56 protein-coding genes are annotated in these 55494 nt (G+C 69.4%); 25 read left to right on the top strand and 31 right to left on the bottom strand.

The window, feature by feature from the left end; translation table 11 throughout:
• Positions 1–22 precede the first annotated feature (22 nt).
• Positions 23–1291 (bottom strand): hypothetical protein, encoded by a 1269-nt coding sequence (locus ACFP3H_RS06895; protein ID WP_378601152.1) that lies wholly within the window; start codon positions 1289–1291, stop codon positions 23–25.
• Positions 1222–1851 (bottom strand): hypothetical protein, encoded by a 630-nt coding sequence (locus ACFP3H_RS06890; RefSeq protein WP_378601150.1) that lies wholly within the window; start codon positions 1849–1851, stop codon positions 1222–1224. The genes ACFP3H_RS06895 and ACFP3H_RS06890 overlap by 70 nt, the downstream gene beginning before the upstream one ends.
• 7 nt (positions 1852–1858) lie before the next feature.
• Here ACFP3H_RS06890 and ACFP3H_RS06885 point away from each other — a divergent pair, with 7 nt between their 5' ends.
• Complete coding sequence (locus tag ACFP3H_RS06885; RefSeq protein ID WP_378601148.1) at positions 1859–2320, top strand: hypothetical protein; 462 nt, start codon at positions 1859–1861, stop codon at positions 2318–2320.
• Between the two features lie 118 nt (positions 2321–2438).
• Positions 2439–3569, top strand: coding sequence for a metallophosphoesterase (locus tag ACFP3H_RS06880; protein ID WP_378601146.1), 1131 nt, complete (start codon positions 2439–2441; stop codon positions 3567–3569).
• 4 nt (positions 3570–3573) lie between these two features.
• On the opposite strand, the gene ACFP3H_RS06875 is transcribed toward ACFP3H_RS06880, so the two are convergent.
• Together ACFP3H_RS06875 and ACFP3H_RS06870 are read right to left on the bottom strand one after the other, a co-directional pair.
• A complete protein-coding gene (locus ACFP3H_RS06875; RefSeq protein ID WP_378601144.1) occupies positions 3574–4635 on the bottom strand; it encodes a PQQ-dependent sugar dehydrogenase in 1062 nt (353 codons plus the stop codon).
• A gap of 20 nt (positions 4636–4655) precedes the next feature.
• Positions 4656–5087 (bottom strand): PaaI family thioesterase, encoded by a 432-nt coding sequence (locus tag ACFP3H_RS06870; RefSeq protein ID WP_378601142.1) that lies wholly within the window; start codon positions 5085–5087, stop codon positions 4656–4658.
• 55 nt (positions 5088–5142) lie between these two features.
• Here ACFP3H_RS06870 and ACFP3H_RS06865 point away from each other — a divergent pair, with 55 nt between their 5' ends.
• Both ACFP3H_RS06865 and ACFP3H_RS06860 read left to right on the top strand, forming a co-directional pair.
• Positions 5143–5757, top strand: a complete 615-nt coding sequence (locus ACFP3H_RS06865) for a TetR/AcrR family transcriptional regulator (protein WP_378601140.1) — start codon at positions 5143–5145, stop codon at positions 5755–5757.
• On the top strand, positions 5747–6454 hold the full coding sequence (locus ACFP3H_RS06860) for an HD domain-containing protein (protein WP_378601138.1): 708 nt from the start codon (positions 5747–5749) through the stop codon (positions 6452–6454). The genes ACFP3H_RS06865 and ACFP3H_RS06860 overlap by 11 nt, the downstream gene beginning before the upstream one ends.
• Positions 6455–6473: 19 nt before the next feature.
• On the opposite strand, the gene rph is transcribed toward ACFP3H_RS06860, so the two are convergent.
• On the bottom strand, positions 6474–9053 hold the full coding sequence (gene rph / locus ACFP3H_RS06855; RefSeq protein WP_378601136.1) for a rifamycin-inactivating phosphotransferase: 2580 nt from the start codon (positions 9051–9053) through the stop codon (positions 6474–6476).
• Between the two features lie 116 nt (positions 9054–9169).
• Entirely contained in the window at positions 9170–9763 is a 594-nt protein-coding gene (locus ACFP3H_RS06850) for a TetR/AcrR family transcriptional regulator (protein ID WP_378601134.1), read from the bottom strand.
• A 145-nt stretch (positions 9764–9908) separates the two neighbouring features.
• Between ACFP3H_RS06850 and ACFP3H_RS06845 the strand changes: the two genes are divergently transcribed.
• Genes ACFP3H_RS06845 through ACFP3H_RS06835 form a run of 3 tightly spaced genes read left to right on the top strand, consistent with a single transcriptional unit; the run spans position 9909 to position 12373 of the window.
• Positions 9909–11129: an acetyl-CoA C-acetyltransferase gene (locus ACFP3H_RS06845; RefSeq protein ID WP_378601132.1), complete on the top strand. Its 1221-nt coding sequence runs from the start codon at positions 9909–9911 to the stop codon at positions 11127–11129.
• Between the two features lie 42 nt (positions 11130–11171).
• Positions 11172–11924, top strand: coding sequence for a 3-oxoacyl-ACP reductase FabG (fabG, locus tag ACFP3H_RS06840; RefSeq protein WP_378601130.1), 753 nt, complete (start codon positions 11172–11174; stop codon positions 11922–11924).
• Positions 11921–12373, top strand: coding sequence for a MaoC family dehydratase (locus ACFP3H_RS06835; RefSeq protein ID WP_378601128.1), 453 nt, complete (start codon positions 11921–11923; stop codon positions 12371–12373). The genes fabG and ACFP3H_RS06835 overlap by 4 nt, the downstream gene beginning before the upstream one ends.
• On the opposite strand, the gene ald is transcribed toward ACFP3H_RS06835, so the two are convergent.
• Positions 12374–13468 (bottom strand): alanine dehydrogenase, encoded by a 1095-nt coding sequence (gene ald, locus ACFP3H_RS06830; RefSeq protein ID WP_378601126.1) that lies wholly within the window; start codon positions 13466–13468, stop codon positions 12374–12376.
• Positions 13469–13535: 67 nt separating this feature from the next.
• Here ald and ACFP3H_RS06825 point away from each other — a divergent pair, with 67 nt between their 5' ends.
• Together ACFP3H_RS06825 and ACFP3H_RS06820 are read left to right on the top strand one after the other, a co-directional pair.
• Positions 13536–14801: an MFS transporter gene (locus tag ACFP3H_RS06825; RefSeq protein ID WP_378601123.1), complete on the top strand. Its 1266-nt coding sequence runs from the start codon at positions 13536–13538 to the stop codon at positions 14799–14801.
• A gap of 52 nt (positions 14802–14853) precedes the next feature.
• A complete protein-coding gene (locus ACFP3H_RS06820; protein WP_378601120.1) occupies positions 14854–15669 on the top strand; it encodes a cyclase family protein in 816 nt (271 codons plus the stop codon).
• A 3-nt stretch (positions 15670–15672) separates the two neighbouring features.
• On the opposite strand, the gene ACFP3H_RS06815 is transcribed toward ACFP3H_RS06820, so the two are convergent.
• The 12 genes from ACFP3H_RS06815 to ACFP3H_RS06760 form a co-directional block, all read right to left on the bottom strand.
• Positions 15673–17229: an FAD-binding oxidoreductase gene (locus ACFP3H_RS06815; RefSeq protein ID WP_378601117.1), complete on the bottom strand. Its 1557-nt coding sequence runs from the start codon at positions 17227–17229 to the stop codon at positions 15673–15675.
• Positions 17230–17329: 100 nt separating this feature from the next.
• Positions 17330–18694, bottom strand: coding sequence for an NtaA/DmoA family FMN-dependent monooxygenase (locus tag ACFP3H_RS06810; RefSeq protein ID WP_378601114.1), 1365 nt, complete (start codon positions 18692–18694; stop codon positions 17330–17332).
• Positions 18695–18703: 9 nt separating this feature from the next.
• Positions 18704–19906 carry an LLM class flavin-dependent oxidoreductase gene (locus ACFP3H_RS06805; RefSeq protein ID WP_378601112.1) on the bottom strand — a complete coding sequence of 401 codons (1203 nt, stop codon included), beginning with the start codon at positions 19904–19906 and terminating at the stop codon, positions 18704–18706.
• Between the two features lie 172 nt (positions 19907–20078).
• Complete coding sequence (locus ACFP3H_RS06800) at positions 20079–20870, bottom strand: GTP pyrophosphokinase (protein WP_378601109.1); 792 nt, start codon at positions 20868–20870, stop codon at positions 20079–20081.
• Between the two features lie 50 nt (positions 20871–20920).
• The gene (locus tag ACFP3H_RS06795; RefSeq protein WP_378601106.1) at positions 20921–21985 is read right to left on the bottom strand and encodes an alpha/beta hydrolase; all 1065 of its coding nucleotides are present in this window, start codon (positions 21983–21985) and stop codon (positions 20921–20923) included.
• 107 nt (positions 21986–22092) lie between these two features.
• Positions 22093–22860, bottom strand: a complete 768-nt coding sequence (locus ACFP3H_RS06790) for an alpha/beta hydrolase (RefSeq protein ID WP_378601103.1) — start codon at positions 22858–22860, stop codon at positions 22093–22095.
• Positions 22860–23627 (bottom strand): SDR family NAD(P)-dependent oxidoreductase, encoded by a 768-nt coding sequence (locus ACFP3H_RS06785; RefSeq protein ID WP_378601100.1) that lies wholly within the window; start codon positions 23625–23627, stop codon positions 22860–22862. Before ACFP3H_RS06785 ends, ACFP3H_RS06790 begins: the two co-directional genes overlap by 1 nt.
• Positions 23628–23657: 30 nt before the next feature.
• Positions 23658–24188: a GNAT family N-acetyltransferase gene (locus tag ACFP3H_RS06780; RefSeq protein WP_378601096.1), complete on the bottom strand. Its 531-nt coding sequence runs from the start codon at positions 24186–24188 to the stop codon at positions 23658–23660.
• Complete coding sequence (locus ACFP3H_RS06775; protein ID WP_378601094.1) at positions 24185–25267, bottom strand: alpha/beta fold hydrolase; 1083 nt, start codon at positions 25265–25267, stop codon at positions 24185–24187. Before ACFP3H_RS06775 ends, ACFP3H_RS06780 begins: the two co-directional genes overlap by 4 nt.
• Positions 25251–25562, bottom strand: coding sequence for a hypothetical protein (locus tag ACFP3H_RS06770; protein ID WP_378601092.1), 312 nt, complete (start codon positions 25560–25562; stop codon positions 25251–25253). Before ACFP3H_RS06770 ends, ACFP3H_RS06775 begins: the two co-directional genes overlap by 17 nt.
• On the bottom strand, positions 25559–26188 hold the full coding sequence (locus tag ACFP3H_RS06765) for a QsdR family transcriptional regulator (protein ID WP_378601090.1): 630 nt from the start codon (positions 26186–26188) through the stop codon (positions 25559–25561). Before ACFP3H_RS06765 ends, ACFP3H_RS06770 begins: the two co-directional genes overlap by 4 nt.
• 153 nt (positions 26189–26341) lie before the next feature.
• Positions 26342–27139, bottom strand: coding sequence for an SAM-dependent methyltransferase (locus ACFP3H_RS06760; protein ID WP_378601088.1), 798 nt, complete (start codon positions 27137–27139; stop codon positions 26342–26344).
• 240 nt (positions 27140–27379) lie between these two features.
• Between ACFP3H_RS06760 and ACFP3H_RS06755 the strand changes: the two genes are divergently transcribed.
• On the top strand, positions 27380–28609 hold the full coding sequence (locus tag ACFP3H_RS06755) for a cytochrome P450 family protein (RefSeq protein ID WP_378601086.1): 1230 nt from the start codon (positions 27380–27382) through the stop codon (positions 28607–28609).
• Between the two features lie 36 nt (positions 28610–28645).
• On the opposite strand, the gene ACFP3H_RS06750 is transcribed toward ACFP3H_RS06755, so the two are convergent.
• Positions 28646–29872 (bottom strand): cytochrome P450 family protein, encoded by a 1227-nt coding sequence (locus ACFP3H_RS06750; protein ID WP_378601084.1) that lies wholly within the window; start codon positions 29870–29872, stop codon positions 28646–28648.
• A 325-nt stretch (positions 29873–30197) separates the two neighbouring features.
• On the opposite strand from ACFP3H_RS06750, the gene ACFP3H_RS06745 reads away from it, so the two are divergent.
• The 9 genes from ACFP3H_RS06745 (at position 30198) to ACFP3H_RS06705 (ending at position 39448) form a co-directional block, all read left to right on the top strand.
• Positions 30198–30356, top strand: coding sequence for a hypothetical protein (locus ACFP3H_RS06745; protein WP_378601082.1), 159 nt, complete (start codon positions 30198–30200; stop codon positions 30354–30356).
• 238 nt (positions 30357–30594) lie between these two features.
• Positions 30595–31431, top strand: coding sequence for an MHYT domain-containing protein (locus tag ACFP3H_RS06740; protein WP_378601080.1), 837 nt, complete (start codon positions 30595–30597; stop codon positions 31429–31431).
• 161 nt (positions 31432–31592) lie between these two features.
• Positions 31593–32783, top strand: coding sequence for a lipid-transfer protein (locus ACFP3H_RS06735; RefSeq protein ID WP_378601078.1), 1191 nt, complete (start codon positions 31593–31595; stop codon positions 32781–32783).
• A 35-nt stretch (positions 32784–32818) separates the two neighbouring features.
• The gene (locus tag ACFP3H_RS06730; protein WP_378601076.1) at positions 32819–33259 is read left to right on the top strand and encodes a type II toxin-antitoxin system Rv0910 family toxin; all 441 of its coding nucleotides are present in this window, start codon (positions 32819–32821) and stop codon (positions 33257–33259) included.
• Positions 33256–34128, top strand: a complete 873-nt coding sequence (locus tag ACFP3H_RS06725; protein ID WP_378601074.1) for a MaoC/PaaZ C-terminal domain-containing protein — start codon at positions 33256–33258, stop codon at positions 34126–34128. The genes ACFP3H_RS06730 and ACFP3H_RS06725 overlap by 4 nt, the downstream gene beginning before the upstream one ends.
• 12 nt (positions 34129–34140) lie before the next feature.
• Positions 34141–35019, top strand: a complete 879-nt coding sequence (locus ACFP3H_RS06720; protein ID WP_378601072.1) for an SDR family oxidoreductase — start codon at positions 34141–34143, stop codon at positions 35017–35019.
• 1 nt (position 35020) lies between these two features.
• Positions 35021–37246 (top strand): acyl-CoA dehydrogenase, encoded by a 2226-nt coding sequence (locus ACFP3H_RS06715; RefSeq protein WP_378601070.1) that lies wholly within the window; start codon positions 35021–35023, stop codon positions 37244–37246.
• Positions 37247–37343: 97 nt separating this feature from the next.
• Positions 37344–38036, top strand: a complete 693-nt coding sequence (locus ACFP3H_RS06710; protein WP_378601068.1) for a TetR/AcrR family transcriptional regulator — start codon at positions 37344–37346, stop codon at positions 38034–38036.
• Between the two features lie 56 nt (positions 38037–38092).
• The gene (locus tag ACFP3H_RS06705) at positions 38093–39448 is read left to right on the top strand and encodes a lipase family protein (protein WP_378601066.1); all 1356 of its coding nucleotides are present in this window, start codon (positions 38093–38095) and stop codon (positions 39446–39448) included.
• Positions 39449–39483: 35 nt separating this feature from the next.
• Here ACFP3H_RS06705 and ACFP3H_RS06700 read toward each other — a convergent pair whose 3' ends face one another.
• The 4 genes from ACFP3H_RS06700 to ACFP3H_RS06685 form a co-directional block, all read right to left on the bottom strand.
• The gene (locus tag ACFP3H_RS06700) at positions 39484–40275 is read right to left on the bottom strand and encodes an enoyl-CoA hydratase-related protein (protein WP_378601064.1); all 792 of its coding nucleotides are present in this window, start codon (positions 40273–40275) and stop codon (positions 39484–39486) included.
• A gap of 73 nt (positions 40276–40348) precedes the next feature.
• Positions 40349–41053, bottom strand: a complete 705-nt coding sequence (locus ACFP3H_RS06695; RefSeq protein ID WP_378601062.1) for a class I SAM-dependent methyltransferase — start codon at positions 41051–41053, stop codon at positions 40349–40351.
• A gap of 152 nt (positions 41054–41205) precedes the next feature.
• A complete protein-coding gene (locus ACFP3H_RS06690) occupies positions 41206–42369 on the bottom strand; it encodes an AI-2E family transporter (protein ID WP_378601060.1) in 1164 nt (387 codons plus the stop codon).
• A gap of 50 nt (positions 42370–42419) precedes the next feature.
• Positions 42420–43751, bottom strand: a complete 1332-nt coding sequence (locus ACFP3H_RS06685; RefSeq protein ID WP_378601058.1) for a WS/DGAT/MGAT family O-acyltransferase — start codon at positions 43749–43751, stop codon at positions 42420–42422.
• 329 nt (positions 43752–44080) lie between these two features.
• Between ACFP3H_RS06685 and ACFP3H_RS06680 the strand changes: the two genes are divergently transcribed.
• Both ACFP3H_RS06680 and ACFP3H_RS06675 read left to right on the top strand, forming a co-directional pair.
• A complete protein-coding gene (locus ACFP3H_RS06680; RefSeq protein WP_378601056.1) occupies positions 44081–45250 on the top strand; it encodes a hypothetical protein in 1170 nt (389 codons plus the stop codon).
• Entirely contained in the window at positions 45247–45519 is a 273-nt protein-coding gene (locus ACFP3H_RS06675; protein ID WP_378601054.1) for a hypothetical protein, read from the top strand. The genes ACFP3H_RS06680 and ACFP3H_RS06675 overlap by 4 nt, the downstream gene beginning before the upstream one ends.
• 90 nt (positions 45520–45609) lie before the next feature.
• Here the strand turns inward: ACFP3H_RS06675 and ACFP3H_RS06670 are convergent, their stop codons facing one another.
• Both ACFP3H_RS06670 and ACFP3H_RS06665 read right to left on the bottom strand, forming a co-directional pair.
• Complete coding sequence (locus ACFP3H_RS06670) at positions 45610–46749, bottom strand: hypothetical protein (RefSeq protein ID WP_378601052.1); 1140 nt, start codon at positions 46747–46749, stop codon at positions 45610–45612.
• Between the two features lie 11 nt (positions 46750–46760).
• The gene (locus ACFP3H_RS06665) at positions 46761–47687 is read right to left on the bottom strand and encodes a metal-dependent hydrolase (RefSeq protein WP_378601050.1); all 927 of its coding nucleotides are present in this window, start codon (positions 47685–47687) and stop codon (positions 46761–46763) included.
• 120 nt (positions 47688–47807) lie between these two features.
• On the opposite strand from ACFP3H_RS06665, the gene ACFP3H_RS06660 reads away from it, so the two are divergent.
• Positions 47808–48416: a TetR/AcrR family transcriptional regulator gene (locus ACFP3H_RS06660; RefSeq protein ID WP_378601048.1), complete on the top strand. Its 609-nt coding sequence runs from the start codon at positions 47808–47810 to the stop codon at positions 48414–48416.
• Here ACFP3H_RS06660 and ACFP3H_RS06655 read toward each other — a convergent pair.
• The 3 genes from ACFP3H_RS06655 to ACFP3H_RS06645 all read right to left on the bottom strand — a co-directional run bounded on the left by ACFP3H_RS06655 (position 48394) and on the right by ACFP3H_RS06645 (position 50898).
• A complete protein-coding gene (locus ACFP3H_RS06655) occupies positions 48394–49425 on the bottom strand; it encodes a medium chain dehydrogenase/reductase family protein (protein ID WP_378601045.1) in 1032 nt (343 codons plus the stop codon). The two genes, ACFP3H_RS06660 and ACFP3H_RS06655, sit on opposite strands and share 23 nt — an antisense overlap.
• Before the next feature lie 81 nt (positions 49426–49506).
• Positions 49507–50070, bottom strand: a complete 564-nt coding sequence (locus ACFP3H_RS06650; protein WP_378601043.1) for a TetR/AcrR family transcriptional regulator — start codon at positions 50068–50070, stop codon at positions 49507–49509.
• Positions 50071–50130: 60 nt separating this feature from the next.
• Positions 50131–50898: a crotonase/enoyl-CoA hydratase family protein gene (locus ACFP3H_RS06645; RefSeq protein WP_378601040.1), complete on the bottom strand. Its 768-nt coding sequence runs from the start codon at positions 50896–50898 to the stop codon at positions 50131–50133.
• Between the two features lie 238 nt (positions 50899–51136).
• Here ACFP3H_RS06645 and ACFP3H_RS06640 point away from each other — a divergent pair, with 238 nt between their 5' ends.
• From ACFP3H_RS06640 to ACFP3H_RS06630, 3 genes are all read left to right on the top strand, one after another.
• Entirely contained in the window at positions 51137–51556 is a 420-nt protein-coding gene (locus ACFP3H_RS06640) for a YciI family protein (RefSeq protein WP_378601037.1), read from the top strand.
• A gap of 6 nt (positions 51557–51562) precedes the next feature.
• Positions 51563–52849 carry an RNA polymerase sigma factor gene (locus ACFP3H_RS06635; protein ID WP_378601034.1) on the top strand — a complete coding sequence of 429 codons (1287 nt, stop codon included), beginning with the start codon at positions 51563–51565 and terminating at the stop codon, positions 52847–52849.
• 85 nt (positions 52850–52934) lie between these two features.
• The gene (locus ACFP3H_RS06630) at positions 52935–54290 is read left to right on the top strand and encodes an MFS transporter (RefSeq protein WP_378601031.1); all 1356 of its coding nucleotides are present in this window, start codon (positions 52935–52937) and stop codon (positions 54288–54290) included.
• 8 nt (positions 54291–54298) lie between these two features.
• Here ACFP3H_RS06630 and ACFP3H_RS06625 read toward each other — a convergent pair whose 3' ends face one another.
• Together ACFP3H_RS06625 and ACFP3H_RS06620 are read right to left on the bottom strand one after the other, a co-directional pair.
• Complete coding sequence (locus ACFP3H_RS06625; protein WP_378601028.1) at positions 54299–54775, bottom strand: nucleoside deaminase; 477 nt, start codon at positions 54773–54775, stop codon at positions 54299–54301.
• A partial coding sequence (locus ACFP3H_RS06620; RefSeq protein WP_378601025.1) for an ornithine cyclodeaminase family protein occupies positions 54772–55494 on the bottom strand: 723 nt, incomplete at its 5' end. The genes ACFP3H_RS06620 and ACFP3H_RS06625, both read right to left, overlap by 4 nt.

Here is a 55494-nt window from a genome sequence, read left to right as displayed (position 1 = left end):
TGATGGCGTCGACCGACTGTAGTCAGTCGGCTGCTGGGCGAATGCGCTTGAGGCGGAACGTCATTCGCTGGGCGCCTGCCAGGATCGTGTAGTCGGCGGCTTCGCGGTCGAGGTGGACGAGGGCGGCGAGGAAGGCTATCGGCATGGGTCCGGTGTGGGTGTCGTCGAGCAGGGCCTCGGCGGTCGAGCCGTCGCGGAAGCGCAGGCGGACGTGGTGTGGGCCGATCTCGGTCATCGCGATCGAACAGCCGGGGTGTCGGCGCAGTGTGCGACTGAGGGATTCGTCGGGATCGTGGGCGATGTGCGAGACCACGAGGACGTCGGCGGTGCCGGTGAGGTCTCGACGCGGATGGTCGTCGTACACCACCAGGGCGGCATCGGTGGTGCGGTGGCCGCGTCGGCTGCGGGCGGTGACGTCGGCGGGCCAGCGGTGGACCCGCGCGGTTCGGTGACTGAGCGCGTCGGGAATCGGCTCGCACGAAATCCAGCAGGCGCGAATCGGATCGCGATGGGCGACGAGATCCGCTGGCGGATAAGGAAATTCCGGTGCACGGTTGTCGGGCTCGGGCAGACGCAGGAGGCGGTAGAACGTCGAACGCAGAGTATCGAGACAGGCGCCGGGGTGCGAGGTGGCTTCGGTGCGCACGACGCGCATCGCGACAGGGTCGAAATCGGTGATCGCGCGGGCGATCTGGGGCGGCAGTGGGCGCGACGGGCGCAGCGTCGGGGCCAGTTCACCGAGCCGATCGATCACCGATCCCTCGGCGACATCCTCGCGCGGAAACGCGGCGAGCACGGTGGGAATGGCGTGGGCGGCAGCGTAACCGGTGACCGCGCCGTGATCACCGATCACGATATCGGAGGCGAGAACGGTCTGTTGCCAGCCGCTGATCGGGGGAATCAGGCGCAGTCCGGCCCGCAGGGCATTGGCGAACCAGGTGCGGAGTTGGAGCGGGCCGTGGGCGAACCAGACGTTCGGGTGCACGATCGCGGCGACGACGTACTCGTCCACAGGGAGCTCGCCGAGCAGGTCGTCGATCAGGTTCGGATGCTGTCCGAGAACCGAACCGGCGCCCCAGGTCGAGGACACGGTGACGACGGTGGTGTCGGGGGCGGCGCCGAGGGCGGCGCGGTAGGCGGGAATCAGGTGCCTGCTGGCCAGCATGCGGTCGAAACAGGGATCGCCGGCGACTACGGTGCGGGGGAGGGCTTCGGGGACGGTCAGCGCCAGGCGGTGGCGATCGTTCTCGTGGGAGAGAATGACGGCTTCGGGAATCGATCCCTCCCGCACCAACCACCGCCGCCCCAAACCGTAAACGTTCTCGATTCTCGATTCTCGATTCTCGATTCTCGATTCTCGATTCTCGATTCTCGAGCTAATTTAGTATAGCCGATTCCGTGGGAAAGTACGGCTAAAGGGGCGGATATTCGGTGGAGTTCACCACTGTGATGAACCGAAATGGCGAGATCGAATTCATCGGTGAGCGCACGCGCCCACAGAATTCGCACCGCGCCGGATTCGTCGAGTTGTCGTTCCACATCGCCGGTGACGGCGGAAACGTCGGGGAAGGTGAAAACGAGTTGGACGCGGCGGTCGGAATCGAAGACGGGCAGGATGTCGGCCAGTCGATTCCAGGCGGTCATCGTGTGGACGACGATCAGGACGGTGCGCGTGGTGCGCACGGTGATCCAGTGCGGATGGTCCGAGCCGGACGATTGCGCTTGCTCCGGCGTCCGGTACACCTGACTCCCCACTGGCCGATCGTTGGTCCACAGTATCGCGCCGCGGCGCGGACCGACGAACAGGGCCGAGGCGATCGACGCTGCGGCGGCGGCGCGTTCGTGGTTCATTGTCGAGATGACTTTGCAATTGTGGTTGACCGCCGCGGTGGCGATCGTCGGCAATATCGCGGTGATAGCCAATGGTCTGCTCAGCGCCCGCAACGCCACCCGATTGGCGACCCGGATGCGTGACATCGATCGTCGCGACAACCATCGCAAGGAATACGTGGACGCGTGCCGCGGTTTCCTGGCTGCCGCGCGATTGCTGCGGGCCGCCGGTGATCGGGCTCGGGCCAAGGACGCCGAGACCGCGCTCGCGGAATTGCGCAGGGCGGTGGCCGGAATCGAACTGTATCGACCCGATCTCGCCGACGGTGTCCTCGCGACCGCGCTGACGGCCTGCGAGGAACTGGCCGAGCTGCGCACGCGCGGGGCGCCGAGTGGGTCGATCAGCGCGGCCGAAGCGCGGTGCGGGCAGGCGGTGAGCGACGCGCGCGCCGCCATCGCCATCGACCTGCCCGATGTCTCGGCGGCGTGAGGGGGTGTGGGTGGTGACCGCGTGGCGAGTGGGTGGATCGCGGTGTTGTCGGTAGGAGCTGAAATGATCTTCGGTGGTGCTGCCCAGCCGGAGGCGGCCATGAGTGGAACGGGTCCGCGTGCGATACGTCGTGCTGATTCTGGTGATCGTGGTCGTTGTCGCGGTGATGTTCGCGGTGCCGTGGTGGATGTTGGTCGCCGCGCCGACCCAGCGCGCCGGGCGGTGGTTCCGGGTGGGGACGGTGATCAGCGCGCTCGGGTTCGTCGGTGTGCCGATCGCGATGGTGCTCGGGCACGGGCCGCCGCAGTTCGATCCCGCGGCGATCGCCGGGGACGTGGCGGTCGGGGTGTTGTGGATCGTGTTCGTGTGGTCGCTGATCGGCATTTTCCTGCGGGCCGTGCTGCGGGTGGTCGGGCTCACGAGCGTGCGCGTCACCCAGGCGATCGCGGTGGCGGTGGTGGCGGTCTCGGCGGGGCTCACCGGGTACGGCGCGTATTCGGCGCTGCGGGTGCCGGACGTGCGCACCGTGGATGTGGCGATTCCCGGCCTGGCCGAGGGGCTCAACGGGTTGCGCGTGGTGGTGCTCACCGACACGCATTTCGCGGCGATCGACCGGGAGGGTTGGTCGCGGCGGGTGGTCGAGGAGGTCAACGCGCAGCGTCCCGATATCGTCGCGCTCACCGGTGATCTCGTCGACGGGTCGGTCGACCAGCGCCGCGAGCAGGTCGCCCCGCTGGCCGATATCCGAGCGCCGCTGGGCAAGTACTACATCACCGGCAACCACGAATACCTCGACGACGCGCAGTCCTGGATCGACTACATGGCCTCGATCGGCTGGCAGCCGCTGCACAACGCGCACCGCACCATCGACCGCAATGCCGACCGACTCGTGGTGGCGGGCATCGACGACCCCACCGGCACCCGGCTGGAGGGACACGGTCCCGACCTGAACGCGGCGCTGGCCGGCGTCGACCCCGCCCTGCCGGTCGTGCTGCTGGCCCACCAACCCAAGCAGGTCACCGGCAGTGTCGAGGCGGGCGTCGAACTCCAGATCTCCGGGCACACCCACGGCGGCCAGATCTGGCCCTTCCACTATCTGGTCCTGCTCGACCAGCCGGTGATCCAGGGCCTGAGCCGACACGGCGACACCCAGCTCTACACCAGCCGCGGCACCGGCTACTGGGGCCCGCCGCTGCGCGTGTTCGCCCCGAGCGAGATCACCGTCCTGGTCCTGCACCCACAGCGGTGAGCGCTCAGTTCGCGTGGTCGAGGCGGACGATGCGGTCGTCGCCGGTGGTCGGGTTGCCGCGGCCGTCGGTGTTGTTGGTCAGCACCCACAGGGTGCCGTCGGGGGCGCGGACCACGTCGCGCAGGCGGCCGTATTCGCGGACGAGATGTTCGGTGGAGCCGGTGAGGTCGTCGAGCGGAATCTCGCGCAGGCGTTGGCCGCGCAGGTTCGCGAGGTAGATCGCGGTGTCGGTGATCGTCATGCCGCTGGGGCTGGCCTGCGCGGGTGACCACTGCTGGACGGGGTCGAGGAAGCCGGGGCGATCGGCGATGCCCTCGACCTCGGGCCAGCCGTAGTTGCCGCCGGGTTCGATGAGATTGAGTTCGTCCCAGGTGTTCTGGCCGAATTCGCTGGCGAACATGCGGCCGTCGGGGGACCAGGCCAGGCCCTGCGGGTTGCGGTGGCCGTAGCTGTAGACGAGGGAGTCGGGGAAGGGATTGTCGGCGGGAGGTTGCCCGTCGGGGGTCATGCGCAGGATCTTGCCCGCGAGGTTCGCGCGGTCCTGGGCGCCGGGGCGGTCGCCCGCGTCGCCGACGGTGGCGTAGAGCATCGCGTCGGGTCCGAAGGCGATGCGGCCGCCGTTGTGATTGGTCGCGGCGGGTAGGCCGGTGAGAATCGGTGTGCCGCCGCTGATTCCGAGACTGCCCGGTTCGCCGGTGAGGTCGAAGCGTTCGATGCGGTTGTCCTCGGCGGTGGTGTAGTAGGCGAACAGGTGGCGCTCGCGGATCGCGAGGCCGAGCAGCCCGCCCTCGCCCGACGGCGCGACACCGGCGATCACGCCGACCTCGCGATGTGTTCCCCCCGCGCCGATTTCGAGGACGCGGGCGCTGTCGCGTTCGCTCACCAGGGCGGTCGAGCCGTGGAAGGCGATCGACCACGGGGCATCGAGATCGTCGGTGACGGTGCTGTTGTGCGCGGACGCGCCGGTGGGCAGCGCGGAGCCGTCGTCGGGAATCGGCGCGCACGCGCACAGCAGACACACCGTCGCCATCGGCACGAGGAGCAACACTCTCAGAGGCGACCGCATGCCATCGAGGGTAGGCCTGATCAGCCCATCTTGTAGGTGCCGCCACCCGCGGCGACCAGTCGTTCGTCCCCGGTGGTGACGATGTCGACGCGGCAGGTGGTCAGTTGGCGCCCGGCGCGCAACCGGGTGCCGATGATGTCGACGCTCTCGCCGTTGGCCGACTGGACGAAGTCGATCGACATCGAGACCGTGACCCCGCGCAGCTGCTCGGGCAGTCGCTCGCCTGCCCATGCCGCGGCCACGATGCCGATATCGATGCAGGCCGCCAGCGCGCCGCCGTGCACCATCGCGCCGACCGTGACGAGTTCCTCCCGGAAGGGCATCCGCAGCCGCGCCCGACCCTCCTCGATCTCGACCAGCTCGATGCCGAGGTGCTGGACGAACGGCGACTGGGGCAGGAACAGGGTCATGGCTTCGCTGCCGGTGCGCGGCGCGAGGTGAGAGGCGGTCATCGGGACTCCTATCGGAAGTTGACTACGATATCGGAAGAAGATTACGATAAACCGCGTGACGTTGGAACCCCCCACCGACCGACGCAAACGTCGGACCCACACCGCGGTGCTCGACGCCGCCCAGGAGCTGTTCCGGCGCGAGGGCTATCGGGGCACCACCATCGACATGCTCGCCAGTGCGGCGGATGTCGCGGTGAGCTCGATCTACGCCAATTTCGCCGCGGGCAAGGCCGATGTGTACGCGGCGCTGGCCTGGCGCACGGCGACCCGGCACGCGGAGGTCATGTCCGCGGTGATCGACGCGTCCACCCCGCGCGGGGAGGTGGCCGCCGTGTTCGACCGGTACGTGGCCTTCCATCGCGAGAATCCGTTGGCGCTGCGCATTCTCGCGCTGACCGATGTCGAGGTGGGGGAGTCGGAGTTGGCGCGCGAGGCCAAGATTCGGATCGACGGCGTGCTGAGCGGGTTGATCGGATCCTTCGCCGGCGCGGTGGAAGTCGCGGGCGCCGACGTGAATCCCCGTGCGCTGGTGTCGGTCTCGTGGGCGGCGGTCAACGGGGCCTATTCGCTGTTCCAGCGTCGGATGGTCGACGAGGCCACGCTGGATGCCATGCTCGGGATCGCCCGAGCTGATCTGCTCTCGCATGTGGGGGTCGACGATGCGTCGTGACGGTGAACTGAGTCCGCTGCGTCGGATGCGCACGGTGGCTTCGGCTTTGGGTGTGCAGACGGTCGCGCTGCCGCAGCTGGTGCGGGGGCGACGGGCGGCGGCCGCGGACTGGGCGCCGGTCGCGCCGGATTCGGTGCTGTGCCGGTCCGCGCTCGAGGAGGCACGGCAGACGCTCACGCCCGCGGTGCTGGCCCACAGCCTGCGCTGCTGGGAATTCGCCACCGCCCTGGCCGAACTCGACGAGCTGAGGCCCGATCCCGAGGCGCTCTATCTCGCCTGCGTCCTGCACGACATCGGCCTCGGCGCACCCGACGACCCGCGCACCGGCTGCTTCGCCCTGCTCGGCGCGCACCGGGCCCGCGCCTTCGTGGTCGACAACGGGGCCACCGAGGCGGTGGGCGACTGCGTGCACACCGCCATCGCCCGCCACTTCGACCCGGTCACCCCGCGCGAGCACGGCGCCGAAGCGGTGCTGCTGCACGACGCCGCGCACCTCGACGTCGTCGGCGTGCGCGCGGGCGACCTCGAGCCGGGCGTGCTCGGCGCCGTGCACGCGCGCCACCCGCGCGCGGGTTTCCGGGGCGAGTTCGCCGACGCCATGCGGCACGAGACGCGGGTCCGCCCGCACTCCACGGCGGCGACGCTGTGGCGCACTGGCATGCCCCTCGCGCTCGCGGTGAATCCCCTGGATCGGTGAAAACCGCTGGGGGACAGCCTCAGAGCAGTTCCACGTAACCGTCGGTGCCGTGGACGCGGATGCGTTGACCGTCGCGGATGAGGTCGGTGGCGTGTTCGACGCCGACCACGGCGGGGAGGCCGTATTCGCGGGCGATCACCGCGCCGTGGGTCATCAGGCCGCCGACCTCGGTCACCAGGCCGGTGATGGCGACGAACAGCGGCGTCCAGCTCGGGTCGGTGTAGGCGGTGACCAGGATGTCGCCCGGTGCGAGGTCGGCCTGGGCGATATCGGTGATCACGCGGGCGCGGCCCTCGATCGTGCCCGCCGAGACCGCCATGCCGGGCAGCGCGCCCGGTGGGAGGTCGTCGCGGCGGTAGGCGCCGGTGAGGGTCTCGCCGTCGGAGGTGAGGACCCGGGGTGCGGTGAGGGCGCGGTAGGTCTCGAAGGCGGCTTTGCGGTCGGCCAGGAGGGTGTCGTCGGCGCGGTGGGTGCGGGTCAGGTCGCGGAGTTCGTCGAAGGTCAGGAAGAAGATGTCGGCGGGGTCGCCGAGGACCCCCGCCGCGACCAGGCGGTCGGCCTCGCGCAGCAGCGCCTGTTTGTAGACCCAGTAGCGGCTGATCATGCTGTATTTGGGGTACTCGCGGTAGCCGGAGTAGGTGCGCAGGCGCTCGATCATGTGCGCGGTCTCGGTGGCCTTCTGCTCGCCGTCGGGGAGCTCGCGAAGGCGTTGCAGGAGTTGAGTTCTCGACTGTTCGGCATCGCGTAGTCCCGCCTCGAACAGGTGGGTGCTCGCGCCGGGGGCGAAGGTGGCGATATTGCCGAGGATGGTCGGCAGCAGGGTGCTCGGGGCTTCGCTCCAGCGGGGGCGGGTGATGTCGATCTCGCCCGCGCAGCGCATGCCGTAGGTGGCGAGGAAGTTCTCGATCGCGGCGCGGGCCTCGGTGCCGCCGGGGTAGTCGGCCAGCTCGTCGAGGAAGTCGTCACTGTCGACGCGGTGCAGGTAGGCGATCAGTTCCGGGTGGGGGCGGAGCACGTCGGCCACGTCGAGCAGTGCCAGGCCCATCTCCGAGGTCACATTGTGGGGCACCGAGCGGGTGAGCGCGTCGGCGGCGTTCTTCTCGCCGAGCCATTCGGACAGGTGGTCGTTGAGCCAGAAGGTGGCGTCCTGGGCGGCGGTGATCATCTGCAAGTTGAGGGGGGTGAACAGGATTCGGCGCAGGTCGGCCAGATCGGCTTCGATGGCGTCGAGCAGCGCGGGTCCGGTCAGCGGGGCGATCTCGCGGGCCGTGGCGGCCACGGCGGCCGCGTTGTCGGCGATCGCGGTGGTGACGAGCTCGGGATCGTTCGCGATGGTCGCGGTGGTGGTCAGCGACGCGGGCGCCGCCGAATTCCGCTGCGGCCCTTGCTCGATGAAGTCGCGGTCGAGCACGGTGCGCAGGGCGTCGCCCATCAGCGGATCGGACTTGCCCAGTGCCCCGGCCAGCGCGGCGGCGGTCGTCGGCGACGACAGCATCGCGGTGACATCGACGAACAACCTGCCCCCGGCATCGCGCATGGGGGCGTGGCTGGTCATCTTCCACAGCGAGATCCCCAGCGGTTTCATCGCGTCGGTCATCATCTGCTGGTGGCCGACCGAGACGTAGACGCGATTGGCGGTGTCGGCGGCGGCCGGGATCGGGAACAGGGTGGTGATCGGCCTGCTCTGCACGATGGCGGGCTCGTCGCCTGCCAGGCACCATTCGATGTCCTGGGGGCTGCCGAAGTGGGCTTCGATGCGGCGGCCGAGGTTCGCCAGGCGCAGCACCTCGGAGTCGGTGAGCACCGGGTCGTCGCGGTGGTCGGGGGCGATCTCGCGCACGTGGGTGCCGCCGGTGGGAAGGGGCTCGATGGCGAGTTTCTTGGTGGCGATGCGCGCCTCGGTGATGCGCTCGTCGCGAACCCGGTAGGAGTCGGCGTTCACGAGACCGGACACCAGGGCTTCGCCGAGCCCGAAACCGGCGTCGACGGAGACGGTCGTACGGTCGGAGGTCACCGGGTCGGCCGTGAACAGGATGCCGGAGGCGCGGGGGAAGACCATCCGCTGCACGACCACGGCCATGCGGATCTGGTTGTGGCCCATGGCGTTTCGTAGGCGGTAGGTGACGGCGCGGTCGGTGAACACCGAGGCCCAGCATCGCCGGATGTGGTCGAGCAGTGCCGGGCCGCCCGCGATATTGAGGTAGCTGTCCTGCTGGCCGGCGAAGGATGCGGTCGGGAGGTCCTCGGCTGTGGCGCTGGAGCGCACGGCGTAGGCACCCTCGACGCCGAGGCGGGCGTGGGCGGCGAGAATCTCGGTGGCCACGTCCGCGGGGACGGTGAGATTCTCGATCGTGTGGCGGATCCGCGCGCTGAGCTCGGCGATCCCCGCCCGGTCCTGGGGTGCCAGGCGCGACAGGTCGTCGAGGAGGTCGTCGATCGAATCCGCCACCGTGCGCGCGTAGGCGTCGGTGGTCACACAGAAGCCGTCGGGGACGCGCACACCCTCGATCCGGGCGAGCTCACCGAGGTTCGCGCCCTTGCCGCCGACCGTCGAGATCCGGGTCCGGTCGATCTCCGCGAAGTCGAGCACATAGGCCATTCCGCCACTCCTCACCTGGGGTTTCAGCATTGCGGGAGCGAGTATGGACCAAAAATCGGCGCCGCATGAGGGCCCGGAATCGTGTATACAGTAGAAGGGGGAACGAACCGGGGAGCTCAGCGCGCGCCGACGATGCGCAACGCCATCTCCGCATAGGACTCGCCGATATCCTCGGGCGACCAGTCACCGTCCTCGCGATACCAGCGGGCGATATCGATACCCAGCGACAGCAGCGCCACGCTCGCGATCCGCGGATCGGGGGTGTCGAACACCCCGGCCGCCACCCCGCGATCGACCAGATCGCGGATCGTGGCGTCGATGCGGTGGCGGATGGCGCGGATCTCCGCGTAGTGCTCCGGGGTCAGCGCGGCCAGTTCGTAGTTCACGATCCGAGCACTGGTGTGTCGGCGGGCATGGTGAGCGGCGAAGGCGTGCACGACGTTTCGCAACGCCAGCGTCGGCTCGCTCGACGAGCGCGCACCCTCGGTGACCAGCGCGAGCGTGGCCTCGTGTCCGGCCCGCGAGATCAGGTAGAGCAGCTCTTCCTTCGACTTGTGATGCACGTACACCGCCGCCGGGCTCAGGCCGGCGGCCGCGGCGATATCGCGGGTGGTGGTGGCGTTGAAACCCTTCTCGGCGAAGGCGGCGATGGCCGCGTCGAGCAGCCGCGCGCGGGTCGCGTCGGAGCGGGCTTCGGTCGTTTCGGTCATGACCGGGCCATTATCGCGCCCCGCGCCCCGCCCGCCCGGCGCAGGTGGTGTGACGTGGATAACACCCGGTGGCGTATTGACGGTCTCGGGCGTCCTGCTGCACCATGCTGAACTAAGCAAGCGCTTACTTATCTGAGGAGTCTCGATGCCCGAAGCCGTGATCGTCGCCACCGCCCGTTCCCCGATCGGCCGGGCGGGCAAGGGCTCGCTCAAGGACATGCGCCCCGACGACCTGACCGTGCAGATGGTGCGGGCGGCCTTGGCACAGGTCCCGGCGCTGGACCCGGCCGAGGTCGAGGACCTGGTGCTGGGCTGCGGGCAGCCCGCGGGGGAGTCGGGGTTCAATATCGCCCGGGTGGTCGCGGTGCTGGCCGGACTCGACACGGTGCCCGGCACCACGGTCAACCGGTATTGCTCGTCGAGCCTGCAGTCCACCCGGATGGCACTGCACGCGATCAAGGCCGGGGAGGGTGATGTGTTCATCTCCGCCGGGGTCGAGACCGTGAGCCGCTACCTCCACGGCAACGCCGACGGCATGCCCGGCACCCAGAACCCGCGCTTCGAGGAGGCGGTGGCGCGCACCGGGGCACGGGCCACCGGCGGGGCCGCGACGTGGAGCGATCCGCGCGTCGGCGGGCTGGTGCCCGATGTGTACATCGCGATGGGGCAGACCGCCGAGAACGTCGCCCAGTTCACCGGCATCACCCGCGCCGAGCAGGACGCGTTCGGGGTGCGGTCGCAGAACCTGGCGGAGAAGGCGATCGCCAACGGGTTCTGGGCCACCGACATCACGCCGGTCACGTTGGCGGACGGCACGATCGTCAGCAGCGACGACGGGCCGCGCGCCGGGGTCACCCTGGAAGCGGTGTCGGGGCTCAAGCCGGTGTTCCGGCCGGACGGGACGATCACCGCGGGCAACTGCTGCCCGCTCAACGACGGCGCGGCCGCGCTGGTGATCATGTCCGACACCAAGGCCGAGGAACTCGGTCTCACGCCGTTGGCGCGGGTCGTCAGCACCGGGGTGTCGGCGCTGTCGCCGGAGATCATGGGACTGGGCCCGATCGAAGCGTCCAAGAGCGCGTTGCGGCGGGCCGGGCTCACCATCGACGACATCGACCTGGTGGAGATCAACGAGGCGTTCGCGGTGCAGGTACTCGGCTCCGCGCGCGAACTCGGCATCCCCGAGGACAAGCTCAATGTCAACGGTGGCGCGATCGCCATCGGCCACCCGTTCGGCATGACCGGCGCGCGGATCACCAGCACCCTGATCAACTCGCTGCGCTACCACGACAAGCAGTTCGGGCTCGAGACCATGTGTGTCGGCGGCGGACAGGGCATGGCGATGGTGCTGGAACGGCTTTCGTAAACAATCACCCGCAAGACCACTCGAACCCCAAGGAGTAATTCGATGACAACCCACACCGCCATCGTCACCGGCGCCGCTCGCGGGATCGGCGCCGCCGTGGCGCGCCGGCTGGCCGCCGACGGCATGGCCGTCGCCGTGATCGACCTCGACGAGGACGCGGGCAAGCCGGTGGTCGCCGAGATCGAGGCCGCCGGTGGGCGCGCCATCGCGATCGGCGCCGACGTGTCCGACGAAGCCGCCGTGCAGGCCGCGGTCGAGCGGGTCGCCGCCGAGCTCGGCAACCCGACCGTGCTGGTCAACAATGCCGGGGTGCTGCGCGACAACCTGCTGTTCAAGATGTCGGTGCAGGACTGGGACACCGTGATGAACGTGCACCTGCGCGGGTCGTTCCTGATGAGCCGGGCCGCCCAGAAGTACATGACCGAGGCCGGTTTCGGGCGCATCGTCAACCTGTCGAGCACCTCGGCGCTGGGCAACCGAGGGCAGGCCAACTACGCCGCCGCCAAGGCCGGACTGCAGGGCTTCACCAAGACCCTCGCCTTCGAACTCGGCAAGTTCGGCATCACCGCCAACGCGGTGGCCCCCGGCTTCATCGAGACCGAGATGACCGCGGCGACGGCGGCGCGCGTGGGCGTTCCGTTCGAGGACTTCAAGGCCGCGGCCGCCGCCGCGATCCCGGTGGCGCGGACCGGTGTGCCCGAGGACATCGCGCACGCGGTGTCGTTCTTCGCCAGCGAGGGCGCCGGTTTCGTGTCCGGGCAGGTGCTCTACGTGGCGGGTGGGCCGCGGGCATGAGGACCTTCCACGGGGTCGCCGAACTCGAGGCCGCGGTCGGGACGCAGCTGGGCTTCTCGCCGTGGCACACCGTCACCCAGGGTCAGATCGACCTGTTCGCGAACGCGACCGGCGACCACCAGTGGATCCATGTCGACCCGGTGCGGGCGGCGCAGGGGCCCTACGGCGCCACCATCGCGCACGGGTATCTGACCCTGTCGATGGTGCCGCACCTGGTCGGTCAGATCTATCGGGTCGAGGGCATCACGATGGGAGTCAACTACGGCTCCAACAAGGTTCGCTTTCCCGCGCCGGTGCCGGTGAACTCGAAGATCCGCGCCGGGGTCGAGCTGGTCTCGGTGGCGCCGGGTGCGGGCGGCAAGCTGGTCACGGCGAAGGTCACCGTCGAACGTGAGGGCGGCGACAAGCCGGTCTGCGTGGTGGAGACCGTCTCGCTCGTGGTGGAGTAACTATCCGGCGAGGCCGTGGGCGGTGGCGACGGCGAGGTTGGTGATCGCGCCCGCGTGGGTGTTGAGACCTTGTGCGAGAGAAGGGTCTTCCGCGCAGGCGCGTTTCCAGCCCTTGTCCGCCACCGCGACCACATAGGGCAGCGTGGCGTTGGTGAGGGCGTAGGTGGAGGTGTGCGGGACCGCGCCCGGCATGTTCGCCACGCAGTAGAAGGTCGACTGATGGACCCGGTAGGTGGGGTCGGCATGGGTCGTGGGGTGGGTGTCGGCGAAGCAGCCGCCCTGGTCGACGGCGATGTCGACCAGGACCGAACCGGGTTTCATCTGGGCGACGAGCTCGTTGCTCACCAGCTTGGGGGCGGCGGCGCCGGGGATGAGGACCGCGCCGATCACCAGGTCGGCGGTGCGGACCTGCTCGGCGATCGCCAGTTTCGACGAGGCCAGCCCGTGGACGCGATTGTTGTAGCGCCAGAACGACATTCGCAGCTTGTCCAGATCGGTGTCGAGCAGGGTCACGTCCGCGCCCATGCCGAGGGCGATATTGGCCGCGTTCTGGCCCGCGACCCCGGCGCCGATGATGACCACCCTGCCCTGGCCGACGCCGCCGACCCCACCGAGCAGTACCCCGCGCCCGCCGTAGGGTTTCATCAGCGCGTGCGCGCCCACCTGCGGCGCCAGACAGCCCGCGACCTCCGACATCGGATACAGCAGCGGCAGCGCGCCGGACGGCAGCTGGACCGTCTCGTAGGCCAGGGCGGTGACCCGGCGGCGGACGAGTTCGTCGGTCAGGGGCCGGTCGGCGGCCAGGTGCAGGTAGGTGAACAGGGTCAGGTCCGCGCGTAGGCGGTGGTATTCCGGCGCGATCGGTTCCTTGACCTTGAGCACGAGATCCGCGCTCGCCCACACCTCGTCGGCGTCGGGCTCGATCGCGGCGCCCGCGGCGAGGTATTCGGCGTCGGGGATCGACGATCCCAGCCCCGCGCCCGCCTCCACCGTCACCCGGTGGCCGCTGGTCACCAGTTCGTGCACGCCGATCGGGGTGATCGCCACGCGGAACTCGTTGTTCTTGACTTCCTTCGGGACACCGATACGCGTCATCGTCTCTCCTCGCGGACGTCATCCGGTCGACACTGTGCCAGCACCGACGGTCTGCGACGATGTGGCCATGAGCACCACCACCCGGCCGGGTGTGATCACCGTGAGCACGCTGGTCCTGTTGTCGTCACTGTATTTCGCGCAGGGGCTGCCGTTCGGCTTCTTCACCCAGGCGCTGCCGGTGGTGTTGCGCGAATCGGGATTCTCGCTGGTCGCGATCAGCGCCTCGAGCGTGCTGTTCCTGCCGTGGGCGCTGAAATTCCTGTGGGCGCCGTATGTGGACCGCTACGGCACGCGCCGGACCTGGTTGCTGGTGCTGCAACTGCTGTCGGCGGCGGTCGCGCTGGTGCTGGCGTGTTTGGATCTGTCCTCGTCGCTGCGGTGGATGTTCGTGGGCGTCGTGGTGGTGAATCTGCTCTCGGCGACTCAGGACGTGGCCACCGACGGGTTGGCGGTGCGGTTGCTCGGTCCGCGCGAACGCGGGCTCGGCAACGGGATCCAGGTGGGGGCCTATCGGCTCGGGATGATCGTGGGCGGTGGGGCGCTGCTGTGGTTGTACGCGCTGGCGGGGTGGCGGGCGCTGTTCCTGGCGATGGCGGTGTTGATCGTGGTCACCACGGTGCCGGTGTGGATGTTGCGGGAGCCGGTCACCGACCGGGTGCCGCGGCCGCATCCGGCGCGACTGGTCGGCGCGTGGTGGACCCGGCTGCTGCGGCCCGGTGTGCTCGCCTTCATCGGGTTGATCGCCGCGTTCAAGTTCGGTGACTCGATGGCCGCGGCCCTCACCGGCCCGTTCCTCTCCGACGCGGGGCTGAGTCTGGGGCAGATCGCGCTGATCAAGGGTGTGCTGTCCTCGGCGGGCGCGCTGGCCGGTGCGGCGCTGGGCGGGTGGTTGGCGTTCCGCTACGGGCGTCGCACGGCGTTGCTGATCGGTGGCGTCACGCAGACGGCCAGTCTCGCGCTGTACCTGTTCGCCTCGCTCGGGGTGGGCGGCTTCGAGTTGTTGGTGACCGCGAGCCTGGCCGAACATCTCTTCGGCGGTGCGGCGACCGTGGCCGTGTTCGCGCTGATGATGGACGCGTCCGAGCCCGACCACGCGGGCAGCGACTACACGCTGTTCGCCTGCGTGATCGTCATCGTGCAGGGGGTGGCGGGGATGAGCGCGGGCATCGTCGGTGATCTGTTCGGGTATCCGGCGATCTTCGGCACGGGTCTGGTGCTGTCCGGACTCGGTTGTGCCGCCATGGTTGTCGGGCTGTCGCGCGGCGTGGGTCCGGCCGCACTGCGCGCCACCGTCGCCGCCGGGCCCGCGACAGTGCGTACGGCGGATGTCTAAGCGAGCGCACCGATTCCGCCTCGGACCGCGGCGGCTCGGCTATCTTGGGCCGATGTGCTCGCCGGAGATCGTTCGACTCGCCCGCGACGGTGCGCCGCGACCCAGTCGACGGGCCGTGTTCGGCCTCGCGGGACTCACCGCGCTCGCCGCGATGACGCCCGCGCCCGCCGTCGCCGCGCCCCGCTCCGGAGTCGTCGACCTGACCCACACGCTGACCCCGCAGCTCCCGGTGTGGCCGGGCAATCCGCCGATGGGGATGGTGCCGGTGGCCGTGCACGCCTCGGGCGGATTCGGGCAGTTCGCGCTCGGGTACTGGGAACACACCGGTACCCACCTCGACGCGCCCGCCCACCGGGTCGCCGGGGCCGCCACGACCGAGGCGCTCGCCGTGGACGACCTGGTCGCCCCGCTCGTGGTGATCGACATCAGTGCCAAGGCCGCGACCGACGCGGACGCGGTGGTGACCCTCGCCGATATCAACGACTGGCGGTCGCGACACGGCGAGATTCCCGACCGTGCCTTCGTCGCCATGTACTCCGGGTGGGAACAGCGCCTGGCCGCGCCGTCGACCTTCCTCAATCTCGACGGGAACGGCAAGCCGCACGCGCCGGGGTTCTCCGGTGCGGCCGCGGAATACCTTGTGGCACAGTGCGGCATCGTCGGGGCGGGCGTCGACACGCTGAGTCTGGACTGCGGTATCGACCCCGACTACGGCGCGCACACCGCCTTCCTCGGCGCCGGCCGCTACGGCGTGGAGATGCTGGCCAACCTCGCCGCGGTGCCGCCCAAGGGCGCGACCGTGGTGGTCGGCGCGCCGAAGCACGCGGGCGGCACCGGCGGGCCGTGTCGGGTGCTGGCCCTCACCTGAGCGTCACCAGTCGGGGCGGCCGATCGCGAGCTTGTGCCCGAACACATTTCGCGGATCGACGGCCTGTTTGACGCGGAGTAGTCGCGGATAGTTGGCGCCGTAGTAGAAGGCGTGCCAGGGCACACCGGAGGTGTTCCAGGTCGGGTCGGTCAGATCGGGGTCGGGGTAGTTGATGTAGCTGCCGCCGTAGACCTCGTTCGGCACCGGGACGCCGCCCGTCGAGGCGTGCACATCGCGGTACATCTCGCGGGTCCAGCGCACGTGGCGGTCGTCGTCGGACGGTAGGCGCCAGGAGGCGTGGATGAGCATCTTCATGAAGGAGTCGCGGGCCGGCATGGCGGTGGCATCGGCGGACACGGCGTTGATCGCGCCGCCGAACGGCAGGAACTCGAGCTGGGACTCGCCCAGGACGCCGAGATCGGTGATGTAGCGGTAGAAGACGCGGAGCTGGTCGGTGGTGTAGGGCCGGCGCAGGTAGGTGGACTTCACCTTGACGCGGGTGGTGTTGACGCCCTTGGCGTAGTAGACCTGGTTCACGGTGTCGGGGTAGGACAGCCGCGCCACGGGAGTCAGGATCGGCGGGGGGAACACGCCGTCGCTCACGGTGGCGACGAAATCATCGAAACGTGCTCGGGCACCGGGGGTTTCGCCATCGGCCAGGATCAGCATCTCACCCGCGGCGGTGCCGGTGGTGTGGATCATCAGCGGCGCGTACAGTCCCGCGAAGTCGTTGCCGGGGGTGCTGTGGCGGTGGAAGAAGCCGACGTAGTTCTCGAGCAGGCGGACGAAGGAGTCCTCGGTGGCCAGGGGGACGATCAGGCGTGCGCTCAGCATGCTGGTGGGTGGCTTCGGCAGCGCGCGGGTGGGATCGGCGCCGTCGGCGTCGGGGGAGCGGAACAGGTAGCGGGTCACCACCCCGAAATTGCCGCCTCCGCCGCCGGTGTGGGCCCACCACAGGTCGCGGTCGGGGCCGTCCTTCGTGGCGAGCACGACCTTCGCGCTGCCGTCGGCGTCCACCGTGACGACCTCGACTCCGGCCAGATGGTCGGCGACCAGCCCGAAACGCCGGGAGAGCGGGCCGTATCCGCCACCGCAGACGTGCCCGCCCATGCCGACGCCGAGGCAGATGCCGGCGGGCAGGGTGACGCCCCAGCGGTGCAGGGCGTTGTAGACGCTGCCGAGATCGGCGCCCGCGTCGACCGAGAAGGCGCGCTGCTGCTCGTCCCAGAACACCGCGTCGAGGCGGCCGAGGTCGATGATCGAGCGGGTTCGCTCGTTGTCGACGAGATCATCGAAGCAGTGCCCACCAGAACGCACCGCGACCCCGCCGTCGCGCCGCACCGCCGTCTCCAGCGCCGCCCGCACGTCCTCGCGGGTGTCGGGCACGTAGATCGCGGACGGTCGGGCCTGGAAGCGTCGGTTGTAGCCACGGGCGGCGAGCGCGTCGAACTCGCCCTCGCCCGCACCGAGCTCCCGCGCGCGAGCGACCGGCAGACCGGTCGCGGCCAGCGCACCACCGACCGCGGCCGCGGCGAACAACTTTCGACGTGAGAACGACACCGGATTCCTTTCCCACCGCACAGTTCGAGATGAATCTGCACGGACAGTAGCGGAACCGACGGTGCGCGGACGCCGAACGGCTCGCCGCGACCGGGACGACTCAGGCGTCGGCGGGCACGCTCACCGACCGCACCCCGGGCAGACCGAGATTGTCGCGCAGCGTGGTTCCGCTGTACTCGGCGCGCAACACGCCACGGTCCTGCAGCAGCGGCACCACCCGGTCGACGAACTCGTCCAGACCCGTCGGCACCAGGTGCGAACCGAGGATGAAACCGTCGGAGCCGTCATTGCTGACGAAATCGTCGATCTTCTCCGCGACCCGGGCGGGCGTGCCCACGATCGGACCACGCTCGAACTGGTCGATCACCGTTTCGCGCAGCGTCAGCTTCTTCGCCTCGGACACCTCGCGCAGCCGGCGCACCGTGGCGAACCGGTCCTGATGCAGGAACGCGCGACCCTGGATGAAGGTCGGGGCGTCGGGATCGGGCTCGATCGCGGGAATCGGGCCCTCCGGGTCGTAGGCCGACAGGTCGCGGTTCCAGATCTGTTCGAGCAGGATCAGCGCGGTCTGCCCGGTCACCTGCTCGTTGCGGATCTGGTGGTACTTCTCGATCGCCTCGGCGTCGGTGTCGCCGAGCACGAAACTGGCCGAGGGCAGGATCTTGATGTCGTCGGCCGAGCGCCCGGCCGCCACCGCGCGCGCCTTGATATCGCGGTAGAAATCGGCCGCCTCGGGCAGTTTGCCGTAGGGGGAGAAGATGGCGTCGGCGTTGGCGGCGGCGAAATCGCGGCCCTGGGGCGAGACCCCGGCCTGCAGGATCACCGGCCGTCCCTGCGGGCTGCGCGGCACGGTGAAGCGGCCCGCGATGTCGAATTGCTGTCCGTGGAAGGCGAATTCGCCCGCGTCGGGGCGGGCCAGGAACTGGCCGGTCTCCTTGTCGGCCACGATGTCGTCGGCGTCCCACGAATCCCACAGGGCGCGAACGGCGTTCAGCGTTTCCTCGGCGCGCACGTAGCGGTCGGCCGGGTCGAGGAAGCCGCCGCGGCGGAAGTTCTGGCCGGTGAACGCGTCGAAGGAGGTCACCACGTTCCAGGCCGCGCGACCACCGGAGAGGTGATCGAGGGTGGCGAACTGGCGGGCCAGCTCGTAGGGCTCGTTGAAGGTGGCGTTGATGGTGCCCGCCAGGCCGAGATGCTCGGTGACCGCGGCGATGGCGGCCAGCACCCCGAAGGTGTCGGGGCGGCCGATGATGTCCTGGTCGAAGATCTTGCCGCCGCGCTCACGCAGGATCAGGCCCTCGGCGAGGAAGAAGAAGTCGAATCGGCCGCGTTCGGCGGTGCGGGCGGTGTGCTCGAAGGAGCTGAAATCGATCTGGCTGCCCGCCTCGGGATGCCACCAGGCGGTGTGGTGGTTCACGCCGCCGAGATAGGCGCCGAGGATGACCTGCTTACGGGGTGTACTCATCGGTGGACCTCACACAGTCGCGTAGCGGTTGGGAACGGTGCTCGACAGGCCGAGCAGCGCGCGCAGGGAGCCCTCGGGGTAGGCGGTGCGGAACAGGCCGCGGCGTTGCAGGGCGGGCACGAGGCGGTCGCTGATGGCGGTCAGATCGTCGACCGCGACACCGGGACGCAGGCGGAATCCGTCGACGCCCTGGGCGCTCCAGTCGGCGAGCAGGTCCGCGAGTTCCTCGGCGCTGCCCGCGAAAACAGCGGCGTCGGAGGTGAATTCGGTGGTCGACAGGGCGTTGAGGCGGTCGAGGCGGTGTGCGCCGGTGGCGGCGTCGGTGTCGAGGAACACGACGAGGTCGGCGTAGACGCGCAGTGGTTCGCCGACCCGATTCGCCGACGCGACCTGGCGCAGAATTTCGGCGGGTCCAGCCTCGCGGGTCGGCGTGACGAACACGAGATCCGCTGCGGTGGCGGCGAATTCGTATACGCGCGGCGTGTGCGCGAGGGTGGTCACGACCGGCTGGCCCTGCGGCGGGCGCGGGGTGATCGACGGACCACGGACGCTGAACGAGGGGCCCTCGAAGTCGATGTAGTGCAGTTTGTCGCGGTCGATGAAGCGGCGGGTGGCGACCTCGCGGATCTCGGCGTCGTCCTCCCAGGAGTCCCACAGGCGACGCACCACCTCGACGAAGTCGGTCGCCTCGGCGAACAGGGCCTCGGCGCGTTCGGGCAGCACGCCGGTCGCGCGGATCTCGGCGTACTCCTCGGGGGTCGGTTCGATGATCTCGCGGCGCCCGAAGTGTCCGGCCTCCTCGGCCGACGGGGAGATCCTGGCCTGCCAGCCCGCGCGCCCACCGGAGGTGTAGTCGAGGGTGGCCAGGGCGGTGGAGACGTGGAACGGTTCGGTGTGGGTGGTGGTGACCGTGGGGATGAGGCCGAGGTGGCGGGTGATCGGGGCCAGCCGGGCGGCGATCAGGTGCGCGTCGAGGCGGGCGCGGACCTGATCGAGGGCGTCGTCGGCGCGCCCGCGCAGGGGGCCGGGCACGCGCAGGCTGTCCTCGATGGTGACGAAGTCGAGCAGGCCGCGCTCGGCCGTGGCGACCAGGTCGGTCCAGTAGCGGGCGCCGAACAGTTCGGTGGGACGCGAGTTCGGTGCTCGCCAGGCGGCCGGGTGCCAGCCCGCGCCGTCGAGCGCGACACCCAGGTGCAGTGGGTTCGTTGCCATCGTCTGCCATTTCTGTGGATCGGTGAACGGTGACCGATACAACGCGCGGTGCGCGGGCGTCGCGGTGTCGGCCGGACACGGATCGAACGGCAGGTCGCCATCGGGCATGGCAGCGGCAGGGGCGGGTGGGTGTCAACCGTTGAATTCAGGTCGATCGACGGGAAATAGGAACTCAGATCGGCGGATCGGCGGGCCGCAGGTAGACGGGCTGGCCCGCGGTCAGGTTGTGGTACAGCACGCTGAGATCGAGCGCGTCGGGTGCGGGATGCTTGGCCGGGGGCGCGCTGCGATCGACCTGACGGTGCAGGGCCTCCATCTTCTCGTCGAGCTGGGTCGCCACCTCGGCCGCCTGGGCCAGATCGGTGCGCAGGTTCGGCGGGACCTCGCCGCGATACTTGTAGTAGATCTTGTGTTCGAGGCTGGCCCAGAAATCCATCGCGATGGTGCGGATCTGGATCTCCACCGGGATCCGCTCGGTGCGATCGGACCGGAACACCGGGATCGACACGATCAGGTGCATGGACTGGTAGCCGTTGGGCTTGCGGTGGGTGATGTAGTCGCGCTCCTCGAGGACGGTGATGTCCTCCTGACCGGCCAACATGTCCCGGATGGTGTCGATATCGGAGATGAAGCTGCACACCACCCGCACCCCGGCGATATCGAGCACGTTGTCGCGGATGGCGGCCAGGTTCATCGCGTAGTTCTTGCGCCGGACCTTCTCCAGCACGCTCTCGGGCGATTTGAGTCGCGAGCCCACGTGCTCGATGGGGTTGTACTCGTGGGTGTTGTTGAAGTCCTCGCGCAGGATATTGATCTTCGTCGTCACCTGGTCGATCGCGAACTTGTAGCCGAGCATGAAGTCCACGAACTGCTCGCGCAACGCCCGCAGGTCATCGATGCCGAGGCCCTCCGCGTCGTCGGGCGGGCTCTCGTCGGTGCCGGGGTCACGCTGCCAAGGTTTCATCGCCTCCATTGTGCCGTTCGCGCGACGGAGGGGTTCCCGGCCGCCGTCGGCTAGTGGGTGCGCGCGGGCGTGCGGGTGGACTCGACCTCGGCGAGGAACTGCGCGATCGTGGCCCAGGTGGTCTCGCGCGCGGCGGGCCCGGCGATGATGCCGAGGTGGCTGCCCGGGACCTGCGCGAAGCGGACCCGCGCCGCGCCGGTGAGCACATCGACTCCCGCCGCGACCGAGGCCGAGGAGGCCAGCGCGTCCTTGGTGCCGCCGATCAGTTGGGTCGGCGCGGTGAGCCTTGTCAGGTCGACCGCGAAGTCGGGGCCGAGATTCACTGTGCCGCTGAACATCTCGTTGCGGATGATCAGCTGACGGTAGGCCTGCCGGTAGAAGCGGCCCGGATAGCCGGGCATGGTGTCCATGAAGCGGTCCACCGACTGCATCCGGGCCAATGCCTCGACATCGGTGATGTTGCACGCGATGAACCAGGGCTTGGTGAGTTCGCGTTCGATGGCCTGGAGTCGAAAGCCCGCGCGCACACCGTATTTCGGCACGCCGCCGATCATCTTGATCGGCAGGGTGACCTCGCGACCGCCGGTGACCCGACCGAACCGGCGGGCCAGCGCGATCTGGCCGTTGCGGCGCTGGTCGAACGGGGTGCCCACCGCGGTCACCGAGCCGATCGGCAGTTCGGGGTGCGCGGCGGCGGTGAGCACGCTGATGGTGCCGCCGAACGACCAGCCGATCAGGTCGACGTCGGCGTGCGCGTGCTCCGCGCTGACCGCCGCGATCGCCGTGGGCACGATGTCGTCGACCCACTCCTCGAAGCCGAGATCGCGGTCGGCGTAGGTGATCTCGCCGTAGTCGAGCACGTAGACCTCGCGCCCGAGGTCGAGCAGGAAGCGCACCAGGCTCTGGCTGGGGCGCATGTCGTAGCAGGAGATCGTGACCGCCAGCGGCGGCACCAGCAGCACGGGGGTGCCGGTCGCGGGCGTCGCGCGCCGGTAGCGCAGCAGCCGCCGGTGCGGTGCGTCGGAGACGAGCTCCGATGGCGTCGGCGTGTACGGCTCGACGCCGTCACCGAAGAGCGCGACCGCGTTGCGCAGTGCGACCGACAGGGTCCCCATGTGATTCTCCGGATACGTCGAGGCGGAGGGAGCAAATACCTGTAACTCCCTGTATCACCTTAACGGGGTTCGGGAGACCCCGACGAATCCGCAGGTAGAGCCCCTGTCTACGACCCCGGATAGGCGAAGCGCAACCACGCGGGCGGAACGAACGGCGCCAGCTCGCCCGCGGGCTGGCTGAGCCGGTCCGCGATCAGCCACATGGACGCCAGATTGTTCGGGAAGCCCAGGTGGCTGCACAGCACCTCGATGTTCTCCGCCGCCGCGCCCGGCTGGTCGCGGCACACCTGCCAGGCCACGATCCCGTCGAGTCGGCTGTAGAGCGCCGAGCTGGGCACTGGCAGCGGGCCCTCGCCCTCCTCGAGCGGCAGGGTCAGGGCCTGGGTGTGCCAGCGGTCGAAGAGCCGGTAGAGATGGCGCGCGTTGCTCTGGCGGTGCCGGGCGAGCTTGATCGGGCTGCCCAGCGTGATGACCTGGCGCACCACCTCCGGCGTCTCGCGGGCGAGCCTGCGCGCGAAGATGCCGCCCAGGCTCCACCCGATCACGCTCACCGGTTCGCCGTGGGTCTCGGCGATCTCGTCGAGCCGGGTCCGCATGCCGTCGAGGATGCGGCGCGTTGGCCCGATATTGGGACCGAGGCCCCACCGGTACACCGGATAGCCCAGGCTGCGCAGGAACAGTCGCAGCGGGGCGGTGTGTAGGTCCACCGCGCTCAGTCCCGGCAGGACCAGGACCGGCTGGCCCGCGCCGGTGGGCGCGGCCGCCAGCGCGGGCCAGGTCGCCGCCAGCACCCCGAATTCGCCTGCGGCGCGGGCATATTCGGTGGTGAGCAGCGGGAGTCCGGGTGCGCGCACGCCGGGCAGCTTCGGCGTCATCAGTTCGTCAGCACGCCGCCGTCGACCGGCAGGGTGATGCCGGTGACGTAGCTGCTCGCGTCGCTGGCCAAGAAGATCAGCGCGGCGTCGAGTTCGCCCTCGGCGCCGAGGCGGCCGAACAGCGTGCGCGGCTTGACGTAGGTCTCGAGCACGCTGTCCTCGAACTGGTCGGTCATCTCCGAGCCGAAATACCCGGGCGCGATCGCGTTGACCCGAATGCCCTTGCGGCCGGTCCACTGCTGGGCCAGGTCGCGGGTCAGCCCGATCACCGCGGCCTTGCTCGCCGAGTAGGCGGCCTGGGGCATGAGGATGCTGGTGATGCCCAGGACGCTGGCGATATTGATGATCGATCCGCCGTTCGACATCACCCGGGCACACGCCTGGGCCATGTAGAAGGTGCCGTTGAGGTTGATGTCGATGACCCGGCTGAACTCCTCGGGCGACTCACGCAGGGCCGGGACAGCGCTGGCGACGCCGGCGTTGTTCACCAGCACGTCCACCCGCCCGAACTCCTCGATGGCCCGCGCGGCGACCGCGGTGCACGCCTCGGGATCGGCGACGTCACAGGCCACGGTGATCGCGCGGCGACCCTGGGCCTCCACGAGCAGTTTGGTTTCCTCGAGCTTGTCGACGCGGCGCGCGGCCAGCACCACATCGGCGCCGGCCTGGGCCAGCGACTGCGCGAAGCTCACGCCGAGCCCGCTCGAGGCGCCGGTCACCACGGCCACTTTGCCGTCGAGGCGGAATTTGTCGAGAATCGTCGTCATCGGTGTTCTTTCTCCAGTGGTCGGTACGGGTCAGGACAGCAGGGCGTCGGAGACGCCGATCGCGTCGAGGTTTCCCCACACCTCGTCGACGTGATGGGCCAGCACGACCAGATCGCGCAGGTTGCCGTCACGGTCGCGAATGTGGTTGCGCAGCAGGGCCTCTCCGGTGAAGCCGAGGCCGGTGAACATCGCCACCACCTTGTCCTCGTCGGTGGCCAGCTCGATGAGGACCTTGCGGATGCCCGCGGTGAAGGCCGCGCGCAGCGCCTGCTGGGCCAGCGCGCGACCGTAGCCGCCGCCGCGCGCGGTCGGGTCGACCACCAGGCGCAGCTCGCCGACGTGATCGGACCAGCCGGGCAGGCGACGCACGGTGGCGTAGCCGACCAGTTTCGTCGCGTCGTCGAGGGCGACCCAGCGCAGTTCCGGGCTGTTCACCAGCGCGGCGATGGCGGCGTCCTCGGTGAGGTCCTCGCGGATGACGGTGATGTCGCGCGCGGACAGGGAGCCGAACAGCGCGACCAGGTTCTCGGCGTCCTCGGGCAGGATCGGGCGAATATTCATGCGACGGGCTCGCTTTGCTTCTTCAGGAATTCGACGATGGTGGGGATGGTGGTCTTGGCGGCGGTGCGCCCGACGGCGAGTCCGATGTGGCCGCCCTTGAGCCGCAGCGCGGTCTTGCTCTCGGAGCCGACCAGATCGAGCACGGGGGCGGCGGCCGCTTCGGGGACGATGTGGTCGAGCTGGCCCAGCACGGCCAGGAACGGCACGGTGATGGCGCTGAGACTGACGCGGCGGCCGCCGAGCACGAGCCGATCGTTGACGAAGGCGTTCTCGCCCATCAGCATCTCGACCATCTGCCGCGCGACCCCGCCGGGCAGCGGGATGTGATCGGAGGCCCACCCGTTCATCGCCTGATACGCCGCGACGTACTCGTCGTTCCAGAGCCGTTCGAGCAGGTCGACATAGCCGGTGAGCTCGGCGACCGGGCGCAGCGAGCGGAACGAGTTGTAGACGACGCTCGCGGGCAGATTGCCGTCCTCGTCGAGCATCTCGTCGAAGTCGACGTCGGCGGAATCGAACGAACTCACCATCGGCATGTGCGCGTAGTCGACCGGGCACGCCACCACGGTGTGACTGCGGATCGGCGCCTCGGGGTGGCGCGCGCCGTGCAGCAGGGTCAGGTTGCCGCCGAAGCAGTAGCCGAGGATGTTGACCTCCTCGGCCCCGGAGCTGCGCCGCACCTCGCGGATGGCGGCCGGGATGGCGCCGTCGACGTAGTACTCGAGCTGGTTGAGGGCGTCGCGCTCGTCGGGCACGCCCCAGTCGAGCAGGTACACATCGAACCCGGCCCGCAGCAGGTGCTCGATGAAACTGTTGCCGGGGGTGAGGTCGAGGATGTAGGAACGGCTGACCAGGCTGAACACGATCAGCAGCGGCGGGCGGTGCTTGACGTCGTCGTTGCGGTACCGGAACAGACTCGCGCGACCGTTGCGCCACACCAGATCTCGCGGCGTGACGCCAAGGCGCGGCGCCGAGGTGCCCGCCACCATCTTGATGCCGTTGCGGGCGCGCAGGGCGTTGCGCTCGATCTCCTGGCGCAGGGCGTCGAGCGCGCCGCGGGGATCAGGAATCAGCGCCATCGCGGATCTCCTGACGGGTGCGGGCCAGCTCGGCCTCCAGCTCGAGACGCAGCTGGCGCACGTTGAAGTCGAGCTCGCCGATCTGGCGGCGCAGCTTGCGGATATCGGAGCCGGCGGGCAGGTTCACCAGGTGCAACACCCCGGCGCCGAGGTCCTCGATCCTGGTCCCCACTTCGCGGCGGACCCGGTTGGCCAGCGCGGCGGCGGTGCGGAATTCGTCGGAGCGCACGGTCGACTCCACGTGCGGCGTGAGTTGCTTCTCGATGGCGTCGTACACCGATCGCAACGACCTCATGATCGGCCCCCTTCTACTTGCTCGGAATGATGAACTTCGGTGCTCGCGCCCGGGATCGGGGCGCCGAGCAGGGCGGCGCTGGCCTGGTGCACCTTCACCGCGTCGGGCTCCTCGCCGCTGATCACGGTGGTGTAGACGAACGACTCGCCGATCCGCACGAGCAGAAAGGCCATGTCGTGAATCGGCAAGGGCGGCACGAGGTTTCCGGCGGCGACCTCGTCGGCGAGCATGGCCTCGACCTTGGCGACGATGTGGTGCTGCACCCCGCCGGCGCGGGTGGTCATGATGCGCAGGGCGCGCTCGGGCTCGCGCCGGATGAACTCGTTGAAGAAGCCCTGATTGGCCATCGCGGCGAAATGTCCCATGGCCGCGGCGATGCGGGCGCCGCCGGTGCCCTCGGCCCGCGCGGCGGCGATATCGATGGTGGGTTCGGTGACCGACCAGATGACGCGGGCCAGCAGCTTGTCGCGGCTGCCCACCCAGCGGAACACGGTGGTGCGGTCCACGCCCGCCGCGGCGATGAGCTCACCCATGTCCACCCGGCGACCGGCCACGAAAGCCTGCCGGGCCGACCGGACGACGAACTCGGCCCCGTTCTCGGGCACCGAGTTCGCCTCCCCGGTCATGTTCCTGGTCTCGCTGATGCGGACCGCCTCCTGATGTCGACTCGTGCAACATTTCGAAGAATATTGCAAGCGTCGACTTCTCGTGCAACATTCATTCGAATGTTGCGCGAGTGTGACCGAGCGCATACCCGGCGGGCGGGCGCGCGCGTCGGATCAGGGTTTGCGCGCGACCGCGCCGTAGGCCGAGATCGGTCGGACCTCGCCCACCTCGGTGGCCTCCGAGCGCCACTGCGTGATCGAGGTGAAACCGGGTTCGACCAGCTCGAGGCCGTCGAACACCCGCCGGATCTGGGCCTGCGGGCGCGGCACGTAGGGGGTGCCGCCGGTGCCGGTGTAGTTCTCGCACAGGGTCACGTACGCCTGGCTGTCGTCGGTGCCGTCCCACATGATCAGGTAGCTGCCCGAGGGCACCTCGCCGACCACGGTGCCCACGATGCGCAGCAGATCGTCGTAGGTCTTGGCGTGGCCGAGCACGCCCATGAACATCACCGCGATGGGCTCGTTGAAGTTGAGCACGTTGCGCGCGTCGGCGACGATGCGCTCGGGGTCGTGGAAGTCGGCGTCGATGTAGGTGGTGACGCCCTCCGGTGTGGTGCTGGTCAGCAGCGCGCGGGCGTGGGTGAGCACCAGCGGATCGTTGTCCACGTAGACCACGCGGGCATCCGGGTTCACACTCTGGGCGACCTCGTGGGTGTTCTGCATCGTCGGCAGTCCGGTCCCGATATCGAGGAACTGGCGGATGCCGCGCTCGTGGGCCAGATACCGCACGGCCCGGATCAGGAACTGGCGCGACTGCACCGCCATGGTGGAGATGTCGGGGTCGACCGCGAGGCCCGCGTCGCCGGCGACCTTGTCGATCTCGTAGTGGTCCTTGCCGCCCATCCAGTAGTTCCAGATGCGCGCGGAATGGGGAATGTCGGTTCTGATCATCGGGGTCTGCACGTCGGCCATGAGCCCTGCTCCTCGGTAACTGCGACAGTGGCGATTCTGCTTGCGACAGTACAAGATTGCGGCCCGTCGGACAGGCGGACCGAACGGATGTCCGCAGCGGGGATCGGAAACGGCCGATCGCGTGCTGTCGGCGCCGATTTCGAAGGTTCACTGCGACGCGCACCATCGACCAGTAGCATCGCTAACGGGCCGTAAAACGCAGTCCAGCAAGATATTTCGTGGTGATCGAGAGGTTTCGCAGTGGAGACGGTGACGAATCGGGTGGTTATCGACCCGACGGGACAAGACATTCAAGGCGAGCTCACCACGATCAGGGCGCACGGTCGCGCCACCAGGGTCGAACTGCCCGGCGGGGTCCTGGCGTGGTCGATCACCGACGCCGCGCTGCTCGAGGCGCTGCTCGTCGATCCGCGGGTGTCCAAGGACGCCTCGCAGCACTGGCCCGCGTTCGTCGCCGGCGAGATCCCGCCGGACTGGCCGCTGTTCCTGTGGGTCGCGGCGCCGAACATGTTCACCGCCTACGGCGACGACCACAAGCGGCTGCGCAAACTGGTGGCCCCGGCCTTCACGGCCCGGCGCACCGAGGCCATGCGCGAGCGCGTCGTGGAAATCACCACCGACCTGCTCGACGCGCTGGACCGGACCCCGGCCGGGCGACCGACCGATCTGCGCGAGCTGTTCGCCTATCCGCTGCCGATCCAGGTGATCTCGGACCTGATGGGCGTGCCGGAATCGCTCAACCCCGGCCTGCGGACCTGCGTGGACGGCATCTTCGACACCACCCTCACCCCGGCGGAGTCCCAGGCCAACTATATGGAGATGTTCCGGATCCTGGGCGAGCTGGTGGCGCTGCGCCGCGAACAGCCCGGCGACGACATGACCAGCCTGCTGATCGCCCAGACCGACGAGGAGCAGGGTCGACTCACCGAGGAGGAACTGGTCGCCACCCTGCTGCTGGTCATCTCGGCCGGGCACGAGACCACCGTGAACCTGCTCGATCAGGCCATCACCGCCATGCTCACCCGGCCCGAGGTCGCGGCCAGGGTGCGCGACGGCAGCGTCACCTGGCCCGAACTGGTCGAGGAGACACTGCGTTTCGAGTCGCCGGTCGCGCATCTGCCGCTGCGGTACGCGGTCTCCGACATCGAGATCGACGGCGTGCGCATCGCCGAGGGCGAGGCGATTCTGGCCAGCTACGCCGGGGCGGGCCGCGATCCGCGCCGCCACGGCGCCACCGCCGACCAGTTCGACCCGAGCCGAGACAACCAGTCGCACCTGGCTTTCGGCTACGGCGTGCACCACTGCCTCGGCGCGCCGCTGGCCCGGCTCGAGGCGCTGGTGTCGCTGCCCGCGCTGTTCGAGCGGTTCCCGGACATGCGGCTGGCGGTGTCGGTCGACGAGCTCGGCACGGTGCCCAGCTTCATCTCCAACGGACACCACCACCTGCCGGTCTACCTGCACGGCGCGTAGGACCGCGGGCTCGGCCGGGGACGTGACCCGGCCGAGTCAGCCGGGCACCGCCAGCGCGGCGGTGCGCGGGAACACCACCGGCAGGCCCGCCAGCGCGCGGTGGAAGGGTCCTGGGCGCCACACCAATTCGTCGGCGGGCACCGCCAGTTGGAGTTCGGGCAGCGCGTCGAGGAGTTGGTCGATGGCCTCCTGGGCGATCAGGTAGGCGGGGGAGCGGGCCGGGCAACCGTGCGGGCCCGTGCTCCAGGCCAGGTGGGCGCGGTTGTCGAGGAAGTTCCCGGTCCCGATCGCGGGGTCGTTGTTGCACGCGGCCATGCTGATCACCACCGGCTGGTGCGCGGGCAGCCACACGTCGTCGACCAGGATCGGTTGACGCGGATAGGTGGTGCAGAAGTTGGCCATCGGGGGATCGGTGTAGAGCACCTCGTCGAGCGCGTCGCGGGTGGACAGGCTGCCGCCGAGCAGGTCGCCACCGAAGCGCGGGTCGGTGAGCATGACCCGCACGGTGTTCAGGATCAGGTTGAGCGTGGGTTCGATCCCGGCGCCGTAGAGGGTCAGCACCTGGTTCATCAGCTCCTCGTCGGTGAGTCGCTGCGGGTGGCGCACCAGGCGCGTGGTCACGTCGTCGCCGGGCTCGACCTGCTTGAGTCGCACCAGATCGTAGAGCGCGTGTTCGAGCATCCGGGTGCCCTCGACCGCTTGATCGCCGCCCTCGAACATCTGCGCCATCCCGGTCGCCACCCGGCCGCCGATCGCGTCGGGCACGCCGAGCATCGCGTTGATGGTGGCGAAGATGACCGGAAAGGCGTACTGGCTCAACAGGTCCGCGCTGCCGTCGGCGCAGAAGGTGTTGATCACCGGCAGCGCGATCCCCTCCACCGTGCGGTGCAGCTGATGCAGGTCCACGCCCGCCAGCCCTGCCACCGTGGCCTGGCGGTGTCGCAGGTGCTCCTCGCCCGCGGTCCGAATCGCGTTGGGGCGGTAGCACATCATCGGCAGCACGGGGCAGTCCGCGGGGATGTCGCGCTGCCACATCCGGGGGTCGGCGGGGAAGTGATCGGGGTCGTTGAGGATGCGCACCGCGGTGCGATAGCCGATCACCAGCGTGGCGGGCACGCCGGGCACCAGGTCGACCGGGACGAGGGAACCGAAACGATCTCGCATGGCGCGGTAGGCGCCCTGGGGGTCGGCCGCGAATTCGGTCGAGTACAGCGGCACCCGGGCGGACCCGAGGCGCGAATCCGGCGAGACATCCAGTGTCACAGCGTGAACTCCTGAGTTGACGGTCGGTCCGTGGACGCGTGGTTCGATATCGCGAGAACTGTTGTGCCGAGCGGGATCCGGCGCGCGGAGAACGCTCGCGCGGTCGATGCCGTTGCGGTGCTGTCGAACAGGTTAGCAGCGGCAATCGGCAAGTGGGTGAAACAGGTTGCGGGAGAATATATTTCATGAATTATTGAGGTGGCGATGAATCGAGACCGGCGGTATATCGGCGCCGTGTACGGTTGATCGGACAGGTCAGCCGTCGACCCGCGCGCATCGTGTGAGGTGGTAGCGGCGCCGTCGATCCAGCCGAGGAAGTACCTGCATGACCAGCGATCTCGACGACGACCCGTTCGACGCGGCTCCCATCGAGCCCGAAGAAGAAGATCCCACCGTGCACTGGCCGGAGCCGAGTCCCCTGCACGCGTGGTGGGCCGACATCATGGCGGCGAAGAAGAATCGACGGTTCGGCCAACCGGGCTGAGGTGAATTGCTGAGTGAATGCCAGCGGGCATTCCCGCGCTTCGAGTATCAGTAGTTAGCATAGGTAAGCATGTGTTTTGTCACATTCGCGCCGGATAATCCCAGGTGAATTCCGAAAAACCAACCGGACATCCGTCCAGAGCTGAAAAGTAGCCGATGGTCACCGTATTGTCTGTCGTCGGTCGGATTTCGGTGTGTCACGGTAGAGCCGCGGCACTGATGCGAGGATTTGTCACGGCGTGCTCGACATCTATCACTTCTCCTACGGTTGGATCACCCCGGTTCTGGCCTACTTCATGTCCTTCGTCGGCTGTCTGCTCGGCCTGCAGTGCGCCGCGCGCGGGCGCAACGCGGGCCGGGGGCGGGTCGGCTGGTTGGTGAGCGCGGCCGTCGCGATCGGCGGAACCGGCATCTGGGTCATGCATTTCATCGCGATGCTCGGCTTCACGATCGACGGCTCCCAGATTCGCTACGACATCCCGCTCACCCTGTTCAGCGCGGTGACGGCGATGCTGTTCGTCGGCATCGGCCTGTTCATGGTGAACAAGCCGCAGCCGACGCTGGCCTCGCTGGTCGGCGGCGGCACGATCACCGGCCTCGGCGTGGGCACCATGCACTACACCGGCATGTACGCGATGAAGTCCACCGCCGATCTCGGGTACAACCCGTGGTTGGTCGCGGTGTCGATGGTGATCGCGGTCGTCGCCTCGATCGTGGCGCTGTGGTTCACCCTGCGGGTGCGGGGGCTGGCGGCCACCATCGGCGCCGCGGCGATCATGGGCGTGGCGGTCTGCGGCATGCACTACACCGGCATGGCCGCGATGCACGCCCACGCCGGTCACCACAACGCCGCGCCGCCCTCGGGTGCGCAGGCGATGCAGTTGCTCGGCCCGCTGATCGGGTTGATCTGCGTGGTCACCATGTTCGTGCTGATCATCGTGAGCCTGTCCGAGGTGGAGAACACCGAGGCGCTGCCCAAGATGCGGCTCAACGCCGCGCCGTGGCCCCAGGCCGAGGCCGGCTCCGACCCGGCGCCCCGCGTCGCCGCGGGGGAGTACGGCAGATCCTCGCGCTGATTCCGCGCACGCCCGCAGGGCCGCACCGTTCACGGTGCGGCCCTTTTTCGTGTTCCGGCCACTGTTGCCCCGGGTATTGACCTGGACGCCATGTCCAACCTAAATTACATGGACACCGTGTCCCAGGTATTCGGGGACACTCGGCACGCGGGAGTGCGTACATGACCCAGAAGGTGTTCGTCGTCGGCGTCGGCATGACGAAGTTCGAGAAGCCGGGCTCGCGGGAGTGGGACTACCCGGAGATGGCCCGCGAGGCCGGCACCGCGGCGCTCGCCGATGCCGGGATCGACTACGACCAGGTCGAACAGGCCTACGTCGGCTACGTGTACGGCGAGTCCACCTCGGGCCAGCGCGCGGTCTACGAGCTGGGCCTGACCGGCATTCCGGTGGTCAACGTCAACAACAACTGTTCGACCGGCTCCACCGCGCTCTACCTCGCCGCGCAGGCGATTCGCGGCGGGCTGGCCGACTGCACGCTGGCGCTGGGCTTCGAGAAGATGCAGAAGGGTTCGCTCGGTTCGACCTTCGACGACCGCGAGCAGCCGATGATGCGACACCTGTTGGCGCTGGCCGAACTCCAGGAGTTCGCCATGCCGCCCGCGCCGTACATGTTCGGCGCGGCGGGCAAGGAGCACATGCAGCGTTACGGGACCACCGCCGAACAGTTCGCCGGGATCGGCGTGAAGAACCACCGCCACTCGGTCAACAACCCGTACGCGCAGTTCCAGAAGGAATACAGCCTCGAGGAGGTGCTCGAGGCCAAGCAGATCTACGGCCCGCTCACCAAGTTGCAGTGCTCGCCGACCTCCGACGGTTCCGGCGCGGTGATCCTGGCGAGCGAGGACTTCGTCGACCGGCACGACCTGGCCGATCGGGCCGTGGAGATCGTCGGCCAGGCGATGGTCACCGACCTGGCGGCCACCTTCAGCGAGCCGTCCGCGATCGACCTGGTCGGCTCCTCCATGTCGCGCACCGCCGCCCGGAAGGTCTACGAGCAGGCCGGAATCGGGCCCGAGGACATCGACGTCATCGAACTGCACGACTGCTTCTCCACCAACGAACTGCTGACCTACGAGGCGCTCGGCCTGTGCGCGCCGGGCGAGGGCGGTCGACTCGTCGACGACAACGCCACCACCTACGGCGGCCGGTGGGTGGTCAACCCGTCGGGCGGCCTGATCTCCAAGGGCCACCCGCTCGGCGCGACCGGCCTGGCCCAGTGCAGCGAACTCACCTGGCAGCTGCGCGGCGACGCCGACGCCCGCCAGGTCACCGACGCGCGAATCGCCTTGCAGCACAACATCGGTCTCGGTGGCGCGGTCGTGGTGACCGCCGACCGTCCCGCCGTCCGCTGATCCCTTCCCGTCCGAATCACACCAGGAGTTACCCCATGGCATCTGTGTCCGTTTCCACCGCCCTGCCCGTCGCCCCCGAGCTGGCGTGGGCCCGTCTGAGCGATCTGGCCAACTGGGAGCAGTGGCTGACCATCCACCAGGGCTGGCGCGGTGAGCTGCCCGCCGAGCTCGCCGCGGGTTCGCGGTTCACCGAGGTCGTGTCGGTGATGAACATGGCCAACAAGATCGAGTGGACCGTCGCCGAGGTCGTCCCGAACTCGTTCCTGCGCATCACCGGCGCCGGAATGGCCGGTGTCACCATCGAATTCGCGCTGAAGGTGGAGCCGACCGAGTCCGGTTCCTCGGCCGCGTTCGACGCGAGCTTCAAGGGCGCGATGATCGTCGGCCCGATCGGCAAGGCCGTGGCCAAGCACGCCGAAGCCGATCTGAAGGAGTCGATGGACAAGTTCACCGAACTCGTCGGCGCGGCGGCATGACCACCTCGGAATCGGTCGGGGTCGTCTTCGACGGCTCCGGCCTCGGGGAGTGGACCGAGGAGCAGCGGTTCTCGGTCACCGCCGAACGCATCGCGGACTACGCTGCCGCGACCAATGATCCGATCCAGGCGCACCGCGGCGGCGAGATCGCGCCGCCGGTGTTCGCGGTGGTGCCGGTGTTCACCTCGATGGCGCCGGCCGCGCTGTCGGTCGCGCCGGTGGAGCTGCTGATGAAGCTGGTCCACGGGGAACAGGACTTCCGGTTCCATCGGCCGATCCGCGCCGGTGACGAACTGGTGGCGCGGGCCAAGCCGATCGGCTACGTGGGTCGGCCGAACGGGTCGACCGTGGTGGTCTACGCCGAAACCCGCGACGCGGCGGGCGAACTCGTCAACGAGCAGTGGATGACCGCGTTCTTCCGCAAGGTCGACGCGGGCCCCGGCGAAGGCGAACTCGCGCCCGCGCACCGGATCACCGACGCCGATCGCGCCGCCGATCCGGTCGCGACGGTCACCGCCCACATCGACGCGGACCAGACCTACCGCTACTCGCCGGCCTCGGGCGATCCCATGCCGATTCACCTCGACGACGAGATCGCCCGCATGGCAGGGCTGCCCGGCATCATCAACCACGGTCTGTGCACCATGGCGTTCACCTCGTGGGCCGCGCTGACCGAACTCGGCGACAGCGACACCGCGCGCCTGCGCCGACTCGCCGTGCGCTTCGCCAAGCCGGTGCTGCCCGGCCACGACATCACCACCACGTTCCGGTCCACCGAGTCCGGCGAGCCCGGCGTGCGCGCCTACGCCTTCGAGACCGTATCGGCGGGTCAGCTCGCGATCACCGACGGCCGCGTCGAATTCAACTAGGAGACAAGACTTATGGGAAAACTCGACGGACGGGTCGCGGTCATCACCGGTGCCGGGCGCGGAATCGGGCGTGAACACGCGCTGCTGTTCGCCCGCGAAGGCGCCAGGGTCGTGGTCAACGATCTCGGCGGCGCCAACGACGGCACCGGCACCGACGCGGGCCCGGCCCAGCAGGTGGTCGACGAGATCGTCGCCGCCGGGGGCGTCGCGGTGGCCAACACCGACAACATCGCCACCTGGGACGGCGCGAAAGCCCTTGTCGACCAGGCGATCAGCGAGTTCGGCACGCTCGACATCGTGGTGAACAACGCGGGCATCCTGCGCGACGCGTTCATCGCGGGCATGGACGAAGCGCAGTGGGACTCGGTCATCGCGGTGCACCTCAAGGGCCACGCCGCCACCCTGCACCACGCGGCGGCGTACTGGAAGGCGCAGTCCAAGGCCGGAATTCCGGTCTCGGCTGCGGTGATCAACACCGCCTCGGCGTCGGGCACGTTCATGCCCAACGCCGGGCAGGGCAACTACGGCGCGGCCAAGGCGGGCATCGCGGCGCTGACCCTGGTCGCCGCCGACGAGCTCGAGCGCTACGGCGTGCGGGTCAACGCGATCGCCCCGATCGCGCGCACCCGGCTGACCCTGGCCACCCCCGGTATGGGCGCGCTGTTCGCCGCCGAGGTGCCCGAGGGTGAGTTCGACGCGTTCGCCCCGGCCAATATCTCCCCGCTGGTCGCCCACCTCGCCGAGGCCGACTGCGCGATCACCGGCAAGGTGTTCGCGGTGCAGGGCGGCGCGATCGTCGAACTGGCGGGCTGGCACGACGTGCGCACCGTGGAAACCGACGGACCGTGGACCATCGACGAGGTGGCCGCCCAGCTGAAAGCGACGAACTAGCATGGCGCGCAACAGTTATGAGCTCGGCGTCGGTGTCGGCGAGGATCACCTCGCGCTCGCCGACGCGGTCGCCGGTTTCGTGGAGCGCACCATCACGGCCGCGCTCGTGCGCGACGCGGTGGAGTCCACCGACGCGGGCAGCAAGGTGCTGCCCTACTGGGATTCCCTCGTCGCCCAGGACCTGCTGAGCCTGCACATCGCCGAGGACCTCGGCGGTCAGGGCGCGGGGCTGCTGACGCTGGCCGTGGCCCTCGAACCGCTCGGACGTGGCCTGCACACGGGGCCGTTCGTCCCGACCGTGTTCGCGTCCGCGGTGCTCGCCGCGGCGGCGAAGGCCGGGGACGCGGCGGTCGGGGAGCGCCTGGCCGGGTTGGCCGACGGTTCGCGCACCGGCGCGGTCGCCACCACGTCGAACCTGACCGGCACCGTGCACGAGGGCACGCTGACCGTGAGCGGCACGGCCGACGGTGTGGTCGGCGCGCGGACGGCCGACGTGATCATCGCCCCGGTCACCGTGGCCGGCGGGCAGCGGTGGGTCGTGTTCGAGAACATCGACCTGACGATCAGCGCCCAGGACGGCATCGATGTGCTGCGCGGTTCGGTTCGGCTGCACGCGGATTCGGTCGAGGTCGGCGCCGATCGCCTGCTGGCGGTGAGTTCGGCGCGGGTGCGCTCGCTGGCCGCGGTGGTGCTCGGCGCCGAGGCGGTCGGGGTGATGTCGTGGTGTGTGTCGACCGCGTCGGAATACGCCAAGACCCGGGTGCAGTTCGGTCGCCCGATCGGGCAGTTCCAGGGTGTCAAGCACAAGTGCGCCCAGATGGGCATCGCCCTGGAGAAGGCCCGCGCGGTGCTGTGGGACGCCGCGTTCGCCCTCGACCGTGACGACGAGACCGCCGACTACGCGGGAGCCGTTGCGGCCCTGATCATTCCGGACGCGGCCGTGCAGGTGGCCCAGGACTGCATCCAGGTGCACGGCGGCATCGGTTTCACCTGGGAGCACGACGCGCACCTGTACTACCGGCGGGCGCTGGCCCTGCGCGGGCAGCTCGGCGCTCGCGACGAACGCGCCGAGGCGGTCGCGGGTTTCGCGCTGTCGGGGCTGACCCTGTCCAGCGAACTCGAACTGCCCGCCGAGGCGGAGCGGATCCGTGCGGCGGTGCGCGCCGAGCTCGCCGAGGTCGCGGCCATCGATGACGAGGACGACCAGCTCGTGGCCCTCGGCGACGGCGGCTGGAACCTCCCGCACCTGCCGCGCCCCTACGGTCGCTCGGCCTCCCCGCTCGAGCAGGTGGTGATCGCGCAGGAGATCAAGGCCTCCGGGATTCCGATGCCGCAGCTGCTGATGGGCACCTGGGCGGTCGGCGCGATCGTGCCCCACGGTGACGAACGGCAGCAGCGCGAGCTGGTCGTGCCGACCCTGCGCGGCGAACTGGTGTGGTGTCAGCTGTTCAGCGAGCCGGGCGCCGGTTCGGACCTGGCCAGCTTGACCACCAAGGCCACCAGGGTCGACGGTGGTTGGCGGGTGAGCGGGCAGAAGATCTGGACCACGGTCGCCCAGTTCGCGGACTGGGCGATGCTGATCGCGCGCACCAGCCCGGACAAGCCCAAACACGAAGGCATCACCTATTTCGTGCTCGACATGTCCACGCCCGGGATCACGGTGCGTCCGCTGCGCGAGATGACCGGGTCGGCGCTGTTCAACGAGGTCTTCCTCGACGACGTGTTCATCCCCGACGAGAACGTGGTCGGCGCGGTCGACGACGGCTGGCACGTGGCCCGCACCACCCTGGCCGGTGAGCGGGTGGCGCTGAGTCAGAAGATGGAGGCCTACGCCACCGACACCGACCTGCTGCGGTTCGCGGCCGGTCGCGAGCTCTCGCCGGTGGCGCGCTACCGGCTCGGCGAGCTGATGGCCGAGAGCCGGGCGGTCGACGTGATCGGGTCGCGGGTGGTGCTCGAGCAGCTGTCCGGCATCGACGTCTCGACCACCTCCAGCGTCGGGAAACTGTTGGGAATGGCGCTGGGACAGGCGATCTCGGAGTACATCGTGGCCGAACTCGGCGTCGCCGGCGTGGTGTCGGTGCCGGGGGAGCGCAGCGATCACGCGATGGAACAGCTCATCGCGGGCCGGGCTACCACCATCTACGGCGGCACCACCGAGGTCCAGCTCAATGTCATCGGCGAACGGATGCTGGGACTGCCACGCGACGCGGCGGCGCAGAGCTGACACCGGCCGATCGGCGGCGCCTGTGCGGGGCGGATTCGGCGCGAACGCTGGACTACAGTTCGTCGTGACCGCCGATCCGGGACCCGAAGGGAGGGCAATGACCGCACAGCGCACCGACGGCCGGGCCAGCCGCTGGGACCGGCACCGGGCCGACCGCCGCGAACTGATCCTCGCGGCCGCCCTCCGGGCCGTGCAGGCCCAGGGCGCCTCCGTCGGCGTCCAGGAGATCGCCGATCTGGCCGGGGTGCCGCGCTCGGTGCTCTACCGGCTGTTCAAGGACCGCCAGGACCTCGACGAGCAGTTGCGCACGCGCATCGTCGAGGACCTGATGGCGGTGCTCGCGCCGACGCTCAATCCCGAGGGCACCGTCGTGGAGGCGATCGCGCGCTCCATCGACACCTACGTGGGCTGGATCGCCGCCAATCCGCGCCTGCACTACTTCCTCGGCGCGGGCTCTGGCGGCTCGAAGGAGCACAACTCGCCGATCGTGTCCGGCACCAAGATCGCCATCGCGGGCACCGTGCGCGAGGTGTTCGAAGCCGCGCTGCGGTCGCAGTCGGCGCCGGTCGCGATCGCCGAACCGATGTCGTTCGGCCTGGTCGGGTTCGTCGACGGCAGCGTGAACCGGTGGTTGAGCCGGTCGATGCAGCCGATGGACGCCACCGAGCTGTCGTCGTATCTGCGGGTCGCGATCTGGTCGATCATCGATGCCAGTCTGCGCGAGGTCGGCGTCACGCTCGACCCCGAGACCTCGATCGCCGACCTGGTCGCGGGCCCTGCGTCAGACTAGGTGTAACTAGTAGTAGCGTTATCTCTGTAGGGCGTACCCGCACCGAGGAGGCACCGATGACGCTGTCGAGCGACGATCATGCCCGCGCCGTGGACACCTGGCCCGCCCCCACCGAAACGCTGGTCCCCGACCACGACCCGTTCTACTCGCCGAACCCCGGCTTCGAGCGCCTCGCCGAGGGCACGATCCTGCGCGCGCGACCGGTGGAACTCGCCGAATTCGGCGTCATCCCGGTACGGGTGCGCGCCTGGCAGCTGCTGTATCGGACCACAGATCTCAACGGCGTGCCGGAAGCCTGCGTCACCACCGTGATCGTCCCGCTCGACGGGGTCGCGCCCGGTGCGCCGCTGCTGTCGTTCCAGTGCGCGATCGACGCCATCTCCGCGCGCGCGTTCCCCTCCTACGCCCTGCGGCGCGGATCGCGGGCCATCGGCACCGTCGCTCACCTCGAGCTACTGTGCTTCGCCGACGCGCTGCGGCGGGGGTGGGCGATCTCGATTCCCGATCACGAGGGCATGCTCGGGGCCTGGGGCGCGCCGCGCGAACCCGGTTACCGCGCGCTCGACGGCATCCGCGCCACCCTGACCTTCGCGCCGGCCGGGCTCGAATCCGGTGCGCAAGTGGGGCTGTGGGGTTACTCCGGCGGCGGTCTGGCGACCGCGTGGGCCGCGGAGATGGCGCCGACCTACGCGCCCGAACTCGACATCGTCGGGGCGGTCCTCGGATCCCCGGTCGGCGATCTCGTCTCGACCTTCCACCGACTCAACGGCGGTCTGCACGCCGGGCTGCCGACCCTGGTCGTGGCCGGGCTGCGCCGGGTGTATCCGGCCTTCGACGAGCTCATCGCCACGCATTTCAGCGACGAGGGCCGCGCCGTGCTCGACAAGGCCGCGCAGTCCACCACCGTCGCGGCGGTCCTGCGGCTGGCCCGCTACAACGTCGACCGCAACAGCACCACGCCGATGACCGAGATCCTCGCCCTCGAGGCGATGCTGGCCGTGTTCGCCGACCTCACCCTCGGTGACCACGTGCCCAGCACCCCGCTGCTGGTGGTGCAGTCGGTGCGCGACCAGATCATCGCGATCGACGACATCGACGCGCTGGTCGGGCGCTACCGCGACCAGGGCGCGCACGTGACCTACCTGCGCGACCGGACCAGCGAGCACCTGAGTCTGCTGCCCGTGTCGACACCGTTGAGTCTGAACTGGCTCGGCGACCGCTTCGACGGGGTGCCGGTGACGCCGTCGCGCACCAGCACCATCCGCAGCGTGCTCTCGCTGCCCGCCGGTCGACGCGGGGTGGTGGCGCTGATCCGCAGCGCGATCCGGGTGCTGTTCGCTCGGCCGATCACCGCCGCACCGACTGTGCGCCGTAGGCATCGCGCAGTCGGCGAAAACCGCCGCGCGGCATAGGTTCTCGCGCTCCTCGGCGGTCCGGCGCGATCAGGTCAATCGTTGTCGAATCGCGGTGTGCGGTGGGTCAGCATCGCGGTCATCCCCTCGAAGAAGTCCGCGCCCGTGAGGAGTTCGACCTGGCCGGTCTTCTCCCGGTCGAGTGCGTCGTCGAGCGGGACCAGGGTCGCCGCGTTGATGGCGGCCTTGGTGAGCTGCAACGCCCGGCGCGGACCGGCGGCGAGCCGGGCGGCGACCTGGTCGACCCGGTCGGCGAGCTGTGCGGCGGGCACCGCCGCGGTGATCAACCCGGCCGCCGCGGCCTCGGTGGCGGGCAACCGGGCGCCGAGCAGGGCCAGTTCCATGGCGCGGACGCGGCCCATCGCCGCGGCGACCATCGCCGAGGTGCCGCCGTCGGGCATCAGACCGATCGAGGTGAACGGCAACAGCAAGTACGCGGAATCCGCGGCGTAGATGAGGTCGGCGGCCAGCGCGATCGCGGCACCGACCCCGGCGGCGGGCCCGTTGACCTGCGAGATCACCGGCAGCGGCGAGTCGACGATCGCGCGCACCACCTCGTTGGCCCGATCCATCGCGACCTGCGGCGGCGCCTCGTTGCCCCCGGCCGCGGCCGCCGCGGCGAGATCGGCGCCGGTGCAGAACGCGGTGCCCGCGCCGGTGAGCACGATGACCCGCACCTGCGGCCGCGTGTGCGCGCCGAGCAGCGTCGCGCCCAACGCGGTCATCGTCGCGAGGTCGACCGCGTTCATCCGCGCGGGCCGGTCGATCGTGATCCGCAGGACGCCGTGCGCCACCTGGGTGCGCAGGCCCGCTGGGGTGCGTGTCATCGCGCCTCCGTCCGTCCTCGACTGCACCCAGTGTGCCCGAGTCGATCGGCACCGCACCCGGTTTCGCGGCGGATCAGGATTTGGTGGCGACCACCAGCACGTTCTTCCCGAAGAAGCGGCCGGTGAGCGCCTGCAGGAGCTTGCTGAGCGGAAAGACCACGCGGTCGTAGAGTTTCAGGGCGCGCGGGTTGATCGAGCCGTCGTCGCTGCCCGCGAACCGGTAGGCCAGGGTGGCGAAGAATCCGATCGGGTCGCAGTAGCGCGATTCGACGATCTCGAGACCCGCGTTGCGCAGAATGCGATTGAGCTGGGTGCGCCGATAGCGCCGGTAATGTCCGACTTTCACGTCCATGGACGTGAACAGCACCTCGAGCGCGGGCACATAGACCACCAGGGTGCCGCCCGGACGCAACAGCGATGTCAGCTGTTCGGACGCTTCCTGATCATTCTTGATGTGTTCGAAGACATTGAAAGAATAAATGAGACTGTACATTTCGGATTCACAGGTCGGCTCGGTGTCGAGATCGACCACGTGATATCCCCTGGACCGCAACGATTCCTGCAGGGTCGCGTCGGGTTCCAGGCAATCCGGTTTGGTGCCGCGCTCGGTGAGCAGGTCGGCGTAGGTTCCCGAGCCCGCGCCGAAATCGAGAATGCGGACCTCGGGTGAGGTGACGTGCTTGTCGACGCAGTCGATCAGAAACCGGTTGTAGTTGACCGCTTCGGCCATCACCTCCAGGTTGTCGCACCCGGTGTAGGCGAATTCACTGCTGGTCACGCGTGGTCCCCTCAATTCCTCGATGGGCGGCAATGCGCGTCAGCGTAGTCCGATGACATGGCGATGCCATGACATCGACCAACATTGCCCACGAGGAGGCCGCGCGAATTCGACTGTTTATCCGATTCGTCTGCTTCGCCCTGATTTTCGGGTCAGGTGGTGGGGCTGGGCGCCTCGGCATCGTCCGGTTCGTCTTCCGTCGGCGGCGGCGTGGTGGCCGCGTCGATCTGTTCGCCGATATAGCGCACGACCACCGCCACCATCGCGACCACCGGCACCGCGAGGAACGCGCCGGTGATGCCGTAGAGCGAGCCGCCCGCGGTCACCGCGAGCAACACGATCACCGCGTGCAATTCCATGCTGCGGCTCTGCAACACCGGTTGCAGCACATTGCCTTCCAGCTGCTGGACCGCGATGACGATGCCGAGCACGATCAGCGCGGTGGTGAACCCGTTGCCGACCAGCGCGACCAACACCGCCAGCGCGCCCGCCACGAACGCGCCCACCATCGGGACGAAACCGGCGATGAAGGTGATCACCGACAACACCAGCGCCAGCGGCACATCCAGGATGAACAGCGCCGCGCCGATGCAGACGGCGTCGACCAGGCTGACCAGGGCCTGGGTGCGGATGAAGCCGCCCAGGGTCGTCCAGACCCGGTCCAGCACGGCTTCGAGGTGTCGGCCGCTGCGATCGCCGGCGACCCGGTGCAACCAGGGCAGCAGGCGGGGGCCGTCCTTGAGGAAGAAGAACACCAGCACCAGCACCAGGAACAGGGTGATCAGCGCGGTGGTCGCGGTCGACACTCCGGTGAACACGCCGTTGGCGATCTGGGTGCCGCTGGACTGCAGGCGCGCCACGATCGCGTCGACCGCGGAGTCGAGTTGCTCGTCGCGGATCCGCAGCGGCGGACCCTGCGCCCAGTCGCGGACCTGGTTGACGCCGGCGGTGGCCTTGTCGGCCAGTTCCGGGGCCTGGTCGGCGACCGAGGGCACGATCAGCGCGATGACGCCACCGAACAGCCCGAGGAAGGTCAGCAGGGTGATCGCCGCGGCCAGGGCGGGGGCGACCCGGTGCTTGGTGAGCCAGCGGGTGGCGGGCCACAGGACCGTGGTCACCACGATCGCCAGTGCGATCGGCAGGATCACCACCCACAGCTTGCCCACGATCGACCCGATCACCCACGCGCCCGCCGCGATCGCGACGATGCACAGCGACCACTTGGCCAGCCACAACAGCCCGCCGCCGATCACCTGCCCGCGATCTCGCGTCGGTGTCGATGGCGTCTCACTGGTTTCCTTCACCGGCCCGCTCACGGTGGCCAGTCTGACACGTCCGCCGGGTCGGTGGCGCGCGAGCGGTCGCCTTATCCCACCGCGGTTTCCAGTTCGGTCAGGGTGTCGTCGAGCATGCCGATGAGGCGTTGCAGGCGCGGCACCGCGCGACGGCAGCCCACGATGCCGAAGTGCATCGCGTCGCCGAAGCCGACGGTGGTGATGTTGATCGCCTGGCCGTCGAGGGGGATCGAGGCGGGATAGATCGCCTCGACGCGCACGCCGTTCCAGTACCGGGGGCGTTGCGCGCCGGGCACATTCGAGATGACGATGTTGAACGGTGGTGGGCCGCCGCCGAGCAGGGGCACGCTCGGCAACGTCAGACCGACCACATTGAGCGCCGAGAGCCCCAGCACCTGCAGCGGAGTCAGTTCGGCCATGGTCGATTTCGTGCGGTCCATCGAGGACCGGGTCCGGTCGAGTCGCTGCCGGGGGTCGGGCTCGTCGGTGCCGAGATCGCACAGCACGGCCCCGACGGCGTTCCCGCCGGTCTCCTCGGCGCCGTCGGCACGCAGCGACACCGGGACCATCGCGACGAGCGGGCGCGCGGGCAGCGCGTTCTCGGCGGACAGGTAGCGGCGCAGCGCGCCCGCGCACATCGCGAGCACGACGTCGTTGAGCGTGGCCCCGGTCGTCTCGGTGACCGCGCGCAGCCGAGCCAACGGCCACGACTGCGCCGCGAATCGACGTGCCCCGCTGATCGGCACGTTGAACATGGTCTCGGGGGCCTGGTACGGCAGCGGGTCGGGCAGGCGCCGCGACAGCGCCCGCGCGCCCGAGACGGTCTGCGGCACGGTGCCCACGGTCCGTGAGACGGTGCGCACGAGGCCGGAAAGCCCACTCGCGCCGGGTTTTTCGGTGCGGCGTCGGTCGGTGCGCCAGGCGGGGACGCAGTCGCGGGCGTCGGGGTCGGTGGCCAGGGTGCGCTGCCAGGCGCGCACCGCCGAGACGCCGTCCATCAGGGCGTGGTGGGTCTTGGCGTAGGTCGCGATCCGGCCGTCGGCCAACCCTTCGATGACGTAGACCTCCCACAGCGGGCGGTGCCGATCCAGCAGCGAACCGTGCAGCATCGAGATCAGTTCGAGCAGTTCGCGCACCCGGCCCGGCGCGGGCAGCGAGAGCAGTCGCACGTGATAGCTCAGGTCGATGTCGTCGTCGAGGTCCCAGCGCAGTGCCGGGAACACCCCGAACGCGCGTTCGGGACGCCGCCGGAACACCGAGGTCACCGCGTCGGCGCCGGTGAGCATGTCCTCGTACATCGTGCGCGCGAAACCCGCGGGGTCGGCGGTCTTCTCGAACAGGCACAGCCCACCCACGTGCATCGGGTGTTCCCTGGACTCCAACATCAAGAACACGGAGTCCATCGGCGACATCATCGTCGGCTTTCCTGACCTCGGCACGGCGCCACCTCTCCTCGTCGAGTCCATGATGCCGCCCGGGGCGCGATCGACGGTCAGCTTCCGGAAACGACGTGCCGGTGGTGGTCGGGAGGATATTGCGCGGTTGCGGGGGAGGGCGCGGGCGAGGTTCTTCGCGGCGAGACGCTCGCGTGCCGAGAAGCGCACGTGCGCAGGTGTCTTCGCGGTGAGAAGGCTCGATGCTGGGAGGCGTACCGGCGCGGGAACCTTCATGGCAGGGCGCTCGGTAGATGTCCTCGGTGTCGAAAGGCGCACGCGCGCAGTACCTTCGTGGCATGGGGAGTTCTCTCGCGGCGGGGCGGTACCGGTTTCGTCGACCGGTGGCGGTGGTGCTCGCCGTGGTGATCGCGGTGGCGGTCGCGGTGTCGTTGCCGAGGTGGTGGTGCGGTCGTGATGCCGACCGGTGGTATCGGGGCGACTCGGCGCTGGTGCACGGTCTGGCCGAGGAACTGGTGGCCTTCCAGGCCGACGACGATCAGTGGCGGGGCAGTGGCGGCCGTGATCGGGTGGTCGGCATGTGGGGTCTGCTGGTACACCAGATGACGGCGTTGGGGCTCGCCCAGGTTTCCCTGGAACATCCGCAGTGGCGGTCGCGGTACGCGCCGGTGGTGACCAGCGCGGCGGTGAAGAGCCTGTTGCCGCAGCTGCGCTACGAGTTCACCTCGTCCTGGCACGGTCGCGACGGCATGGCCGAGCTCGACAGCGCCGACGGACACGCCTACCTGTCCTACCCCGCCCTCGCGCTCGGCATGGCGCGACTGATCGACCCCGACTTCCCCGCCGAGCTCGCGAGCCGCCACGACGCGCTGATCGCGGCCTTCGAGCGGCGACTGCTCGCGTCACCCACCGGACTGCTCGACACCTTCCCCGGCGAGGCCTACCCGACCGACGTGGCGGCGGTGGCGGCGGCGATCGCGGTGCACGGTCGGGCGACCGGGGCCGATCACACGGCGGTCATCGCGCACTGGGCGCGGCAGGTGCGCGCGGTGCAGATCGATCGCGACACCGGGCTGGTGATCCAGCGCATGGGCGTCGACGGCCGCCCGCACGACGCCCCGCGCGCCTCGGGCACCGGATTGGCCGCCTACTTCGCCGGTTTCGCCGACCGCTCCCTCGCCGAGGACCTCGCGGCGGCCCTGTTCCGCCAGGAACGCACCGTCCTCGGCTTCAGCGCGATCGACGAATACGGGGACGGCCACAGCGGCCCCGGTGACATGGACAGCGGCCCCCTGATCCTCGGAATCTCGGTCTCGGCCACCGGTTTCGCGCTCGCCCCCGCCCGCGCCTTCGCCCACCGTGACCTGTTCACCCGTCTCTACCGCACCACCGACCTGTTCGGCCTGCCCGTCCACGACGGCACCCGCACCCGCTTCGCGACCGGCGGCGCCGTCGGCAACGCCCTGCTGCTGGCCTTCCTCACCTCGGGACCGGAGGTGGCCCGATGAAGCATCCGACCCTGCTCGCGGCCTGGCGCATACTCCGCGTACCCCTGGCCATGCTCATCACCTACGTGGCCCTGCACGCGGTCGTGGTAGCCCTGTCGGCCCGCCACGGCTTCGGTTCCCCCGACGGCCTCGGCCTCGCCTTCACCGCCACCGCCGCGGCCGTCGTGGTGCTCCGGGTCCTCCTGCTGACCGTCGTCCCGGCGGTCGTCCTCTACCGAATCGCGAAATACGTTGTGACCCTGACGATCTCCCCCGAACCGCCGACCTGACCCGACGCCTCAGTCACCAGCCCTCGCGCAGCGGGCGACGGTCGGGCCCATTCGCCACATCGAACGCGAACTCAGTCGAACAGGCCACGGTCATCGACCGACCGATGTTGTTGTCCGCGAGAGGGTTCGGGTTCGTGGCACCGTGAACGTGGCAGTCACCGACGCGGTGGCGACGAGGAAGCAGGCCGCCGTGTACCAGAGGTTTCCGATCGGGTCGCCGGAGCTGGTTTCGCCGTCGACGGCGGCGAAATAGTCGGGCAGGGACACGATCCAGAGGGCGGCGAAGACGACCAGGTAGACGATGCTGAACCGTTGGGCGAAGCGGTCCACGTAGGGCGGTGGTGCCAGGTCGCCGCCGCGCAGGCGCGTCCACTGACGGATCAGGGTGATCGTGGCGACGACGGCGAGCACGGCCAGTTCCAGGGCGTAGAGGACGCCGCGCACGGTCGTGTTGTCCATGCCGAGCACGGTCGCGGGCAGCGGCAGCAGGAAGGTGCCGAGCGAGGCGAGCAGGCCGATCACGACTGTGCGCCACAGCAATTCGAGACCGGAGAAGTGCCGGCCGTCCTCGACGTGGCGACCGACGAAGAACTGCACGCACCACGCCAGCGACATCGGCCACAGGGCCGCGAACACCACCACGCTGCCCATCGGCACCGCGTCGAACATCGGCTGGTTGAGGGGATTGTCCACCGACCACTCCCACCAGCGCAGCTGCGGGCCGAGGTGATCGAAGATCTCGTAGAAGGCGTGGTGGACGAAGCCCACACAGGCGGCGCCGACGAGAGTGCCGTAACTGCGGAAGACGCCGAGCATCCTGACGATGCCGAACGACATCGTCGCCATCAGCGGATAGATCGCGACGATGTAGAGCGGCAGTCTGCCCCACAGGAATTCGACGGTGAACACGTTGTGCGCGAACATCGTGTCGACGTGGTCCTCGATGCCGAACGCGGCCGGGAAGTACAGCGGCGGTTCGATGACGAACAGGTACGCGGTGGCGCCGAACCACAGGACCAGGTTGGTGGGGTCACCGTGGCGGCGCAGGCGCACGACGGCGTAGCACAGGGCCAGCACGGCACCGACCACGATGGTGAGTTCGAGGATCGGCAGGGTCGCGTTCGCCAACGCGAACGGGTTGCGGAACTCCACGAGCCCGCCCGCTTCCGCGCAGGAGAACCCGAGTCGCGCGGCGAGGTCGGCGAAGGTGGGGGAGCAGTGATCGACCATCGGGGTGCCCTCTACGAATCAGCGGAATCGGCGGTGTACCACCGGGTTACGTCGTAGCCCTCGTCGTAGCGACGGAACCACCGGTCGGCCAGGGCGGGCAGCGCCTCGTGGTCGGGGTTGTGTCCGGGCAGCTGACTGCGCGCGATCCCCGCCAGCGCGACGAGCTGTTCCCGCGTCGACAGGTCGTCGAACGCGCGCGGCATGGTCCCGTTGTCGGCGGCCCGCGACCACGGCAACCACCGGCGCACCGCCTGCTGCGCGCGATACATCGCGAACATCGACATCGCGTCGACCTGCCGATCCGCCAGTGGCACATGCTCGTTGAAGCCCGCGCACGCCACCCGGATCACCCGCAGCACATGCCGGAAGATCGACGGCGCCACCCGCATCCGATACAGCTCGCTGTCGATCACGGAGTGGAAGATGACCAGCGCGGAACTGCGATGCTCGACCTCCTCCACGAAATGCCAGAGGAACAGTGAGGCCACCCGGTCGTCGCCGGGCGCGAACAGCGTGTCGTCGTTGTCGAGCATCAACTTGAACACCGGCGTGAAGGTCGCCTCGAGGTCGGCGGTGTAGGCCAGGCGGTACTTCACCGAGGTGGTCGCGGTGAGCTCGTCGAACTCGGCCACCACCGCGTCCAGGGTCTCCCGCAGCCCCGGATAGCGCCGGATGAGCGCCTTCACATGCTGACGATGGGCGTGCGAGTGCTGGCCTTCCTGGCGCATGAACGCCTGCGCTTCCGCGGCCACGTCGGGATCGGTGATCTGCGGTTTCGCCTGGGAGATGAGCTGCACGATCATCTTCTCGAACCCGATCGCCAGAAAGGACACGGCATTGGCCATCGACGAGAACGCCGGGTTGCGCGGATTCCACAGGAACGGCACGTCGTAGTCGGCGAAGGCGAAATTCATGGTGCGGACGGGAAGTTCGGTCACGGTGGGCTACCTCGATATTCGACCGCGCGGGTGATGCGGTAATCATACGAAGTGACCCAATTGTGTATGATGACTTTCACGGAATTCGCCCTGACCTGGCCCTGTGCTAGCGTCCACCCGGTGGCGCGAAGACGGGGGTGGGGTGGCAGTCCGCCGGCGGACGATGCCGAGGCCGCGCGCCGAATCGTCGCCGCCGCAGTCGAACTCATCGCCCGCACCGGCGCGGAGATCAGCATCGCCGACGTCGCGGAAGCGCTCGGCGTCATCCGACAGACGGTCTACCGGTACTTCCCCAGCGCCGACGCGCTCATGACCGCCGCGGCCATCGCCTCGGTCGACGACTTCCTCGACCGACTCACCCGCCACGTCGGCGGACTGTCCGATCCCGTGGCGGCGATGACCGAAGCGGTGCTGTTCACCCTCACCGACGTGCGCCGCACCCCCCACCTGGGCATCCTGCTGTCGAGTTCCTACTCCAACGCCCACCCCGACAGCCTCACCTCCGACGCGGCCCAGGCGTTCGGCATGACCATGATCCGCCGCTTCGATGTCGACTGGGCCGCTTATGATTACGACGAACCCGCCCTGCGCGAACTCGTCGAATACGTCCTGCGCACGATGCAGTCCTTCTTCCTGTCCCCGGGCGATCCGCCCCGCACCGAGGACGAACTGCGCCGCTACCTGCGCCGGTGGATGGGCGCGGCGATCAGCGCGCAGTCGGGTCGCTGACAAGCACGACTTTGCCTGCGACAGTGCCGGATTCGGCGAGCTCGAGCGCGCGGGCGGCCTCGGTGAGCGGGATGCGCGCGGCGACCTGGGCGGTGATGGTGCCCGACGCGGCGAGTGCGAAGACCTGCGCGAGATCCTCGGCGAGGCGGGCGCGGAAACGGGTGATCCGGCGCTTGCCCGCCCACAGGTTGTAGAAGTGCGCACTTCGCCTGTTGGGCAGCGAGTTCCACCACAGCAGGCGGGCGAACAGCTTCAGCACGGGCAGGCGGGAGTCGCCCTCGTCGTTCTTGGTGGCGGCGGTGCCGTAGGAGACCAGGGTGCCGCCGGCGGCGAGCAGGCCGAAGGAATCGGTGATGCCGGGACCGCCGACGTGGTCGAACACCGCATCCACGCCCTCGGGTGCGAGCGCCCGAACCTGGTGTGGCACATCGCCTCGGTAGTCGATCCACGTCGCGCCCAGCGCGGTGACGGCCTCGGCGTGGCGGGCGGCGGCGGTGCCGATCACGTGAATGCCCGCCGCACGGGCCAATTGGACCAGGGTGGAGCCGACGCCGCCGTTGGCGCCGAGCACCAGGATCGTCGCGCCCGCCTCGACCCGGGCGACCCGGTGCAGCATCTGCCAGGCGGTGACGCCGTTCACGACGAAGGTTTCCGCCTCGGCCGCGTCCACGGCGTCGGGCACCGGGATCAGATCGGCGACATCGAGATCGACATGGCTGCTCCACCCGCCGATCTTGGTCAGCGCGGCGACGCGACGACCGATCAGGGCCGGATCGGCGGCGGCGATCACCGTGCCGACCAGGTCGTAGCCGGGGACGAACGGGAACGGCGGCTGGTCGTAGTACTTGCCCCGTCGCATCTGCTGTTCGGCGAAGGACACCCCGGAGGCGTCGACCCGAACCAGTGCGCGACCGGGCGCGGGGGCGGGGAGTTCGCGCTGGGTGACGAGCAGATCGTGCGGGTCGACGCGGCCGGGCAGGACGATTTCGGTGGCGATCGTGGTGTTCATCAGGGAACCTCTCATGGTGTGTGACTGGTCAGTCACTCTTGGGGCAGAAGAAAGCTCCAACCGCGCGGGTTGGAGCGTGGGTCAGTGGGGGTGGCGCATGCCGGTGGTCAGGGCGCGGGCCCACGACTCGTCATCGCCGTCGAGGCCGAGGGTGGTGACGAGGTGGCAGAGCTGGCCGAACGCGATGAAGTGCTGGATCTGCTCGGGAGTGCCCCCGGATCGGCGCTGCGCGAAGGTGGTCACCTTCGCCAGCCCGCGCCGCAGGGCCTCGGCGATCTCGGGGATGTCGGTGGCGGACTGGGCGTGGACCTGCAACATCAGCAGGCTTCGGTCGGCGATGAGTTCGGCGTAGGCCTCGCCCATCTCGTGCAGGATCCCGGCCGGATCCTCGGCGCCGGAATTGGCCGCGCCCGTCGACATCGCGCGTTCGACCAGGTCGAAACAGCGATCCAGCGCCGCGACGAACAGGGCGATCTTGCCGGGGAAGAGCTTGAAGACATACGCGGGGGAGATCTCGGCGCGCGCGGCGATGGTGTTGATCGGGGTGCCGTGGTACCCGGTTTTGGCGAATTCGGTGATCGCGGCATCGACGACGGCGTCGCGCCGCACATCGGAGGTGGACAGGGTCGCGCCGCGCTTGGTCATGTGAGTGACTGTACACTCACTCTTCGGATCGGGTCAATATCGACCACGGATATGTCTCGGTCAGCGCGCCTTCCAGTCGGGCTTGCGCTTCTGCACGAACGCCATCGTCCCCTCGCGCACGTCCTCGGTCCCGGCCAGCGCCACGATCTCGCGATTGCTCTGCTCCCAGGCCGCGTCATCGCTGAGTCGGCCCAGTGCCACCCGCTTGCTCGCCTGCACCGCCAGCGGCGCGTTCGCGGCGATCCGCTCCGCCAGTGCCAGTGCGGCATCGAGGACCTCGCTCGCGGGTACCACCCGGTTGATCAGGCCCAGTTCCAGCGCTCGGGCCGCGGTGATCGGCTCGCCGGTGAGGATCATCTCCATCGCGACCTTGCGCGGCAGCTGCTCGGGCAGCCGGAACGCGCCACCGGCGGCCGCGAACAGGCCGCGGGCCACCTCGGGCAGGCCGAAGGTGGCCGTGTCGGCGGCGACGGCGAGATCGCTGGCCAGCACCAGTTCGGTGCCGCCGCCGAGCGCGAAACCGTTCACCGCCGCGATGGTCGGCGTGCTGATCGGGTGGCTCACGTATCCGGCCAGGCCCCAATCCTCATGTCCGGCAGCGAAAATCGACTCACCCCGGCTGAGCGCCTTGAGGTCGGCGCCCGCGCAGAACGCCCGCTCGCCCGCGCCGGTGAGAACCACCGCCCGGATGTCGGGGTCGGCCTCGGCGCGCTCGAGGGCCTCGCCCACCCCGGTGCTGAGCGCGGCGTCGACCGCGTTCATGGCCTGCGGTCGATTCAGCACGATCACGAGCACATGCCCGCGTTGTTCGACGAGAACTGCGCTCACCGGTGACTCCCTTGCCGTCGGTCGGGGCCTGACCCGTCGATCTTTAGCACGCTGGGCCCCCGGGCAGACCCGAATCGCGCATTCGCATTCGGCGCGCGCACCGCCCGCTCGTCGTAGGCTGCCGAACATTCGCGAAAAAACTTTCGGCCGGGTGTCGATCCGCACCGGTGCCCGTTCGACCTAGGGATGAACGCGCGGCCCGGCAGTCGGGTCCGCACCGATCCGAGGAGACGAAACCATGAAGTACATGCTGATCATGCGCGCCACCGACGAAGCCTGGGCCGCGATGGCCGACGTCGACTTCAACGACATGCTCGAGACCATGGGCAAGTTCAACGACGAGTTGATCAACGCCGGAGTGCTCGTCGCCGCCGAGGGACTCGACGACGCGGCCCAGGGCGTGGTGGTCGACTACTCGTCGGACGTCCCGACCGTCACCGACGGCCCCTACGGCGAGACGAAGGAACTGTTCGGCGGGTTCTACATCCTCAATGTGGCCTCCAAGGAGGAGGCGATCGAGTGGGCCAAGCGGATGCCCTATGTGGGACCGGGCACCAAGACCGAGATCCGCCGGGTGCCGAGCATCGACGAGTTTCCGCAGGACAACAAGTGGATCATCAAGGAGCGCGCGTGGCGTGAAGACACCGGCCAGCTCTGAGCCACGATGAGCGACCACACCGGCCGCGAGGCCGTCGCCGCGGTCTGGCGCATCGAATCGGCCCGCATCGTCGGCGCGCTCGCCCGCTACACCCGCGATTTCGCGATGGCCGAGGATCTCGCGCAGGAAGCGCTGGCCGAGGCCCTGGTGACGTGGCCGCGCGAAGGCGTGCCGCGGCATCCGGCCGGGTGGTTGCTCACCGTGGGTCGACGTCGGGCGATCGACGCGTTCCGGCGTCGCGCCGCCCTCGATGACCGCTACGCCGCCCTCGCCGGTGATCTCGGCGAGGGCGGCGTGCTGACCGGCGGCGATCCGGTCGACCCGGTGCGCGCCGCCGCGGCGGTGCTGTGGGATCCCGATCAGATCGATGACGATGTGCTCGCGCTGATGTTCATCTCCTGTCACCCGGTGCTCTCGCGCGAGGCGCGCCTGGCGCTGACCCTGCGGGTCGTCGGCGGTCTGACCAGCGACGAGATCGCCAAGGCGTGCCTGGTGCCGACCGCGACCGTGCAGGCCAGGATCACCAGGGCCAAGAAGACCCTCGGGGCCGCCGAGGTCGCGTTCGCGGTGCCGCCCGCCGCCGAGCGCCGCGAGCGGCTCGGCTCGGTGCTCGGCGTCATCTACCTGATCTTCACCGAGGGGTCATCGGCCAGCGCGGGCACCGACCTCATCCGCTTCGACCTCGCCGGGGAGGCCCAGCGGCTCGCGCGGGTGCTGGCCCGGCTGATGCCGACCGAGCCGGAGGTCTACGGGTTGCTCGCGCTGCTGGAGCTGACCGCCGCGCGCTTTCCCGCCCGCACGGGCCCCGACGGCGAACCGGTCCTGCTCGAACAGCAGGACCGTCGCCGCTGGGACCACTCCGCGATCCGCCGGGGCCGGGCCGCGCTGGCCAGGGCCGGACAGGTCGGGCGCGGCCTTGGCGCCTACGGACTCCAGGCCGCGATCGCCGAATGTCATGCTGTCGCACCGTCTGTCGAGGCGACGGACTGGGAACGGGTGGTGGTGCTCTACGAGGCGCTGGGCCGACTCGCGCCGTCGCCGGTGGTCGAACTGAACCGGGCGGTGGCGGTGTCGATGGCGAACGGCCCGGCCGCGGCCCTGCCGATCGTCGACGACCTCGCCGCCTCGGGCGCCCTGGCGAACTCCCACCTGCTGCCGAGCGTGCGCGGCGAACTGCTCACCCGGCTCGGCCGCGCCGACGAGGCTCGCGCCGCGCTGACCGAGGCGCTCGCCCTGTGCGGCAACGACCGCGAACGGGCCGTGCTCACCCGGAAAGTGGCGGCCCTGGAATAGGCCCGAAGGGTCGTCGCACGCTCGTAACGTTTGCTCACCATCGCGTCGGGTAACCGTGAAAGGCGACGACGAGAGGGTGTTGTGGATGTCGAGGGAATCGAAATCGGTATTGCATCGGGCAATCGGTGCGTCGGCGATCGGTAATGCGGTCGAATGGTTCGACTATGGCGTCTACGCCTATCTGGCGACCTATATCGCGAAATCGTTGTTTCCCGGTGACGGCGAGTCCGGGATCGTCTACACGCTGCTCGGGTTCGCCGTATCGTTCCTGATCAGGCCGGTCGGCGGGATGATCTGGGGGCCGCTCGGGGACCGGATCGGGCGCAAACGAGTGCTCGCGATGACGATCATTCTGATGGCCGCCTCGACGATGGCCGTGGGTCTGATCCCCAGTTTCGACGCCATCGGCATCGCCGCCCCGATTCTGCTCTACGCCCTGCGCATGATTCAGGGACTTTCCGCCGGTGGTGAATACGGTGGGGCCGCGACATTCATGGCCGAATACGCGCCGGATCGCAAACGCGGATTCTATGGCAGTTTTCTCGAGGTCGGCACGCTCGCCGGTTTCACCCTCGGCAATCTCAGCGCCCTGCTGCTGGTGAACGTGCTCGACTCCGCCTCGATGGATTCGTGGGGGTGGCGCATTCCGTTCCTGATCGCCGGTCCGCTCGGCCTGATCGGCATGTACCTGCGCAGCCGGGTGGAGGACACCCCGGTGTTCCGCGAGATCGAGCGCAACGAGGAGACCGAGCAGATCTCCGGGGTCTACCGCGACCTGGTGACCAAGTACCTGCGCCCGGTGCTGACCCTGTTCGGCCTGGTGATCGCGCTCAACGTGGTCAACTACTCGCTGCTCAGCTACACGCCCACCTACCTCGGTTCCACCCTCGGCATGGAGGAATCCGACGCGCTGCTCGTCCCGCTGGTCGGCCAGATCGCGATGCTGTGCATCCTGCCGTTCCTCGGGGCCCTGTCGGACCGGATCGGTCGCAAGCCGATGTGGATGTTCTCCTGCGCGGCGATGATGATCGCGGTGATCCCGGCCTACCACCTGATCGGGTCCTCGCTCACCGGCGCGATCGTCGGCTTCGCGATCCTCGGCCTGCTCTACGCACCGCAGTTGGCCACCATCTCGGCCACCTTCCCGGCCATGTTCCCCACGATCGTGCGCTTCGCCGGCGTGGCCATCGGCTACAACGTCGCCACCTCCCTGTTCGGCGGCACCGCACCGGTGATCAACGAAGCCCTCATCGGCGCGACCGGGGACACGATGATCCCGGCCTACTACATGTTCGGCGCCTGCGCGGTCGGGCTGATCGCCTCGTTCTTCCTCATCGAGACCAAGGGCGCGTCGCTGCGCGGCACCCAGATCCCCGGCACGCCCGAGGCGCTCGAGGAACAGCGCGACCTGGGCGAACCGGAGCCGGTCTCGGTGAAGTGACCGGCCTGTCAGTGCTGCGCGGCGGCGCGGAACACCGCGAGTGCCTCCTCGCCGAGGTGCGGTCCGCTCACCTCGACCGGCACGCTCGCACTGGCCACGACCTCGGCGCAGGTGAGCGCGAAGCGGGGTCCGCCGGGCAGGATCGGCCCGAATTCCGCTGCTGCGGCGGCGAAGACGATGCGGCCGACCCCGGCCCACACCATCGCCGCCGCGCACATCGGGCACGGTTCGCCGCTGGCGTAGACGGTCCCACCGCGCAGGTCACCGGCCCGCCCGGCCGCGCTGGCCAGCGTGATCGCGACCAGCTCGGCGTGGGTGGTGACATCGCCGGTGGTGTGCACCGCGTTCACCCCCTCGGTGAGCACGGTGCCGTCCGCGGTGACGGCCACCGCGCCGAACGGCTTGTCGCCGAGCGCGTTCGCGTGCCCGGCGAGGTCGATGGCGCGACGCAGGTGGGCGAGGTCGATCTCGGTCAGTTCACTCATGCGGACAGATCCACTTCCGTTCCGATGCCGGTGACGCGGGCTTGGTCGATGAGCAGGCGGGCGGCGGCCAGATCCTGCAGGCCGATGCCGACCGAGTTGAACAGGGTGATGTCGCGCGCGCCGCGACGGCCGGGGACCCGGCGCGTGATCACCTCGCCCAACTCGGTACCCACCGCGTCCGGCGTGATCGCGCCCTCGGCGATGGCCAACAGGGTGTCGCCGGACTTGGTGAGCGTGGTGCCGATCGAGTCTACGACGACGCGGGCGCGGCGCATGGCCTCGCCGTCGACCTCGCGGTGATCCGCGCGCGGCGGGGCGCCGACGGCGTTGACGTGCAGGCCCGCGCCGAACCAGGCGCCGCGCACGATCGGTTCGCGCGAGGGGGTGAGCGTGCACAGCACGTGCGCGCCCCTGGTCACCGCTTCCGGGGTGTCGAGGGCGCGGACCTCGAGGCCGAGATCGGCTGTCGCGGTGCGGAATCGGTCGATCGTCGCCGCGGTACGCGACCAGACCAGCACCGTCTCCAGCTCGCGCACGGTGGCGATGGCGCGGGTGTGTTCGACGGCCAGATTGCCGGCGCCGATCACCCCGAGGATCGAACTGTCCGCTCGGGCAAGGTATTTCGTGGCGACGGCGCTGGCGGCGGCGGTGCGGACGGCGGTGTCGAGGCGGCCGTCGATCAGCGCCTCGCACGAGCCGTCGGCCGCCGAGGTCACCAC

This window comes from Nocardia lasii, from assembly GCF_042658545.1.
Lineage (GTDB): Bacteria > Actinomycetota > Actinomycetes > Mycobacteriales > Mycobacteriaceae > Nocardia > Nocardia lasii.
This window is presented reverse-complemented; position numbering and strand designations above follow the sequence as displayed.

Coding starts and splice junctions, on each gene's coding strand:
- ACFP3H_RS06890 (WP_378601150.1), bottom strand. CDS start 1,851: ATGAACCACGAACGCGCCGCCGCCGCAGCGTCGATCGCCTCGGCCCTG.
- ACFP3H_RS06885 (WP_378601148.1), top strand. CDS start 1,859: ATGACTTTGCAATTGTGGTTGACCGCCGCGGTGGCGATCGTCGGCAAT.
- ACFP3H_RS06875 (WP_378601144.1), bottom strand. CDS start 4,635: ATGCGGTCGCCTCTGAGAGTGTTGCTCCTCGTGCCGATGGCGACGGTG.
- ACFP3H_RS06870 (WP_378601142.1), bottom strand. CDS start 5,087: ATGACCGCCTCTCACCTCGCGCCGCGCACCGGCAGCGAAGCCATGACC.
- ACFP3H_RS06860 (WP_378601138.1), top strand. CDS start 5,747: ATGCGTCGTGACGGTGAACTGAGTCCGCTGCGTCGGATGCGCACGGTG.
- rph (WP_378601136.1), bottom strand. CDS start 9,053: ATGGCCTATGTGCTCGACTTCGCGGAGATCGACCGGACCCGGATCTCG.
- ACFP3H_RS06850 (WP_378601134.1), bottom strand. CDS start 9,763: ATGACCGAAACGACCGAAGCCCGCTCCGACGCGACCCGCGCGCGGCTG.
- ACFP3H_RS06845 (WP_378601132.1), top strand. CDS start 9,909: ATGCCCGAAGCCGTGATCGTCGCCACCGCCCGTTCCCCGATCGGCCGG.
- fabG (WP_378601130.1), top strand. CDS start 11,172: ATGACAACCCACACCGCCATCGTCACCGGCGCCGCTCGCGGGATCGGC.
- ACFP3H_RS06835 (WP_378601128.1), top strand. CDS start 11,921: ATGAGGACCTTCCACGGGGTCGCCGAACTCGAGGCCGCGGTCGGGACG.
- ald (WP_378601126.1), bottom strand. CDS start 13,468: ATGACGCGTATCGGTGTCCCGAAGGAAGTCAAGAACAACGAGTTCCGC.
- ACFP3H_RS06825 (WP_378601123.1), top strand. CDS start 13,536: ATGAGCACCACCACCCGGCCGGGTGTGATCACCGTGAGCACGCTGGTC.
- ACFP3H_RS06820 (WP_378601120.1), top strand. CDS start 14,854: ATGTGCTCGCCGGAGATCGTTCGACTCGCCCGCGACGGTGCGCCGCGA.
- ACFP3H_RS06810 (WP_378601114.1), bottom strand. CDS start 18,694: ATGAGTACACCCCGTAAGCAGGTCATCCTCGGCGCCTATCTCGGCGGC.
- ACFP3H_RS06805 (WP_378601112.1), bottom strand. CDS start 19,906: ATGGCAACGAACCCACTGCACCTGGGTGTCGCGCTCGACGGCGCGGGC.
- ACFP3H_RS06800 (WP_378601109.1), bottom strand. CDS start 20,870: ATGAAACCTTGGCAGCGTGACCCCGGCACCGACGAGAGCCCGCCCGAC.
- ACFP3H_RS06795 (WP_378601106.1), bottom strand. CDS start 21,985: ATGGGGACCCTGTCGGTCGCACTGCGCAACGCGGTCGCGCTCTTCGGT.
- ACFP3H_RS06790 (WP_378601103.1), bottom strand. CDS start 22,860: ATGACGCCGAAGCTGCCCGGCGTGCGCGCACCCGGACTCCCGCTGCTC.
- ACFP3H_RS06785 (WP_378601100.1), bottom strand. CDS start 23,627: ATGACGACGATTCTCGACAAATTCCGCCTCGACGGCAAAGTGGCCGTG.
- ACFP3H_RS06780 (WP_378601096.1), bottom strand. CDS start 24,188: ATGAATATTCGCCCGATCCTGCCCGAGGACGCCGAGAACCTGGTCGCG.
- ACFP3H_RS06775 (WP_378601094.1), bottom strand. CDS start 25,267: ATGGCGCTGATTCCTGATCCCCGCGGCGCGCTCGACGCCCTGCGCCAG.
- ACFP3H_RS06770 (WP_378601092.1), bottom strand. CDS start 25,562: ATGAGGTCGTTGCGATCGGTGTACGACGCCATCGAGAAGCAACTCACG.
- ACFP3H_RS06765 (WP_378601090.1), bottom strand. CDS start 26,188: ATGACCGGGGAGGCGAACTCGGTGCCCGAGAACGGGGCCGAGTTCGTC.
- ACFP3H_RS06760 (WP_378601088.1), bottom strand. CDS start 27,139: ATGGCCGACGTGCAGACCCCGATGATCAGAACCGACATTCCCCATTCC.
- ACFP3H_RS06745 (WP_378601082.1), top strand. CDS start 30,198: ATGACCAGCGATCTCGACGACGACCCGTTCGACGCGGCTCCCATCGAG.
- ACFP3H_RS06735 (WP_378601078.1), top strand. CDS start 31,593: ATGACCCAGAAGGTGTTCGTCGTCGGCGTCGGCATGACGAAGTTCGAG.
- ACFP3H_RS06730 (WP_378601076.1), top strand. CDS start 32,819: ATGGCATCTGTGTCCGTTTCCACCGCCCTGCCCGTCGCCCCCGAGCTG.
- ACFP3H_RS06725 (WP_378601074.1), top strand. CDS start 33,256: ATGACCACCTCGGAATCGGTCGGGGTCGTCTTCGACGGCTCCGGCCTC.
- ACFP3H_RS06720 (WP_378601072.1), top strand. CDS start 34,141: ATGGGAAAACTCGACGGACGGGTCGCGGTCATCACCGGTGCCGGGCGC.
- ACFP3H_RS06715 (WP_378601070.1), top strand. CDS start 35,021: ATGGCGCGCAACAGTTATGAGCTCGGCGTCGGTGTCGGCGAGGATCAC.
- ACFP3H_RS06710 (WP_378601068.1), top strand. CDS start 37,344: ATGACCGCACAGCGCACCGACGGCCGGGCCAGCCGCTGGGACCGGCAC.
- ACFP3H_RS06705 (WP_378601066.1), top strand. CDS start 38,093: ATGACGCTGTCGAGCGACGATCATGCCCGCGCCGTGGACACCTGGCCC.
- ACFP3H_RS06700 (WP_378601064.1), bottom strand. CDS start 40,275: ATGACACGCACCCCAGCGGGCCTGCGCACCCAGGTGGCGCACGGCGTC.
- ACFP3H_RS06685 (WP_378601058.1), bottom strand. CDS start 43,751: ATGGACTCCGTGTTCTTGATGTTGGAGTCCAGGGAACACCCGATGCAC.
- ACFP3H_RS06680 (WP_378601056.1), top strand. CDS start 44,081: ATGGGGAGTTCTCTCGCGGCGGGGCGGTACCGGTTTCGTCGACCGGTG.
- ACFP3H_RS06675 (WP_378601054.1), top strand. CDS start 45,247: ATGAAGCATCCGACCCTGCTCGCGGCCTGGCGCATACTCCGCGTACCC.
- ACFP3H_RS06670 (WP_378601052.1), bottom strand. CDS start 46,749: ATGGTCGATCACTGCTCCCCCACCTTCGCCGACCTCGCCGCGCGACTC.
- ACFP3H_RS06655 (WP_378601045.1), bottom strand. CDS start 49,425: ATGAACACCACGATCGCCACCGAAATCGTCCTGCCCGGCCGCGTCGAC.
- ACFP3H_RS06650 (WP_378601043.1), bottom strand. CDS start 50,070: ATGACCAAGCGCGGCGCGACCCTGTCCACCTCCGATGTGCGGCGCGAC.
- ACFP3H_RS06640 (WP_378601037.1), top strand. CDS start 51,137: ATGAAGTACATGCTGATCATGCGCGCCACCGACGAAGCCTGGGCCGCG.
- ACFP3H_RS06635 (WP_378601034.1), top strand. CDS start 51,563: ATGAGCGACCACACCGGCCGCGAGGCCGTCGCCGCGGTCTGGCGCATC.
- ACFP3H_RS06630 (WP_378601031.1), top strand. CDS start 52,935: ATGTCGAGGGAATCGAAATCGGTATTGCATCGGGCAATCGGTGCGTCG.
- ACFP3H_RS06625 (WP_378601028.1), bottom strand. CDS start 54,775: ATGAGTGAACTGACCGAGATCGACCTCGCCCACCTGCGTCGCGCCATC.